The organism is Amycolatopsis coloradensis, from assembly GCF_037997115.1.
Taxonomy (GTDB): domain Bacteria; phylum Actinomycetota; class Actinomycetes; order Mycobacteriales; family Pseudonocardiaceae; genus Amycolatopsis; species Amycolatopsis coloradensis_A.
In genome coordinates, this window is record NZ_CP150484.1 from 1,344,490 (window position 1) to 1,400,800 (window position 56,311).

At 69.4% G+C, this 56,311-nt stretch carries 57 protein-coding genes (1 of these 57 cut by a window edge); 24 read left to right on the plus strand and 33 right to left on the minus strand.

Annotation, left to right across the window (positions count from 1 at the left end; translation table 11 throughout):
• Positions 1-30 precede the first annotated feature (30 nt).
• Positions 31-522: a nuclear transport factor 2 family protein gene (locus LCL61_RS05975; RefSeq protein ID WP_340685916.1), complete on the minus strand. Its 492-nt coding sequence runs from the start codon at positions 520-522 to the stop codon at positions 31-33.
• Positions 519-1,130, minus strand: coding sequence for a TetR/AcrR family transcriptional regulator (locus LCL61_RS05980; RefSeq protein WP_340685917.1), 612 nt, complete (start codon positions 1,128-1,130; stop codon positions 519-521). The genes LCL61_RS05975 and LCL61_RS05980 overlap by 4 nt, the downstream gene beginning before the upstream one ends.
• A 65-nt stretch (positions 1,131-1,195) precedes the next feature.
• On the opposite strand from LCL61_RS05980, the gene lhgO reads away from it, so the two are divergent.
• Positions 1,196-2,377: an L-2-hydroxyglutarate oxidase gene (gene lhgO / locus LCL61_RS05985; RefSeq protein WP_340685918.1), complete on the plus strand. Its 1,182-nt coding sequence runs from the start codon at positions 1,196-1,198 to the stop codon at positions 2,375-2,377.
• On the opposite strand, the gene LCL61_RS05990 is transcribed toward lhgO, so the two are convergent.
• Positions 2,374-3,366, minus strand: coding sequence for a DUF3558 family protein (locus tag LCL61_RS05990; protein ID WP_340685919.1), 993 nt, complete (start codon positions 3,364-3,366; stop codon positions 2,374-2,376). The two genes, lhgO and LCL61_RS05990, sit on opposite strands and share 4 nt — an antisense overlap.
• A gap of 27 nt (positions 3,367-3,393) precedes the next feature.
• Positions 3,394-4,662 carry a serine--tRNA ligase gene (serS, locus tag LCL61_RS05995; RefSeq protein WP_340685920.1) on the minus strand — a complete coding sequence of 423 codons (1,269 nt, stop codon included), beginning with the start codon at positions 4,660-4,662 and terminating at the stop codon, positions 3,394-3,396.
• A gap of 133 nt (positions 4,663-4,795) precedes the next feature.
• Here serS and LCL61_RS06000 point away from each other — a divergent pair, with 133 nt between their 5' ends.
• The gene (locus tag LCL61_RS06000; RefSeq protein ID WP_340685921.1) at positions 4,796-6,079 is read left to right on the plus strand and encodes an aspartate aminotransferase family protein; all 1,284 of its coding nucleotides are present in this window, start codon (positions 4,796-4,798) and stop codon (positions 6,077-6,079) included.
• An 85-nt stretch (positions 6,080-6,164) separates the two neighbouring features.
• Here the strand turns inward: LCL61_RS06000 and LCL61_RS06005 are convergent, their stop codons facing one another.
• Genes LCL61_RS06005 through LCL61_RS06020 form a run of 4 tightly spaced genes read right to left on the minus strand, consistent with a single transcriptional unit; the run spans position 6,165 to position 9,399 of the window.
• The gene (locus tag LCL61_RS06005; protein WP_340685922.1) at positions 6,165-7,070 is read right to left on the minus strand and encodes a haloalkane dehalogenase; all 906 of its coding nucleotides are present in this window, start codon (positions 7,068-7,070) and stop codon (positions 6,165-6,167) included.
• A gap of 55 nt (positions 7,071-7,125) precedes the next feature.
• On the minus strand, positions 7,126-7,578 hold the full coding sequence (locus LCL61_RS06010; RefSeq protein WP_340685923.1) for a DUF350 domain-containing protein: 453 nt from the start codon (positions 7,576-7,578) through the stop codon (positions 7,126-7,128).
• A gap of 48 nt (positions 7,579-7,626) precedes the next feature.
• Positions 7,627-8,793, minus strand: coding sequence for a glutathionylspermidine synthase family protein (locus tag LCL61_RS06015; RefSeq protein ID WP_340685924.1), 1,167 nt, complete (start codon positions 8,791-8,793; stop codon positions 7,627-7,629).
• A complete protein-coding gene (locus LCL61_RS06020) occupies positions 8,794-9,399 on the minus strand; it encodes a hypothetical protein (protein WP_340685925.1) in 606 nt (201 codons plus the stop codon).
• Positions 9,400-9,494: 95 nt separating this feature from the next.
• On the opposite strand from LCL61_RS06020, the gene LCL61_RS06025 reads away from it, so the two are divergent.
• The 4 genes from LCL61_RS06025 to LCL61_RS06040 all read left to right on the plus strand — a co-directional run bounded on the left by LCL61_RS06025 (position 9,495) and on the right by LCL61_RS06040 (position 12,813).
• A complete protein-coding gene (locus LCL61_RS06025) occupies positions 9,495-10,475 on the plus strand; it encodes a septum formation family protein (protein WP_340685926.1) in 981 nt (326 codons plus the stop codon).
• Positions 10,476-10,479: 4 nt separating this feature from the next.
• Positions 10,480-10,830, plus strand: coding sequence for a metallopeptidase family protein (locus tag LCL61_RS06030; protein ID WP_093936420.1), 351 nt, complete (start codon positions 10,480-10,482; stop codon positions 10,828-10,830).
• A gap of 224 nt (positions 10,831-11,054) precedes the next feature.
• Complete coding sequence (locus LCL61_RS06035; protein ID WP_340685927.1) at positions 11,055-12,314, plus strand: MFS transporter; 1,260 nt, start codon at positions 11,055-11,057, stop codon at positions 12,312-12,314.
• A gap of 61 nt (positions 12,315-12,375) precedes the next feature.
• Complete coding sequence (locus tag LCL61_RS06040; RefSeq protein WP_340685928.1) at positions 12,376-12,813, plus strand: hypothetical protein; 438 nt, start codon at positions 12,376-12,378, stop codon at positions 12,811-12,813.
• Here LCL61_RS06040 and LCL61_RS06045 read toward each other — a convergent pair.
• The 3 genes from LCL61_RS06045 to pheA form a co-directional block, all read right to left on the minus strand.
• Positions 12,810-13,460, minus strand: coding sequence for a DUF4232 domain-containing protein (locus LCL61_RS06045; protein WP_340685929.1), 651 nt, complete (start codon positions 13,458-13,460; stop codon positions 12,810-12,812). The two genes, LCL61_RS06040 and LCL61_RS06045, sit on opposite strands and share 4 nt — an antisense overlap.
• 155 nt (positions 13,461-13,615) lie before the next feature.
• Complete coding sequence (locus tag LCL61_RS06050; RefSeq protein WP_340685930.1) at positions 13,616-14,236, minus strand: histidine phosphatase family protein; 621 nt, start codon at positions 14,234-14,236, stop codon at positions 13,616-13,618.
• Positions 14,233-15,141, minus strand: coding sequence for a prephenate dehydratase (pheA, locus tag LCL61_RS06055; RefSeq protein ID WP_340685931.1), 909 nt, complete (start codon positions 15,139-15,141; stop codon positions 14,233-14,235). The genes LCL61_RS06050 and pheA overlap by 4 nt, the downstream gene beginning before the upstream one ends.
• 97 nt (positions 15,142-15,238) lie before the next feature.
• Between pheA and LCL61_RS06060 the strand changes: the two genes are divergently transcribed.
• The 3 genes from LCL61_RS06060 to LCL61_RS06070 all read left to right on the plus strand — a co-directional run bounded on the left by LCL61_RS06060 (position 15,239) and on the right by LCL61_RS06070 (position 17,730).
• On the plus strand, positions 15,239-15,880 hold the full coding sequence (locus tag LCL61_RS06060) for a macro domain-containing protein (protein WP_340685932.1): 642 nt from the start codon (positions 15,239-15,241) through the stop codon (positions 15,878-15,880).
• A gap of 157 nt (positions 15,881-16,037) precedes the next feature.
• Positions 16,038-16,970, plus strand: coding sequence for a type I pantothenate kinase (gene coaA / locus LCL61_RS06065; protein ID WP_340685933.1), 933 nt, complete (start codon positions 16,038-16,040; stop codon positions 16,968-16,970).
• Between the two features lie 589 nt (positions 16,971-17,559).
• Positions 17,560-17,730, plus strand: a complete 171-nt coding sequence (locus LCL61_RS06070) for a hypothetical protein (protein WP_340685934.1) — start codon at positions 17,560-17,562, stop codon at positions 17,728-17,730.
• A gap of 65 nt (positions 17,731-17,795) precedes the next feature.
• On the opposite strand, the gene LCL61_RS06075 is transcribed toward LCL61_RS06070, so the two are convergent.
• The 5 genes from LCL61_RS06075 to LCL61_RS06095 all read right to left on the minus strand — a co-directional run bounded on the left by LCL61_RS06075 (position 17,796) and on the right by LCL61_RS06095 (position 22,503).
• Positions 17,796-18,212, minus strand: coding sequence for a type II toxin-antitoxin system VapC family toxin (locus tag LCL61_RS06075; RefSeq protein WP_340685935.1), 417 nt, complete (start codon positions 18,210-18,212; stop codon positions 17,796-17,798).
• Positions 18,209-18,508, minus strand: a complete 300-nt coding sequence (locus LCL61_RS06080) for a type II toxin-antitoxin system Phd/YefM family antitoxin (protein WP_340685936.1) — start codon at positions 18,506-18,508, stop codon at positions 18,209-18,211. The genes LCL61_RS06075 and LCL61_RS06080 overlap by 4 nt, the downstream gene beginning before the upstream one ends.
• A gap of 68 nt (positions 18,509-18,576) precedes the next feature.
• The gene (locus LCL61_RS06085) at positions 18,577-20,133 is read right to left on the minus strand and encodes a DUF1841 family protein (RefSeq protein WP_340685937.1); all 1,557 of its coding nucleotides are present in this window, start codon (positions 20,131-20,133) and stop codon (positions 18,577-18,579) included.
• 166 nt (positions 20,134-20,299) lie between these two features.
• Entirely contained in the window at positions 20,300-21,613 is a 1,314-nt protein-coding gene (locus LCL61_RS06090) for a hypothetical protein (RefSeq protein ID WP_340685938.1), read from the minus strand.
• Positions 21,610-22,503, minus strand: coding sequence for a nitrate- and nitrite sensing domain-containing protein (locus LCL61_RS06095; protein ID WP_340685939.1), 894 nt, complete (start codon positions 22,501-22,503; stop codon positions 21,610-21,612). Before LCL61_RS06095 ends, LCL61_RS06090 begins: the two co-directional genes overlap by 4 nt.
• Positions 22,504-22,654: 151 nt before the next feature.
• On the opposite strand from LCL61_RS06095, the gene LCL61_RS06100 reads away from it, so the two are divergent.
• The 4 genes from LCL61_RS06100 to LCL61_RS06115 all read left to right on the plus strand — a co-directional run bounded on the left by LCL61_RS06100 (position 22,655) and on the right by LCL61_RS06115 (position 27,798).
• Positions 22,655-22,972, plus strand: a complete 318-nt coding sequence (locus LCL61_RS06100; RefSeq protein WP_126732489.1) for a nucleotide pyrophosphohydrolase — start codon at positions 22,655-22,657, stop codon at positions 22,970-22,972.
• Between the two features lie 69 nt (positions 22,973-23,041).
• Positions 23,042-25,564 carry a M14 family zinc carboxypeptidase gene (locus LCL61_RS06105; RefSeq protein WP_340685940.1) on the plus strand — a complete coding sequence of 841 codons (2,523 nt, stop codon included), beginning with the start codon at positions 23,042-23,044 and terminating at the stop codon, positions 25,562-25,564.
• 9 nt (positions 25,565-25,573) lie between these two features.
• Positions 25,574-26,200, plus strand: a complete 627-nt coding sequence (locus LCL61_RS06110) for a response regulator (protein WP_034309658.1) — start codon at positions 25,574-25,576, stop codon at positions 26,198-26,200.
• A gap of 65 nt (positions 26,201-26,265) precedes the next feature.
• Entirely contained in the window at positions 26,266-27,798 is a 1,533-nt protein-coding gene (locus LCL61_RS06115) for a hypothetical protein (protein WP_340685941.1), read from the plus strand.
• Here the strand turns inward: LCL61_RS06115 and LCL61_RS06120 are convergent.
• The 9 genes from LCL61_RS06120 to LCL61_RS06160 all read right to left on the minus strand — a co-directional run bounded on the left by LCL61_RS06120 (position 27,779) and on the right by LCL61_RS06160 (position 40,248).
• Entirely contained in the window at positions 27,779-29,896 is a 2,118-nt protein-coding gene (locus LCL61_RS06120; protein ID WP_340685942.1) for an ATP-binding protein, read from the minus strand. The two genes, LCL61_RS06115 and LCL61_RS06120, sit on opposite strands and share 20 nt — an antisense overlap.
• A gap of 63 nt (positions 29,897-29,959) precedes the next feature.
• Entirely contained in the window at positions 29,960-30,598 is a 639-nt protein-coding gene (locus tag LCL61_RS06125) for a histidine phosphatase family protein (RefSeq protein ID WP_340685943.1), read from the minus strand.
• Between the two features lie 9 nt (positions 30,599-30,607).
• Positions 30,608-31,240: a class F sortase gene (locus tag LCL61_RS06130; RefSeq protein WP_340685944.1), complete on the minus strand. Its 633-nt coding sequence runs from the start codon at positions 31,238-31,240 to the stop codon at positions 30,608-30,610.
• Positions 31,237-31,851 (minus strand): excalibur calcium-binding domain-containing protein, encoded by a 615-nt coding sequence (locus LCL61_RS06135; protein ID WP_340685945.1) that lies wholly within the window; start codon positions 31,849-31,851, stop codon positions 31,237-31,239. The genes LCL61_RS06130 and LCL61_RS06135 overlap by 4 nt, the downstream gene beginning before the upstream one ends.
• A gap of 134 nt (positions 31,852-31,985) precedes the next feature.
• Positions 31,986-33,131, minus strand: coding sequence for a GAF domain-containing sensor histidine kinase (locus tag LCL61_RS06140; RefSeq protein ID WP_340685946.1), 1,146 nt, complete (start codon positions 33,129-33,131; stop codon positions 31,986-31,988).
• A gap of 14 nt (positions 33,132-33,145) precedes the next feature.
• Positions 33,146-36,397 (minus strand): thiol reductant ABC exporter subunit CydC, encoded by a 3,252-nt coding sequence (gene cydC, locus LCL61_RS06145; protein WP_340685947.1) that lies wholly within the window; start codon positions 36,395-36,397, stop codon positions 33,146-33,148.
• Entirely contained in the window at positions 36,394-37,401 is a 1,008-nt protein-coding gene (gene cydB / locus LCL61_RS06150) for a cytochrome d ubiquinol oxidase subunit II (RefSeq protein ID WP_340685948.1), read from the minus strand. The genes cydC and cydB overlap by 4 nt, the downstream gene beginning before the upstream one ends.
• A gap of 300 nt (positions 37,402-37,701) precedes the next feature.
• Positions 37,702-39,213 (minus strand): cytochrome ubiquinol oxidase subunit I, encoded by a 1,512-nt coding sequence (locus tag LCL61_RS06155; protein ID WP_340685949.1) that lies wholly within the window; start codon positions 39,211-39,213, stop codon positions 37,702-37,704.
• Positions 39,214-39,294: 81 nt separating this feature from the next.
• Positions 39,295-40,248, minus strand: a complete 954-nt coding sequence (locus tag LCL61_RS06160; protein WP_340685950.1) for a S41 family peptidase — start codon at positions 40,246-40,248, stop codon at positions 39,295-39,297.
• 188 nt (positions 40,249-40,436) lie between these two features.
• Here LCL61_RS06160 and LCL61_RS06165 point away from each other — a divergent pair, with 188 nt between their 5' ends.
• Both LCL61_RS06165 and LCL61_RS06170 read left to right on the plus strand, forming a co-directional pair.
• Positions 40,437-41,024 (plus strand): TMEM165/GDT1 family protein, encoded by a 588-nt coding sequence (locus LCL61_RS06165; protein WP_340688502.1) that lies wholly within the window; start codon positions 40,437-40,439, stop codon positions 41,022-41,024.
• 88 nt (positions 41,025-41,112) lie between these two features.
• A complete protein-coding gene (locus LCL61_RS06170) occupies positions 41,113-41,775 on the plus strand; it encodes a DUF998 domain-containing protein (protein WP_340685951.1) in 663 nt (220 codons plus the stop codon).
• A gap of 157 nt (positions 41,776-41,932) precedes the next feature.
• Here LCL61_RS06170 and LCL61_RS06175 read toward each other — a convergent pair whose 3' ends face one another.
• On the minus strand, positions 41,933-42,574 hold the full coding sequence (locus tag LCL61_RS06175; protein ID WP_340685952.1) for an IclR family transcriptional regulator: 642 nt from the start codon (positions 42,572-42,574) through the stop codon (positions 41,933-41,935).
• The gene (locus LCL61_RS06180; RefSeq protein WP_340688503.1) at positions 42,571-43,425 is read right to left on the minus strand and encodes a hypothetical protein; all 855 of its coding nucleotides are present in this window, start codon (positions 43,423-43,425) and stop codon (positions 42,571-42,573) included. The genes LCL61_RS06175 and LCL61_RS06180 overlap by 4 nt, the downstream gene beginning before the upstream one ends.
• Before the next feature lie 85 nt (positions 43,426-43,510).
• Here LCL61_RS06180 and LCL61_RS06185 point away from each other — a divergent pair, with 85 nt between their 5' ends.
• From LCL61_RS06185 to LCL61_RS06195, 3 genes are all read left to right on the plus strand, one after another.
• A complete protein-coding gene (locus LCL61_RS06185) occupies positions 43,511-44,680 on the plus strand; it encodes a homogentisate 1,2-dioxygenase (protein ID WP_340685953.1) in 1,170 nt (389 codons plus the stop codon).
• 188 nt (positions 44,681-44,868) lie between these two features.
• Positions 44,869-46,686: a substrate-binding and VWA domain-containing protein gene (locus LCL61_RS06190; RefSeq protein WP_340685954.1), complete on the plus strand. Its 1,818-nt coding sequence runs from the start codon at positions 44,869-44,871 to the stop codon at positions 46,684-46,686.
• An 11-nt stretch (positions 46,687-46,697) separates the two neighbouring features.
• Positions 46,698-47,438, plus strand: a complete 741-nt coding sequence (locus LCL61_RS06195; protein WP_340685955.1) for a hypothetical protein — start codon at positions 46,698-46,700, stop codon at positions 47,436-47,438.
• A 2-nt stretch (positions 47,439-47,440) separates the two neighbouring features.
• Here LCL61_RS06195 and LCL61_RS06200 read toward each other — a convergent pair whose 3' ends face one another.
• Positions 47,441-48,448, minus strand: a complete 1,008-nt coding sequence (locus LCL61_RS06200) for a hypothetical protein (protein WP_340685956.1) — start codon at positions 48,446-48,448, stop codon at positions 47,441-47,443.
• Positions 48,449-48,542: 94 nt separating this feature from the next.
• Between LCL61_RS06200 and LCL61_RS06205 the strand changes: the two genes are divergently transcribed.
• Positions 48,543-49,334, plus strand: coding sequence for a DUF2470 domain-containing protein (locus LCL61_RS06205; protein ID WP_340685957.1), 792 nt, complete (start codon positions 48,543-48,545; stop codon positions 49,332-49,334).
• On the opposite strand, the gene LCL61_RS06210 is transcribed toward LCL61_RS06205, so the two are convergent.
• Positions 49,331-49,792: a PPOX class F420-dependent oxidoreductase gene (locus LCL61_RS06210; protein ID WP_340685958.1), complete on the minus strand. Its 462-nt coding sequence runs from the start codon at positions 49,790-49,792 to the stop codon at positions 49,331-49,333. The two genes, LCL61_RS06205 and LCL61_RS06210, sit on opposite strands and share 4 nt — an antisense overlap.
• A 136-nt stretch (positions 49,793-49,928) precedes the next feature.
• Here LCL61_RS06210 and LCL61_RS06215 point away from each other — a divergent pair, with 136 nt between their 5' ends.
• The 3 genes from LCL61_RS06215 to LCL61_RS06225 all read left to right on the plus strand — a co-directional run bounded on the left by LCL61_RS06215 (position 49,929) and on the right by LCL61_RS06225 (position 52,663).
• The gene (locus tag LCL61_RS06215) at positions 49,929-50,726 is read left to right on the plus strand and encodes a CPBP family intramembrane glutamic endopeptidase (protein ID WP_340685959.1); all 798 of its coding nucleotides are present in this window, start codon (positions 49,929-49,931) and stop codon (positions 50,724-50,726) included.
• A gap of 13 nt (positions 50,727-50,739) precedes the next feature.
• Positions 50,740-51,951, plus strand: coding sequence for an arginine deiminase (locus LCL61_RS06220; RefSeq protein ID WP_340685960.1), 1,212 nt, complete (start codon positions 50,740-50,742; stop codon positions 51,949-51,951).
• A gap of 157 nt (positions 51,952-52,108) precedes the next feature.
• Positions 52,109-52,663, plus strand: a complete 555-nt coding sequence (locus tag LCL61_RS06225) for a ferritin (protein ID WP_340685961.1) — start codon at positions 52,109-52,111, stop codon at positions 52,661-52,663.
• A 75-nt stretch (positions 52,664-52,738) separates the two neighbouring features.
• On the opposite strand, the gene LCL61_RS06230 is transcribed toward LCL61_RS06225, so the two are convergent.
• The 4 genes from LCL61_RS06230 to LCL61_RS06245 all read right to left on the minus strand — a co-directional run bounded on the left by LCL61_RS06230 (position 52,739) and on the right by LCL61_RS06245 (position 55,582).
• Positions 52,739-53,581 carry a hypothetical protein gene (locus tag LCL61_RS06230; RefSeq protein ID WP_340685962.1) on the minus strand — a complete coding sequence of 281 codons (843 nt, stop codon included), beginning with the start codon at positions 53,579-53,581 and terminating at the stop codon, positions 52,739-52,741.
• Positions 53,578-54,090 (minus strand): SigE family RNA polymerase sigma factor, encoded by a 513-nt coding sequence (locus LCL61_RS06235; protein ID WP_340688504.1) that lies wholly within the window; start codon positions 54,088-54,090, stop codon positions 53,578-53,580. The genes LCL61_RS06230 and LCL61_RS06235 overlap by 4 nt, the downstream gene beginning before the upstream one ends.
• A gap of 184 nt (positions 54,091-54,274) precedes the next feature.
• Positions 54,275-54,628 carry a DUF952 domain-containing protein gene (locus LCL61_RS06240; RefSeq protein WP_340685963.1) on the minus strand — a complete coding sequence of 118 codons (354 nt, stop codon included), beginning with the start codon at positions 54,626-54,628 and terminating at the stop codon, positions 54,275-54,277.
• Positions 54,629-54,700: 72 nt separating this feature from the next.
• On the minus strand, positions 54,701-55,582 hold the full coding sequence (locus tag LCL61_RS06245; protein ID WP_340685964.1) for a DUF5926 family protein: 882 nt from the start codon (positions 55,580-55,582) through the stop codon (positions 54,701-54,703).
• A gap of 290 nt (positions 55,583-55,872) precedes the next feature.
• On the opposite strand from LCL61_RS06245, the gene LCL61_RS06250 reads away from it, so the two are divergent.
• On the plus strand, positions 55,873-56,085 hold the full coding sequence (locus tag LCL61_RS06250) for a hypothetical protein (protein WP_340685965.1): 213 nt from the start codon (positions 55,873-55,875) through the stop codon (positions 56,083-56,085).
• A gap of 49 nt (positions 56,086-56,134) precedes the next feature.
• Positions 56,135-56,311, plus strand: partial view of a cytochrome P450 gene (locus LCL61_RS06255; protein WP_340685966.1) — the 5' portion only. It continues 993 nt past the right edge of the window; 177 of the gene's 1,170 nt are visible here — the first part of the coding sequence; it begins with the start codon at positions 56,135-56,137; its stop codon lies off the right edge, out of view.

Genomic DNA, 56,311 nt, shown 5'->3' on the forward strand with positions numbered 1-56,311 from the left:
TCCTCGCATGAGATGCGGGGAAAGCGCCCTTCAGCCCCTCGGCCCGGCCAACGGGACCGCGCGTTTGTCGCCGGACCGGACCATGGCCAGCAAGGGTTTCGCGGCCACCTTCAGCAGCCGGGCCGCGAACGTGCGGCCGTTGCGGCGCGCGATGTCCGGGCCGAAGGCGTCCATGAGCGCGACGAGCCCTGGCAGCGGCCGCACGAACAGCGTCACTTCGGCGATGAGCCCGTCTTCGCCGAGCTTCAGCACCGCCGCCTCTTCGATCTCCTCGCCGCCGATGCGCGCGGTGTAGACGACGACCCGCGTGGCCTCGTCGCCGGTGTCGGTGTGGAACCGGACGTCGCGCAGATGCGAGTACGCGACCTCCAGCAGCGGCCTGAGTTCCGCGTGCCCGGTGAACCGCACCCGGCTCGTCAGCGGCGAACGTACGACGGCGTCCGGCGCGAAGGCGCTCAGCGCGAGTTCGACGTCTCGGGTTTCGAGGGCCCGGCGGTACCGCTCGGCGGTTTCGGTGCTCATGCGTCCTCCTGGATCAGGTTCCCCAGCCCGCGCCACAACAGATCCGCCGTGAGCGCGACGACCTGTTCCCGCGGGATGTCGCGGTTGCTCCACCACCAGGTGGCGATGGCGTTCAGTGCGCTCTTCGCCGCTTCGGCGAGCGCTTCGTTCGCGCGGTCGCGCGGCAGGTCCGCGGTCAGCGCCAGGCCGGGGACGCGGGCGAACACCTCGGTCAGCTGCCCCGTGGCCCTGGCCTGTCCGCGCCGGTGCACCTCGGCGACCGCCTCGTCGGACGGCGTCTCGGCGAAGATCATCCGCCAGCCGCGTTCGTTCGTCTCCATCCAGGCGAAGATCGCCGCCACCCGGCCGCGCAGGAGCTCCTCGGCGGTGCCCGACGGCGGCAGCTCCGCCCAGCCGGCCAGCAGACTGTCCACTTCGGACTCCAGGAGCCCGGCGTACAGCGCGGCCTTGGACCGGAAATGGTCGTAGAGCACGGGCGTGCTGATGCCGGCGGCCGTCGCGACCTCGCGCATCCCGGCCGCGTCGTAGCCGGACGCGGCGAACACCCGCGCCGCCGCGGCGAGGATCCGCTCCCGGCGTTCTTCCCTGCTCAGCCGTTTACCTGACATCGGTTAGGTACGCTATCACCGAACCTGACATCTGTCAGGTAGCGCTCCGGGTAACCTGGTCGATCGTGCGCACAGTCGTAGTCATCGGAGGCGGGATCGTCGGTCTCGCCACCGCCTGGGAGCTGACCAAACGTGGTCTGGACGTCACGGTGCTCGAGAAGGAGGACCACTGGGCGGCCCACCAGACCGGGCACAACTCGAACGTCGTGCACGCGGGGCTCTACTACAAGCCGGGTTCGTTCAAGGCCAGGATGGCGAGCGCGGGCAACCGGTCCATTGTGGACTTCGCGCGGCAGTACGGGGTGCCGGTCGAGGTCTGCGGCAAACTCGTCGTCGCCACCTCCGAAGCGGAGCTTCCGGCGCTGAAGGTGCTCGCCGAACGCGCCGAGGCGAACGGTGTCCCGGCCAAGCTGATCACCCCGAGCGAAGCCCGCGAGTACGAACCCGAGGTCTCGTGCGTCGCCGCGCTGCGCGTGGAGTCGACCGGCATCATCGACTTCCCCGCCGTCTGCACCGCCTTGGTGCGGCTGCTCGACGAATCCGACGCCGACCTGCGTCTCGGCACTGCCGCGCTGGGGATCCGCCCTGGCCGCTCCGGCGGTGTCGAGGTGGCGACCGGTGACGACGTGATCCACGCGGACGCCCTCGTCAACTGCGCGGGCCTGCACGCCGACCGCGTCGCGCGGCTCGCCGGGCTGACCCCGAGCGCGCGAATCGTGCCCTTCCGCGGCGAGTACTACGAGCTGAAGCCGGAACGCCGCCATCTGGTGCGCGGCCTGATCTACCCGGTCCCGGACGCGTCGCTGCCGTTCCTCGGCGTGCACCTGACCCGCATGCTCGACGGCAGCGTGCACGCCGGCCCGAACGCCGTGCTCGCGCTCCGCCGCGAGGGCTACACCTGGCGCGACATCTCGGCGAAGGACCTCGCCGAAGTCGCCCGCTTCCCCGGCGTCTGGCGGCTCGCGCGCAAGTACGCGTACCCGACCGGGCTCGACGAGGTCCGCCGGTCGTTCTCGCGCCGCCGCTTCGCCGAAAGCCTCGCGCGGCTCGTCCCCGCCGTCACCGAGGACGACATCGTGCGGCACGGCTCCGGCGTCCGCGCGCAGGCGCTGCGCCCGGACGGCGCGCTCGTCGACGACTTCCTGATCGAGACCGCGCGGAACCAGGTGCACGTCCTCAACGCGCCCTCACCGGCGGCGACCAGCGCGCTGGAGATCGCGAAGCACATCTCCGACGAACTGGTCTAGAAGGCGGGCATGTTCCCGGTCACCAGCGGCATCACGGCTTGCGGGATTTCGCAGGCCTTGGCGTTGTCGCTGAGGTCACCGGTGTCGACCTTGACCGAGGAGGTCTCCGTGACCGGCAGCATCGCGACGCAGATGGGGCTGTCCGGGCTCGAGTAGACGAACCACTTCTTGCCCGCCACCATCTGCTCGACCGGGGTGCCGTCGAGACCGGGGACGTCCTCGAGTTTCGTCGCCGTGTAGAGCCACAGGTCGAGGGCCTTCTTGCCCTCGTCACCGTCGTTGTCGTCCCACTGGCAGCCGTTCTTCGGATCCCTGCCCGAACCGTTCATCGGCCGCGCGGCCTGAAGGTTGAACGGCGTCACCTGGTCCGGTTTGAGCAGGGAGCACGGATCGACGGTCACGAGCGGTCCGGAAGCCTCGATCGGCTTCTGGCCGGGGGGCGCGGTGAGCGGCGGGCTCGGCTGTCCGCCGGGCAGGTGGGACGCGACCGCGGGAGCCGCGGCCTTCGCCAGGTCACAGGCCTTGGTGACGTCTTCGCCGGGGGCCTGGCTCGTGATCTCGACGAAGGTCTTCGGATCGAGTTCGGTCATCAGCGAGCAGTGGCTCGGGCCGAAGATGGACGCGTACCGGGTCCAGGTGAACCCGCCGATGCCGAACTTCTCCCCGGGAAGAGCACCGCTGACGTAGTCGACCAGCGAGAGGTCGAAGCTCTGCGACACCTCCAGCGCGACGCCGTCGGGCGCGTCGTCCAGCTCCGGGTAGCGGCACGTCCCGGGGATCTTCCGTGCCTTGTCCGCCGGACGTTCCTTGCCGGGAAAGGTGACCCCGATGGCTTCCGCCTGCTCCTGCGAGAGCAATTTGCACGGCTCGGCCTTCGTGATGACCGGCCCCTGCCCCGGTACCGGCGAAGCCGTACCGCCGATGACCGACGTGCAGCCGCCGAGCGTCAGCACCGCCAGCCCGATCGCGAGCGAATTCCGATACCGCATGCGTCCTCTTCCCCTCACCGCCGACCGCTACTTGGATGTCGGCGTGAGCACCTCGGTTCCGCCGAGGAAGGGGCGGAGCGCCTCCGGGACCCGGACCGAACCGTCTTCGAGCTGGTGGTTCTCCAGGATCGCGACGATCCACCTGGTGGTGGCGAGCGTGCCGTTCAGCGTGGCGACGGTCTGCGGGCGGCCGTCGTCGTCGCGGTAGCGGATGCCGAGGCGGCGGGCCTGGAAGGTCGTGCAGTTCGACGTCGAGGTCAGCTCGCGGTAGGTCTCCTGCGACGGCACCCACGCCTCGCAGTCGAACTTCCGGTACGCGGACGTGCCGAGGTCGCCGGTGGCGGTGTCGATCACCCGGTAGGGGACCTCGATCTTGGCGAGCATCTGCTCTTCCCAGTCCAGCAGGCGCGCGTGCTCGGCCTCGGCGTCCTCGGGACGCGTGTAGACGAACATCTCGACCTTGTCGAACTGGTGGACGCGGATGATGCCGCGGGTGTCCTTGCCGTACGACCCGGCCTCGCGGCGGTAGCAGGACGACCAGCCCGCGTACCGCTTCGGGCCGTCGTTCAGGTCGAGAATCTCGTCGGCGTGGTAGCCGGCGAGCGGGACCTCGGAGGTGCCGACGAGGTACAGGTCGTCGTCGCGCAGGCGGTAGACCTCCGACGAGTGCGCGCCCAGGAAGCCGGTGCCCGCCATGATCTCCGGCCGGACCAGGGTCGGGGTGATCATCGGGGTGAACCCGTTCGCGGTCGCCTGCGCGACCGCCATGTTCAGCAGGCCGAGCTGCAGCTGGGCGCCGATGCCGGTGAGGAAGTAGAACCGCGAGCCCGAGACCTTCGCGCCGCGCTCCATGTCGAGCGCGCCGAGGCCCTCGCAGAGTTCGAGGTGATCCTTCGGCTTGAAGTCGAACTTCTTCGGCTCGCCGACGTGCTTGAGCACGACGTAGTCGTCCTCGCCGCCTTCGGGCGCCTCGGGGTGGACGAGGTTCGGCAGCAGGCGATGCAGCTGCTCGAACTCCTCCGACGCCTCGGTCTGCTCGACCTCGGCCGTCTTGACCTGGGCGGCGAGGTCCTTCGCCTTGGCGAGCAGCTCGGCCCGCTCGTCGCCCTGTGCCTTGGGGATGAGCTTGCCCAGCGACTTCTGCTCGGCGCGCAGCTTGTCGGCGGCGGCGATGGACGAGCGGCGGCGGGAGTCGAGGGAGAGCAGCTTGTCGACCACTCCTTCGTCCTCGCCACGGGCGCGCTGCGAAGCGCGCACGACGTCCGGGTCATCGCGCAGAGTCCTGGGGTCAATCACGAGTGCTGAGAGTAGTCCGTGCGAGCCGCACAAAATGTGCGGGTCCACGCGGATAACCCGACAGTCTGATCGTTGCCGCCCGTTTCGGGCCGTCCCCATACTGAGATCTCCCTGCTGCGGACGGAGAAACCCGATGACCGATGCGGACCTGCTGGCGCGGCACAAGGCGGTACTGCCGTCGTGGCTGGCGCTCTACTACGACGAGCCGATCGAGATCGTGCACGCGCAGGACCGCCGGGTCATCGACTCGACCGGGCGCACCTACCTCGACTTCTTCGCGGGCATCCTGACGAACTCGATGGGCTACGACGTCTCGGCGATCAGCGACGCCGTGCGCAAGCAGCTCGACACCGGCATCCTGCACACGTCGACGCTGTACCTGATCCGGTCACAGGTCGAACTGGCCGAACGCATCGCGAAGCTCTCCGGCATCCCCGACGCGAAGGTGTTCTTCACCAACTCCGGGACCGAGGCCAACGACACCGCGCTCATGCTCGCCACCCAGTACCGGCGCAGCAACCAGGTGCTGGCGATGCGGAACTCGTACCACGGGCGGTCGTTCGCGACGGTCGGCATCACCGGCAACCGCGGCTGGTCGGCGTCGTCGCTCAGCCCGGTGAAGGTGAGCTACGTGCACGGCGGCTACCGGTACCGCAGCCCGTTCCGGGCGCTTTCGGACACGGAGTACATCGACGCTTGCGTCGCGGACCTGGTCGACGTCCTGGAGACGGGCACGTCGGGCGACGTCGCGTGCATGATCGCCGAGCCGATCCAGGGCGTCGGCGGCTTCAGCTCACCACCGGACGGCCTGTTCAAGGCGATGAAGGAGGTCCTCGACCAGTACGGGATCCTGTTCATCTCCGACGAGGTCCAGACCGGCTGGGGGCGGACCGGGGAACACTACTGGGGGATCCAGGCGCACGACGTCGTCCCCGACGCGATGACCTTCGCGAAGGGCCTCGGCAACGGGCTCGCGATCGGCGGGCTCGTGGCGCGCGGCGACCTCGTCGACTGCCTCACCGCGAACTCGATCTCGACCTTCGGGGGCAACCCGGTCGCGATGGCGGGCGCGGCCGCCGTACTCGACCACATCGCCGACCACGACCTCCAGGCCAACGCGCTGGCCCGCGGCAACGAACTGCTCGACGGCCTGCGCGCGACGGGGAACCCGCTGATCGGGGACGTGCGCGGCAAGGGCCTGATGATCGGTGTCGAGCTGGTCGAGCCGGGCGGTATGACGCCGAACCCGGGGGCCGCGGCGCGGATGATGGAGGAGACCAAGGCGCGCGGGCTGCTGATCGGCAAGGGCGGGCTGCACGGCAACGTGCTGCGGATTGCGCCGCCGATGACGCTCACCGCCGAAGAGGCCGCCGAAGGCCTCGGGATCATCACCGACGCACTGGCCGCGGTGTTCTGAGCTGAAGGGGACTTTCCCCGCGTCTCACGCAGTGAAGGGAGCTTTCCCCACATCCGATGCGGGGAAAGCTCCCTTCAGCCCCTTGTCAGGAGCGAACGAAGCGGGCGATGACCTCGCCCAGCCGCCCACCGGCGTCCTCCTGCAGGAAGTGGCCCGCGCCGGTGATCGTCGGATGCTCGAGTTCGCGGGCGCCGCGCATCGAGCCCCGCAGTTCGAGGCCCCACGGCGCGGTGATCGGGTCGCCGTCGGAGAACGAGACCAGGAACGGCTTGTTCAATTCCGAAAGCACCTTCAGCGCGGCCCGGTTGGCGGCCGAGGCCGGATCACCCGGAGTGATCGGCACCAGCGACGGCATCGCGCGCGGCGCGGCCTTGTACATCTCGTTCGGGAAGGGCGCGTCGTAGGCGGCGCGGACCTCCTCGGACAGCTTGGTCTGGCAGCCGGACTGGACGAACCGCCCGACGTCGATGACCTGGGCGTTCTCCATGGCGTCGCGGAACTTGTGCCAGAGCTCGGGCATGTCGGTGTCGCCGGTGGGGAGGCCGGTGTTGGCCGCGACGACCCGCGCGAAGCGGTCGGGGTTTTCGGCGACCAGCCGCAGGCCGATCAGTCCGCCCCAATCCTGGCCGACCAGGGTGACGTCGGTCAGGTCGAGGACATCGAAGGCGAACGCGCGCATCCACTCGACGTGCCGCTGGTAGGTGTGGTCGACCATGTCGCCGGGTTTGTCGGATCGGCCGAAGCCGACCAGGTCGGGCGCGATGGCGCGCAGCCCGGCGTCGGCGAGCACCGGGATGACCTTGCGGTAGAGGTAGGACCAGGTGGGCTCGCCGTGCAGCAGGAGAACGGGCGGCCCGTCCTCGGGCCCGGCCTCCACGTACCCCACTCTGATCACGCCGCCGTGAAGGTCGACGAGCTCCGCGTAGCGCGGTTCGAAGTCGAAATCGGGCAGGTCCGAGAACCGGTCGTCCGGTGTCCTTAAAAGGCGCACGACTCCCACGTTAGTGGGAATCGTGCGCCCATGCCGGTTTCAGTGCGTCAGGAAATCACGAGATGGCGACGGCCACGACCAGGCCGAGGGCGAGGTGCGCGGCCGCGACGACGATGCTGGCCGGGGCGAACTTCTCGCTCTCGATCGTCGAGCGGACGTCGATCCGGGTCGCCCACTCCAGCAGCCGGACGGCGAGCACCTGCACGATGATGCCGAGCAGGCCGTAGACCAGCGAGGTGATGAGCCCCTCGGTCAGGTCGCTGGCGGAGTTCGCGATCGCCACGACGATGATGAACGCCATCGACAACAGGCCCGACGCGGTGACGATGACCGCGTTCGGCAGGCCGCGGGTGACCAGCTGGGCGAGCTTGCCGGGCGTGGTCCAGTCGATCGCCCAGAACCCGGCGAACATCATCAGCAGGCCGACGACGCCGTACAACAGGATCGCGCCGATCCCTCGCACGAGGTCGGAGCCGAACGTGTCGGACAGCGCAAGGGTGGTGGTCACAGGGGTTCTCCAGGAGTCAGGAATGTCAGGTTTGTGCGGTTGCTTCTATCACGACTCGACGATGCGGTGCGGGACGAACGCCGCACCGTCGTCGGTGACGAGACCCGCGGTCTCGCGGATGCCGAGGCCGGCGGCCTGGTCCCCGACGATCCACGCGCCGAGCGCGGGCCGGTAGCCCTGGAACTCCGGGAGCGGGTCGAACGCCTGGTAGACGAACCCTTCCGCGCCGTAGACACCGTCGGTCTGCGTTTCGTACCCGGTGGCGACGATCTGCACGTTCGCGCCCTCGCGGCCGAGTTTCGGCTTGCGGACGTACTCGGTCAGCAGACCGGGGTCGTCGGCGAAGGCGGGCAGCAGGTTCGGATGCCCCGGGTAGTTCTCCCACAGGATCGCGAGCAGCGTCTTGTTGGAGAGGATCATCTTCCACAGCGGCTCGACCCACAGCGTGCGCGGCATGGTCTCGACGGCGAAGCGGCCGAACTCCTCGTCGACCACCCATTCCCACGGGTAGAGCTTCACCACGGTCGCCATCTGCGCCTCTTCGAGGTCGACGAACCGTTTGAGCACCGGGTCCCAGCCGATCTCCTCGATCGACAGGCCGACGGTGTCGAGCCCGGCCTCGGCCGCGGTCTCCTGCAGGTACGCCGTCGTCACGTGGTCCTCACCGGACGGATCGGCCGACGACCAGGTGAAATGCAGTTCGTTGGACGGCAGCTTGTCGGCGAGCTCGCCCCAGCGCTCGACCAGCTTCTCGTGGATCGAGTTCCACTGGTCGTTCTCGGGGAAGACCGCGGTCTTCCAGTGCCACTGCAGCACCGCGGCCTCGAGCAGCGAGGTCGGGGTGTCGGCGTTGTACTCGAGCAGCTTCGCCGGGCTCTTGCCGTCGTAGCGCAGGTCGAACCGGCCGTAGACGTGCGGATCCTGCCGCTTCCACGACTCGGCGATATGCGGCCAGACCCACTCGGGGATGCCGAAGCGGTGGTACTGCTCCGTGGTGATCACGTTGTCGACGGCTTCGAGGCACATCGAGTGCAGCAGCTCCACGTCCGCCTCGACGGACAGGATCTCGTCCATGTCGAAGACGTAGTGGACCGACTCGTCCCAGTACGGCCGGGACTTGCCGGAGCCGTCGCGGGCGGGCGTGCCGAAGACCAGCCCCTGCTCTTCGACGATGTTCTGCCAGTCCCGCCGGGGCGGCTTGGAATCCCGGTACACCTACGAGCCCCCGCTCTTGCCGCTGCCGCCGGAGCCGCTCTTGCCGCTGATGCCGAACCCGCCGCGCTGGACCGTCTTGCCCGACTTCGTGCTGACGTTCGCGTTCGACGGCGCGGTGTACGAGCCACCCGACACGCGCTGTCCGATGGTCCCCGTGCCGCCGTAGTTGTAGCGGTAGCTGTTGTACCCGCCGCCACCGATCGGGATGAAGAAGAAGCCACCGGAGTGGTAGCCGCCGTGCGACGTCACGTACCGCTCGTCGCAGTTGTCGTCCTGGTCGACGATCCCGTCCTTGGTGGTGCAGACGGCCGTGACGTTCTCCGGCTTCGCGACCGTGTAGAACGTCGCGACCAAGCCGACCAGGCCGACGGTCACCCCGGTGCCGATCAGCAGCTTCTTCTTGGTCGAAGACTTCTTCTCGGCGGCGCGGGCGGCTTCGGCCGCGAGCGCCTCCTGGCGCTGCTGCTCGGCCAGGGCCTGCTGCCGTGCCCGCTGCTCGGCGAGCGACGGCTGCCGCGCCTGCGTGCTGCTGTCCTGGAAGCGCATCGAGCCGCGCCTTGGCGGCTCCTGAGGCGCCTGTGCCCCCTGGTTGTCATCCTGCGTCATCGAAGCTCCGTAATCGCCCGCCGGCCCGAACCCGTGTCTCAACACTAACCACCCGGTACGCGCACCTTACGTGCGGCGCGGGCATCATGGAGTGGATGTCTCAACAGGCCGAGCGGTTCCGTGATCCGCGAAACGCGCTGAGCACCCTGCGCACCCGGCTCGTCATGGCCGGTGTGTTCGCGGGCGCGATCATCGCGCTTTCGCTGAGTGTGGCGTTTTCGTGGAACGTGGGCCCGGAGGGCGGTGCGGGCGGCGGCGCCCCCAAACTGTCGCCCGCCGCGGCCGAGGCGTTCCAATCTCCTCCTGGCACCTGTCTGACCTGGAACAATCCGGACGCCACCGACGCGCGGCGCGTGCCGTGCGCCGAGGCCCACCTGTTCGAGGTCACCAGCATCGTCGACATCGGCGCGCAGTACCCGCCGGGGGCGCCGAGCCCGAACCTGGAGCAGTGGCAGGAGATCTCCAGGTCGCAGTGCACGATCGACGTCAAGCCGTACCTCGGCCGCACGCTGGACCCGTACGGCAAGCTGAGCATGAACCTGCTCCGGCCGACGCCCGCGCAGTGGGCGGACGGCGACCGGCAGCTGCGGTGCGGTCTGCAGTGGGCGGGCCAGGGCGGCAAGCTCCAGCCGACCAAGGGGCCGGCGAAGGAGCAGGACCAGTCCGCCGTCTGGGAGCCGGGCACCTGCCTCGCGCTGCTCAACAACAGCTTCGGCGACCCCATCGACTGCGCGCAGACGCATTCGTACGAGATCATCGCGACGCTCGATCTCAAGACGAAGTTCAAGAACGGCTACCCGTCGCAGGAGCAGCAGAACACCTGGCTGGACACCGAGTGCTCGACGGCCGCGCAGGAGTACACCGGCAACGCGGACCTGGCGGCGAAGAAGCTCATCCTCAGCTGGGACGTCCGCGAGCAGGAGAGCTGGGACGCCGGGTCGACGCTGGTGAACTGCAAGGTGGCGGCGGTCCTGCCGGAGAACAAGGGGCTGGCGCCGGTCACCGGGAGCGTCAAGGTCGGCACCGGCGAGACCCCGCCGCCGTCGTCGTCTTCGGCCCCGAAGACCGGAGGGTGATCGCGTGCCCGTCGAGATGACCCAGCAGCGGTTCGAGGAGCTGGTTTCGGAGGCACTGGACGAGCTCCCGCCCGAATTCGCGGACGCCATGGACAACGTCGTGGTACTCGTGGAGGAGTTCAACGAGGAGTCGCCCACGATCCTCGGCCTGTACCACGGGGTCGCGCTGACCGAGCGGACCCACGAGTACGGCGGGGTGCTGCCGGACCGGATCTCGATCTACCGGCGTCCGCTGCTGGAGATGTGCGACACCGAGGAGGACGTCGTCGAGGAGGTGCTGATCACGGTCGTCCACGAGGTCGGCCACCATTTCGGCATCGACGACGCGCGCTTGCACGAACTCGGGTGGGGCTGAGCCCGCCGGACGGACGAGAGCAAAGGTCCCTTGCTCCCCCGAGACGTACACAGTGGATTCCGTGCCGAAGGCGGCGTGGTCGGTGATTTTCGTGCGTGGAGCACCAAGGTTTTCCGGATTCTTAACTGGGCGTAACAACCCAGCCACTTTGGGCGACAGCCCCCGCTAAACTTTTCGACACGTTGTCGCCGGCCTGCGCCGGCGAATGCCTGGGGAGGCGGTCCATGGCCGAGTCGGCGGCACGAGGGAGGAGTGACCGGCGGTTGCGCTGGTTGCTCGCGTCCAGCGCGGCGTCGAACCTCGGCGACGGGATCGGCAAGGTCGCGTTCCCGCTGCTCGCGGTCACCCTGACCCGTGATCCGCTGCTCATCGCCGGCCTCTCGGCGACCCAGTTCCTGCCGTGGCTGCTGTTCGCGCTCCCGGCGGGCGCGCTGCTCGACCGCATCGACCGGCGGCGGGCGATGATCCTCGCGAACAGCGTCCGCGCGGTCGTCGTCGGCGGGACGGCCGCCCTGGTCGCGGCGGGCGGAGTGACGATCTGGCTGGTCTACGCCGCCGCCCTGCTCATCGGCTCCGCGGAGGTGGTCGCCGACAGCGCCGCGAACGTGCTCATCCCGGCGGTCGTCGGCAAGGGATCACTCGACAGCGCGAACAGCAAGCTCCAGGCGTGCGAGATCGTGGGGCAGACCTTCCTGGGCGGGCCGGTCGGCAGCGCTACCTTCGCGCTCTTCGCGACGTTCCCGTTCATGCTCAACTCGGTGGGCTTCGCGATCGCGGCCGCCGTGTTGATCGGACTCGCCGGGAGCTATCGGCCGAGAGCCACCGGCAACGCGCCCGCCGGCCTCCGCACCGAACTGGCGGAGGGTTTCCGCTGGCTGAAGCACAGCAGGCTGGTGCTGCGGCTGGTCGTCATCGCCGGGCTGATCAGCCTGGTCAGCGAACTCGCGCAGGCGCAGCTGGTGCTCTACGCGATCGAGTACCTGCGTCTCAGCGAAGCGGCCTTCGGGCTCTTCGCGTTCGTCGGCGGCATCGGCGGCCTGCTCGGCGCGGCCCTCGCCCCTCGGTTGGTGAAGGCGACCAGCCGGCGCGCGGTGCTCCTCGGGGGCACGGCCTGCTGCGGCGCGGCGTTCACCGGGATGGGCCTGACGAGCTCGCCGGTGGCGGGTGCGGCACTGTTCGGCCTGTTCGCGGCCGCCGTGGTCGCGGTGAACATCGTGCTCGGGACGGCGCGGCACACGCTCGTCCCCGGCGACCTGCTCGGCCGGGTCCTCGGCGTGTGGCGCACCGTCGTCTGGGGTGCGATCCCGGTGGGCGCCCTGCTCGGCGGCGTCCTCACCCACGCTCTCGGTTCCCCGGCCAGGACGTTCCTCACGTCCGGGCTGCTGCTGTTCGGAGTAGCCGGTTTCGCGTTCGTCTCGTTACGGCAAGGAGCCTTCGATGACGAATCGGCCACGGAGGAGCGGGTTCTCCACCGAGACCGGTGAAAACAAAGGCCTTTGGTGCTGAAATAGCCCATCACCGCCACGGGTGACGGGGAGGTCCGCGATGCAGCAGACACTGGTGCCGGAGGCCGGCGTGGGGACGACAGAACCTTCGAGACGGCCGCAAGTATTGACCGCCGTCGCCGGTTTCGTGATCGGCGGTGGCGTGATCGGCATGCTGTGGGCGCTCTCGGGCGTCAACGCGGGGGCGCTCGAAGACGCGAAGCACGCTTGCTCGGCGCTGGCCAGGGTCGGCACGATCCCGGACACCACCGACTCCGCACCCGGCGAACGGACCGTGGCCGTCCTCGCCCCCGAAGTCCTGCACCGGATGACGGCCGCACGCGAACTCTCCGCCGCGGCGGCCGCCGCCAAGGACACCTACCGGCCGCTGGCCGAACATATCGACGGGGTCAGCCGGATGGTGTTCAGCCTGCACTTCAACCAGATCTCGGGACAGCGGCATCTGACGCAGGCCGAACAGCTCTGCGCCCAGCTCTAGCCCTTGTGGACGGTCTTGACGGTCAGCTGATTGCCAGGAATCTTCCCGGCGCAGCCGAGTCCTTGCACCGGCACGAAGTTCGACGCCGTCTCCTGCGGCAGGTACACCCGCAGCCCTCGGGTCTCGGTGGGCTTGCAGACCGCCTCGTCGTAGTTGCGGACGTTCACGAAACCGACGTCGGCGATCGCGCTCTCCCCCTTGGCGAGCTGGACCGGGCCACCCTTGGCGCCGTCGCGGTACGCGGCCTCACCGACCTGGTGGCCGTCGGCGCCGGTCACGTACGAGATGCCCGGGAAGCCCTGGACGGTGCACGGGTGTCCGCTCGCGTTGGTGATGACGAGCTTGCGGTACACCGTGCCCGCGGCGGCGTCACTGTCCTTGATGGACAGTTTGACGTCGCCGGCCTTGCACAGCCCGTCGTTCTTCGGCGCCTGTGCGGACGGCTGGACGGGCTGCGGGGCAGGCGCCGGGCTCGAAGAGCTCGCGCTGGGCGCGGCGGAGGTGTCCGGCGCCGAACCGGACGGCGACGCGGACGTGTTCTGCGCGACGGGCGCGGTCTCCGCACCGCAGGCGCTGAGCAGCAGAAGCCCGGCGGTACCCGCGACGAGACCGCCGATGGAGATCAATTTTGAACGAACCATGGTCATTCGCCTCCCTGTAGTCCGACGCTGCCGGGTCACCCACCGTCCAGTAGACGTGTTGTCCGCCGTGGGGGTTGCGCTCCACCGGTTAATTCCCCACAAGGTGTTAATCGATCTTGTGGGGTGTATTCCCCGGCGGGCGCGGAGGCAAACGTCCCTGGTCAGGGTTCGACAGGGGCTTCCGCCCAGGTGAGACAGGTCCAGCCGGTAGGGGTCGCGACGAGCTCGACGATCCCGGTGTTCGGCACGAGCCCCTGGTTGGCGACCTCGGCGGTCACGTTCCCGGCGAGCCATTCGCCGCCCAGCCGGATCGCGCCGCCGTGGCTCACCAGCACCACTGTGCCGTCGGGGTCGGCCTGCTCGTGCTTGGCACGCAGACGGGCGACCGCGTCGAGCATGCGGGCGCGGACCTGCGCACCGGTCTCGCCGCCGGGGATCGGCGGGTCGAGCTCGCCGAGCGTCCACCGGCGCACGACGCTCATGTAGGTCGTGATCGAGTCCTTGTCCGTCTTGCCTTCGAGGTCGCCCGCCGCGACCTCGTGCACGCCGTCGAGGACCAGGACGTCCAAGCCGAGTTTCGCCGCCAGCGGCGCGGCGGTCTGCTGGGCGCGGATCGCCTGCGAGGCGTAGACCGCGACGATCGGCTCGCCGTCCAGCCGCTTCGCGAGGTCCTGGGCCTGCTCGCGGCCCAGCTCGGTGAGCGGTGGCCCCGGCAGCGCGGTGTCGAGCGCGCCCCGCACGTTGCCGTCGGTCTGGCCGTGGCGGACGAGGAGAAGTTTCACGCCTGTGCTCCCTTCCGTACCGACTCGACCCAGCCGATCGCGTCGGTGAAATCCTCGTTGGCGGCGCCCGGCTCGATCTCGGTCGTGCCGTTGTCCGCGCGCGGGTGGGAGCCGAGGAACCGCACGTTCCGGCACCGGCGGCGCAACGCGGCCAGCGCGTCGCCGATCCGGGGCTCTGCCACATGTCCCTCGAAGTCGATGAAGAAGCGGTACTCGCCGAAGTTGTTCCTGGTCGGGCGGGCGTCCAGCTTGGTGAGGTTGATCCCGCGGACCGCCAGCTCGGTGAGCAGTTCCGCCAAGGCGCCGGTCCGGTTCGTCGCGGCGGCGACGATCGAAGTGCGGTCCGCCCCGGTCGGCTCCGGCAGCTCACCGGGCGTGCGGACGAGGATGAACCGGGTCTTGGCGTCGCGGACGTCGGCGACCTCGGTGGCCCGCACCTCCAGCGGGTAGTGCTCGACGGCGACCGGCGCGGTGACGGCGGCGTCGAACTCGCCCGCGTCGACCGCGACCGCGGCCGCCGCCGTGGACGACGTGGCGACCGGGCGCGCCCCCGGCAGATTCGCCTCGACCCAGTGGCGGACCTGGGCGAGCGCGTGCGGATGGCTGGCCACGGTGCGGATCTCGGTGATGCCCGGCCGGGTCAGCACGCTGAAGTGGACCGGCAGCAGCACCTCCGCCACCGCGACGACCGGCTCGGCCTCGCTCAGGCTGTCGAGGGTGGCGGTGACCGCGCCCTCCACGGAGTTCTCGATCGGGACACACGCGGCGTCGGCCGCGCCCGAGCGCACCGCGGCCAGCGCCGCCGGGATGGTCTCCGCCGGGATCAGCTCCTCCCCGGGGGCGAGCCGGCGGGCGGCCTGTTCGGTGAAGGTTCCCTGGGGGCCGAAGTAAGCGATCCGTGACACCCCGCCAGATTACGCACGGCGCGGGTGGCGACTTTCACTCGGACAGCCGGTACGCGCACCGGTTACGCCGGGTGGCTTTTTTTGCCATGCTTAGCGCGTGACCGCCGAACCGGGCACGCGCACCGGCCACGAGTACACCGGCCCCTCCTTCGCTCCCCCGTCGGACCGCCCCACTCCGGAGCTGGTGCTCTGCGCCGTCGATGACCTGCTCGCACAAGCCTGGACGACCGTCGCGGACACTGTGGACGGCCGGGTCTTCGTGCACCGCGGGTCCGTGCTCGACGTCGTCGCGCAGGCCGTCGTCAGCCCCGCGAACTCCTACGGCTGGATGCGCGGCGGCATCGACGCCGTGTACGCCCGCGCCTATCCCGAGGTCGAGCAGAACGTGCGCAGCGCCGTGCTCGCCTACCACGGCGGGGAGCTCCCGATCGGCGAAGCGGTTATCGTGCCCACCGGCGAGGCCGAGCCCGCCTGGCTGATCAGCGCGCCGACGACGCGGGAACCCGGCGAACGCCTCCCGCGTGACACCGTGCATCCGTACCTGGCCGCCAGGGCGGTGTTCCAGCAGTGGCGCGACGGCAGGCTCGACCAGGGCCGGGTCCGTGATCTCGTGCACACGATCGCGATGCCCGGACTCGGTACCGGCTTCGGCGGGGTCGCGCCCGCGTCCTGCGCACGGCAGGTCGCCGCCGCGTGGAACGAGGTCTTCACGCCGGGCCGTACCCGTAACGGACGGTAACGCCCTGAAGCGGGGTACATCACATCGCAGCGCGTTCACGAGCCGTAAGCCCTACCGTTAAAGCGGCTTCATCCGGTTCGAGGCACGTTCACCCGCCGAGAACTCGTCAACACGGTTTTGTACGGCGCCAGCGCAGGCGACGGGCGAGGAGTGTGCGATGCCGCGGGTCCGTGAGCTCAGTCCCTACGTCGAGCTGCACCGTGAGCAGTGGCGCGAGTTGCGCAGGTCGACTCCTCTGCCGCTGACCGCCGCGGAACTGCTGCGGCTGCGCGGTCTCGGCGAACAGGTCGACCTGGCCGAGGTCGCCGAGGTCTATCTGCCGCTCTCCCGGCTGATCAATCTCCAGGTCGCCGCCCGGCAACGGTTGTACGAGGCCACCACCACCTTTCTCGGTGAAGACAGTCGGGGCACCAAGGTGCCGTACATCATCGGGATCGCGGGCAGTGTCGCCGTCGGCAAGTCGACCACCGCGCGCATCCTGCGCACCCTGCTCGCCCGCTGGCCGGATCACCCCAGGGTCGACCTGGTCACCACCGACGGTTTCCTCTACCCGCGTGCGGAACTGGTGCGGCGCGGGATCATGCACCGCAAGGGTTTCCCGGAAAGCTACGACCGGCGGGCGCTGCTGCGGTTCGTCACCGAGGTGAAGTCCGGGGCGGACCGGGTCAGCGCTCCGGTGTACTCGCACCTCGCCTACGACATCCTTCCCGACGAGGAGCAGGTCGTTCAGCGGCCCGACATCCTGATCCTCGAAGGGTTGAACGTCCTTCAGCCCGGTCCTCGGCTCACCGTCTCCGATCTGTTCGACTTCTCGATCTACGTGGACGCGCCGACGACCGACATCGAACGCTGGTACATCGAGCGCTTCCTCAAGCTGCGGCACACCGCTTTCGCGGACCCCGCGTCGCACTTCCACCACTTCGCCGGCCTCCCGGACGACGAGGCCCGTGCCGAGGCACGCCACCTGTGGCGCACGATCAACGAGCCGAACCTGATGGAGAACATCAAACCGACGCGGCCCCGAGCGACCCTCGTCCTCCGCAAGGACGCCGACCACGCGATCAACCGGGTCCGGCTGCGCAAGCTCTGAGAGATCACGACGGTTCTCGTTCTGGCGGCTGCGGTCGGTCATGAAGTCCAGCACCGGCGATGTCACGTGACTGGACGGACGACACACGTGATCCGACGGACAACACACGTGACTGGACGGACGGCACGCCCGCGACCGGGGTTCCGCGCGAAACCGCCACCCGCGGACCGGCGGAACGTGCCTGAGACACCCGCCTCCATCGTGTTGGTCCGTCGATGAAGGATCTGGGATGTCCCAAACCCTTCAGCAACGCGCAGCCGGAAGACGACACCGCGTAACCGGGCACCTGCGGATTCTCTACTCACGGCGAGCGTTCACGACGACGGCCAAGATCACTTCGCCGGACGCCGATCACGCGGGCGGCTTCCGGCTGTTCCCTCACAAGGACCAGCCTTCGCACCACGGGAGAGCCAGTGGTGCCCACCGGTCGCGCACCGCTGTCGGCCGACGGCTTTCCTCGGCCGATCGGCCGATCCACGCTCAGTACGTGTAACCGGTTGGCCGATACCGGCTACAGCCCCCCGAGGCGACCCTTGTGTCAGGGGTTCACGAGGTCTCGAAAAGACCTTGAGCAGGGAGGAGGCTCACGATGTTCTCGACCATCCTGACCTGGGTCGGCTCGATTCTCGGACTCGCACTCCTGGTGGCCATGGCCGCCGGCGCCTTCGTCGTCGACTTCGACGACGCCCGCGGTGACCGTCGCCGGAAGAAGCCACCAGTCACGGAGAGCAAGGGCACTCCCGCGGCACCGCTGGGCTGAACCCAGGTGAGCTGAACTCCGGCCGATCAAGGCGTCCGGACGTCTTGATCCCCGCGGAGCTCGGCTCAGTCGAACGGATTGTGCACCTGCGCGCCGAGCCCGGCCATGTCGGCGAGGTTCCTGGTGACCAGGGTCAGCTCGTGGGCCCGGGCGGTCGCGGCGATCAGCCCGTCGATCGACGGCACTTTCCGCGGCGCGTACTGCCTGCCCCATTCGGCCGCGATTTCGGCGGTCACCGGAAGGATCCGTTCCGAGAACTGCGCGGTGAGCCCGGCCAGCCAATCGGCCAGCGCCTCCGCACGCTCCCTGTCCCGCTCCCCTCGATGCCTGAGTTTCGTTATCCCCCTCTCGATTTCCCCCACCGTCAGCGCGCTCAGATACAGCCTGCTCGACGACACCTCTCCCCACCACCGGGCGAAACCCGGGTTCGGCGTGCGGCGCCGAGCCTCGGACACGATGTTCGTGTCCAGCAGAAAGCTCACCCGCTCACCTCCACGGCATCCCTCGGCAGGTCTTCCGCTCGTTCGGCGGCGATCTCCTCCAGTACGTCGGCCAGCGCCTCCCCGTACTCGGGATGATGCTGCTCCCCGGAAAGCGCGAGTTTGAAATCGACGGCTTCGCCACTTCCGGTCAACCTGCGGTAATCCACGATGTCCAGCACCACGGCCACCTCCTCCCCATGTTTCGTGACGAACTGCGGCCCATCGGACGCGGCTCGGCGCAGCAGCTCGCTCAGCCGCTGCTTGGCATCCTGCACTTGCCAGGTTGCTGCTTCCATCTAGACAGACTAGACAGAACTAGGTGGGTTGGCAAGGGCTGGAGGGGTGTGACCGGGGGAAACGGGTGTCAGGCGAGCTCGCCGAGCGCCTTCCGGTAGTCGTCGATGTCGTAGTCCATCTCGTGCTCGCCCGCTTCGGTGAGCTGGGCGGACAGCGCGTCGATGAGGCGGTCGAAGATCTCTTCGCGCTCCTGCCCGGTCTCGCTCAGCCGCCGCACGGCCTGCCAGACCTCGGCGGGCTCGTCGGCCCAGAGCTGGTCGACGATCGTGGTCTTGAGCGCGAGCCGCATCCGCGGTTCGCCGTCGAAGGTCTCCTCGGCCAGCGCCTCGTGGTACTCGGGGTGCTCGCCGATCACCAGCAGGCGGCGCTGTTCGGGGTCGGCGGGTTCGAGCTCCAGCTCCTCGTCACCGATCTCCGCGTAAACCGTCGGGACGGCGAACATCCGGCGCGCCAGGGCTTCCGCGAGGTCCGCCGGGTCTTCGATCCCCTCGGAGCCGTCGAAGTAGACGTCGAGCGCGGAATCCTCGTCCTGCGCGAATTCCTCCAGGAACTCGGTCGCGCTCTCCAGCAGCGCGACACGCGCGGCCTCGGGGAGTCCGGCGCGGTCGGCGGCCCAGGTGACCCAGCCGAGCAGGGCGGGCTCCAGCGCGTCTTCGTAGGCCTCGTCGATCTCGAACTCGCCGTCCAGCAGCGATTCGAGGAACCGGGCGAGCTTCTCGGGGCCGACCCGCAGGGGGCTGCCCGGCTCGGTCTCACAGCCGTAGTCGACGAGCAAGCGCGCGTAGAACCGCGTCGCCTCCGTGTCCTCGACGAGTCCGGACCCGATGAAGTCGGCCACGACCTCTTCGCGGACCTGCTCGGGCCATTCGGTGATCTCGGGCGACGGCTCGGGAGCGGGCAGCGCCCGGATCCACGCCAGCGCGAGCGCGTGAAACCGCGCGTAGTCCTCGCTGACGTCGGGCTCTTCGACGACGTCCGTCGCGGCCAGCCCGTCCGCGAGCAGCTGGCGGGCACGCTCGGGCAGCACCCGCTCCAGCGTGACCAGCTCCGGGTCGTCGGCGGCCTGCTGCCGCATCTCGGCCAGCACGTCCTGCGGCTTGTCGACCACGACGACGTCGCGGATCCGGCCGCCCTCGGTGAAGTCGACCAGCGCGAGCAAGCCGTGCTCGGCACCGCCGCGGGAGAAGACGCACAGGAGGGAGGACTCGTCGCCGAAGACGTCACCGGTCCGCCAGCACTCCCCGACGGTCACCGCGGCCAGCTCCGCCACCCATTCCGGCTCCGGGATCCCGCGGCCCAGCACGGTGTTCAGCGCCGAAGCGGCCGCCTCGCGCTCCTCCTCGGTCTCGGCGAAGACCTTCAGCCCGGCGAGCAGCGCGGCCGCGGCGGGGGTGATCTTCCGCTCGGCGAACGCGATGAGCTCCAGGCCCAGCGGCGTTTCGTCCTCTTCGAGCTCGATCTCCCACCACTGGCCGAGCACCTCGGAGGTCAGCAGCTCGACGTCGAGCACCTCGGGTTCGGCACCAAGGGTCGAGAAGTCCCGGAGGACGTCCTTGAAGAGGCCCGTCACACTCGGAGTGGAGGGCTGGGCTGCCTTCTTGCGCGCACGGCTGACCGGACTCATGGCGACATGTTTTCACGCGGACCCGGCCGGGCTCGTCGCGGTGGTCGCGGGCGCGGAACACGGAGTCCCGGACGCGGGCGGACACCGGTTCACCGACCACCGCGACTTCACCCTCTTCGCCGGGTTTCCTCGGTTCACCGCGAATAACGACAGGCGACGGGCGCGGTTACGCCCTGACCGGTTTGGGAATCGCGATTCTCGCCGCTTTGACCTCGGCGATCAGCCGGGTCTTGCGTTTGTGTATTTCCACCAATGTGCCGAGGTACGAGCTGAATTCTTCAGCCGTACCGGCCTTTTTGTGCGCCGTGCGCAGTTTGCGCAGTTGCCGGGCCGCCTCGCGGTAGGCGTTCGGATCCTTCCGCGTGATCAATTCTTCGACATGGTCCCGGTATACGGGAATGGTTTCGGCCGGATGGGCGACGGAACGGGAATCCGCGAGTCCGACCCGCACCGGCAAAGAAGCCTCGAAGCGCACGGCCGCCCGCCATGCCTCGTCGGCGCGGTCCTCGCCGAGCAACGCGCGGACGAGTTCGTCGGCGGCCTCCGTGCTCCCGGCGGCGAGTTCACGCAACCGGGCCAGCGCGGTCTTCCGCTGCGCGACCCAGCGCCCGGTTTCCAGCGACTCCTCGCGCAGCGCGAGGTACGTCGCGGCCGTGGGGTTCTCGTCGAAGTCCTTACGCGACAAGGGAACCGGCTCTTCCTCCAGCGGAGGCGCCTCCTCCTTCTTGTCGTGCGTGAGCGCCCGCGCCGCATGCGCGATGGCCTCGCTGTGCCGCCCCGCCGCGCGCAGCACGCGCACGATCTTGAGACTGACGTCCACCCGCGGCGGCTTGGCGGCGAGGATCGCGACGAGCGCGTCGACGTCGCCGGACACCTCCGCCAGCTCCTCGCGCAGCCGCTCGGCGGTCTCGCGTTTCGCCCCGGACGGATGCTCCGCCAGCACATCGTCCACAGTGGACTTTATCCGCGCGATTCCCTTGTCCCCCAACGCGGCGGCGAAGTCGGCCAGCTCGATGACGGGCCAGCCGGGGCCGTCGAACTCCACTTCGAGGATCCAGGCGGCCAGGCCCTCCGGATCCGGCGGGTGCGCCACGCAGGCCCGCGCGTACAACTCGACGGCCCGGTCCAGCCGGTCCGCGACCTCGCCCGAGGCGTCGTCGATCTGCTCCAGCATCTCGCTGATGTCATCCACGGTCCGGCGGGCGAGCGGAGCGAGATCCGCCCGGCTGCCGGCGTCGAGAAGCCGCTGGAGCGTGTCGAGGACGGAGCCGACCTTCGCGGCGTACTCGACGTTGCCCGCCAGCACGGCGGTGTCGAGGAGGCGGTGCGCCTCGGCGACGTCACTCCCCTGGGTGGCGAAGCGGTTCTCCAGGGCCTGCCGTAACGCAGGGTCACGCTCGGCTTGGGCGTGCAGCAGGTCCGCCAGCGTTTCCGCGTCCAAGGTACGCAGGTAGGGGCGCAGATCCGTCGGGGAACTCACCCGGACAAGTCTGCCCGACCGCTTCCCCGACTCGTATGGGCCAACAGCGTGCTCTTTTCGGCGTAATCGCTCACCAGGTGTGACCAGGTCAGCGGCGTCGCTTCGAGGCGCGAAGGGCAGCGGACGGCCGGGATCGGCAGCCGACGGGCGAGCTGCATGACGATCGCCATCACCACCGCCGCGAGCAGCGAAATCGCCGCGGCGGCGGCGAGGGCGCCGCTCAGCACCCGGCGCCCGCCGTCGATCGCGAGCTGCGCCGAGTACTCGATCTGGCGCGCGGCGAGGTCGCCGAGGGTCCGGCCGACGACGCCGGCCGCGACGCGCCAGGCGTCCTGGCCGACGGGCGGCGGCGTGGCCGCGCTCAACGCGGATTCGACCGCGCCGAACCGGCCCCAGTCCTCGCTCCCGACGAGGTCCCGGTAGGTCTTCCGGCTACTTTCCGTGAGTTTTCCGGCGATCGCGTCGAGCCTGGACCGGTAGGCGCCCACGGCGGCGGCGTAGTCGCGCCGCCCCGCGTCGTCGATCCCGGCGACCGCGAGGGAATCGCTGCGGTCCATGCCTTCGACGGCGGTGAGCAGTTCGACGGCGATCGTCTGCTGGTAGCCGACCTCGGCGTCAGGGGCGGCCCGGGCGATATCGCGCAGGGAGGAAAGCGAGGTGTCGATGCGATCGGCGTACGCGGCGTAGGTGGCGGAGCGGCTGCCCGGCGCCTTCAACGCGACCGCCCGCTCCCGCTGCAGCGACGCGATCACCCGGCTCGCCCCGGCGAGGGTGACCGCTCCGTTCTCGGCGTCGTCGCGGTCCTCGATGGCCTGCTGGACAAGGAAACCGCCGATGAACAACGCGACGAGCACCAAGGCCGCGCTCGGCACGAACGCGATGGAGAGCATGCGAGACCGAAGGCTTCGCTGATACGTCAAGACTTTCCTTCCGGATCGGTCTCCCGACGCCGGCCGACGTTATGCAAGTTGCACTTTGCACGTCAACGCTCGTCCGCCATACGGCCGTTAGCGCACCGTGACGATCTGGTAGGCACGGCACGTGACACTCGACGACCTCAACCAGCGCCTCCGCGACTTCGCCGCGGCACGGGACTGGGAACCGTTCCACACACCGAAGAACCTGGTCATGGCGCTGTCCGGCGAAGTCGGCGAGCTGACTTCGCTGTTCCAGTGGCTCACCCCGGAGGAGTCCGCGGAGTGGCGCTCCGACCCTGAACTGGCACACAACGTCGTCGACGAGATCGCCGACGTCACGCTGTACCTCCTCCAGCTCGCGAACAGCCTCGGTGTGGACCTGATCGAGGCGGCGAACGCCAAGATCGACCGGAACGAAATCCGCTTCCCGGCGCCCGGTTAGCCGCCTTTCGGGTCTTGTGGGGCGTTCGTTCGGCGGAAACACTGTGCCGACGTCCCTGGAGGTGGCCCCTTGTCGCGTTCGGCCCGCACCGTGTTCCTGGCCCTCGTGTTGTCCCTGAGCGCGGTCGCCGCGCCGGCGTACGCGGCGCCGCCACCGACCGCACCGCATCGGGACCCCGGCAACGGGCCGGAACGCAATGAAGTCGCCGCGACCGATCAGCCGATGGGCGTCGCGCGGGCCGCGGCGGGCGAGAACCTCGCGGGCGACCGTTCCGGCTATCCGCGCAAGACCCAGCTGCGCGTGTACCCGGAGAACACGGCCGACAAGTCGATCAAGCTCGGCCTCGCGCCGTATCACGCGATCGCGCCGAAACTGAACGCGTTGCAGGCGCGCAGCGACCGGATCTCGGTGGAGATCGCCGGACAGTCGGGCCTCGGCCGGGACCTCTACCTGGTGACGCTCACCGCGCCGGAGAGTCCGGCCGAGACGCGTCGGCAGGACGCTTGGCGCTCGCTGATCGAGAACGACCCGGCCCGCGCCGCGCGCGACCCGTTCCTGCGCCACGGCTACAAGGCGCCGGTGTGGATCAACAACAACATCCACGGCAACGAATGGGAAGGCACCGACGGCGCGCTCCGCGTCATCGAGAAGCTGGCGACGTCGACCGATCGCACGACGGCCGAACTGCTGAAACGGAACCGTTTCTACTTCAACGTCACGGCCAATCCGGACGGTCGCGTCGCCGGTACGCGGCAGACGTCGCAGGGTTTCGACCCCAACCGCGACTTCGTCACCGCGTCGCAGCCGGAGGTGCGGGCCATGCGCGGGATCGCCATCGGCAAGCAGCCGCTGATGATGCTGGACGAACACGGCTACGTCGCGAACACGCTCATCGAACCGACCACCCCGCCGCACGGCCAGAACTACGACTTCGACCTCTACATCAAGCACGGGTACGCCAACGGGCTCGGCATGGAGCAGGCGGTCAAGGCGCTCGGACGGCCGGAAACGGCGAAACCCGAGATCCCGTTCCGCGACTACGAACCCGGCAGCTGGGACGGCTGGGCGCCGATCTACACCGCCCAGTACGCGATGTACCACGGCGCGGTGTCCTTCACGATCGAGATCCCGATGCGGGTCAACAACGCCGACTACGAAACGCGGCCGGTGGCGGAGCTCCAGCGGCGCGCGGTGATCAACACCGAGGTCGTCGAAGCCACCATCGGCAGCACGCTGCAGTACGTCGACCGCAATCGCGGTGAGCTCATCGCGAACCAGATCGAGATGTTCCGCCGCGGCACGGCGGGCGAGGCGCAGCGTGAGATCCCCGACGGATTCGTGCCCGGTTTCGGGCCGGAAGACCGCTACCGCACGGAGTTCCCGCGCGCGTACGTCATCCCCTCCGGCGGGGATCAGCGTTCGGCCGTCGCCGCTTCGCGTCTCGTCGACCACCTGGTGGCCAACGACGTCCGCGTGCGGCAGGCGGATCGCCCGTTCTCGCTGGCCGGGCGCCGGTATCCGGCCGGTTCGTACGTGGTCGACATGCACCAGCCGAAACGCGGCCTGGCGAACGTGATGCTGGAGCAGGGCAGCGACATCTCGGCGAAGGTGCCGGTCATGTACGACATCTCCGGCTGGAGCCACCGCCTGCTGTGGGGCGCGTCGGTCGACATCGTGAAGCAAGGCAGGCTCGACGTCCGGGCGCACGACGTCGTCGCCGCGTCGCCGACCGGCGGCATCGACGCCGCGCCCGGCCGTGACCTCGCGCTGAAGCTCGTCGACGGCAAGGACGTCAGCGCCGTCAACGACCTGCTGAACCGGGGACTCGCGCTGGGACGTGCGGACGACGGCACGATCATCGTCCCCGCGTCGGCCCGCCCGGCGGCCGCCGAGGTGGCGGACCGCTACGGCGTCCGGTTCACCGAAGCACACGGGACGGCGGCGCCGTTGACCCGCAAGACCATCGCGGCCGCCGTCGGGCCGGACGAGCTGAAAGCGCTGCGAGACATGGGCTTCGACGTGCGACCGGTGTCTGCGGCGGTGCTCAACGCCGGCTTCGACTGGTCCAGGGTGGACCTGCTGTTCGTCTCATCGGGACTGCGCTACACCGATCTCAACCCGGCCGCGAAGGACGCTTTGCGTGCCTTCCTCACTCGCGGCGGCGTGGTCACCCGCGGTGCCACGGGCGCGCGGTTCAACACCGACGTGGGACTTCTCGAAGCGCGTCCGGTCGCGGGCTGGGAGGACGGGAACGGCGTCGTCTCGGTGGTCAACGGGACCGGCCCGGTGGGTAGCGGCGCGCTGCCGGACTCGTTCGTCTACGGACCGTTCTGGTTCACCGATCTCGGCTCCTCGGTCAGTGTCGAGCAACGCTACGCGAGCGGCAATCCGCTGGTCGCGGGGCATTGGCGGACACAGGACGACGGGACGGGCGGACCGCTGCAGGCGGCGGGACAGGCCGCGGTCGTGTCCGGGACCTCGGGACTCGGCGGGCGGGCGGTGCTGTTCGGCACCGAACCGCTGTTCCGCGATCACCCGAAGGGCTTGTACTCGCAGGTGGCCAAGGCGATTTACTGGGCCGCCGCGAAGTAACGTGGGGGTATGCCGATCCAGGTGCTGCTCATCGACGACCACGAGGTGGTGAGGCGCGGTCTGCGTGACCTCCTCACCGACGAGCCCGACATCGAGGTCGTCGCCGAAGCGAGCGGGGTCGACGAGGCCCTGGCCGTGGCGATGCACGTCGAGCCGGACGTCGCGGTGGTCGACGTGCGGCTCGGCGACGGCGACGGCATCGCGCTCTGCCGCGAGCTGCGCTCGAAGCCGAACCCGCCGCAGTGCCTGATGCTGACCGCGTTCGACGACGAGGAGGCCATGGTCGGCGCGATCATGGCGGGCGCCGCCGGGTACCTGCTGAAACAGGTCCGCGGCCAGGACGTCGTCAACGCGGTCCGCGAGGTCGCGGCCGGCCGGTCGCTGCTCGACCCGCTGTCGACGGCACGGGTGCTCGACAAGCTGCGGCATCCGCCCGAGGACGAACTCGGTTCCCTCACCGAACGCGAGCGTGAGGTGCTGGAGCTGATCGGGCAGGGCATGTCCAACCGCGAGATCGCGGAACGCCTGTTCCTCGCCGAGAAGACGGTGAAGAACTACGTGACGTCGGTCCTCGCGAAGCTGGGCATGCAGCGCCGCACGCAGGCCGCGGCGTGGATCGCGCGCCGGGACAGGTAGTGCGCGAAAAAAGCCCCCCGTCGTATTGGCCGAAGGTCCCGGTTGAACCGGGATTCCGCTCCTGGTTGACCAACGCTCCCGAACGACAGCTCCTCGTGGTCGTCCGGACGTTGACGACGTTGAACCGGCTTCAGGACATCCTGACCCTGACGAGAGCCGATCTCCGGATCCAGACGACCTTCACCTTCGACGAGGCGCGGCCTGGGATCCTTTCGGCCGGGGTGAGTGACGCGCTGCGGGCCCTGCGTGTCGCCGTCACCCCATGGGAACAGGCCGCGAAGAACACCTTCGACCTCATCCTCGCGGCGAGCGAGAACGACGCCCTTCACGAGCTGAACGGGCCGATTCTGCTCGTGCCGCACGGGATCGGTTACCAGAAGTACTACCCGGGCGGACGAGTCACGTCGGGGATGGACCCGGATCGGCTCCTGCACCACGGCCGGGTGCTCCCGGCGGCGATCGCGCTTTCGCACTCCGTGCAACGGGAACAGCTGAAGTCGGCTTGCCCGGAGGCGCTGGACCGGGCGGTCGTCGTCGGCGATCCCTGTCACGACCGGATGATGGCGAGCAGGCACCGGGTGGCGGCCTACCGCGCGGCGCTCGGCGCCGGGAGCAGGAAGGTCGTCGCGATCGCGTCGACCTGGGGCAGGCATTCGCTCTACGCCAGGCATCCGCACCTGCCTCACCGGCTGCTGACCGAACTGCCGCTCGACGACTACCAGATCGTCCTCACCCTGCATCCCGGGGTGTGGGCGGCGCACGGCCCGTGGCAGCTGGAGTCGTGGCTGCGCCCGGAACTCGCCGCGGGGCTCACGCTCATTCCCCCGGACCACGGCTGGCAAGCCGCGCTGCTGGCGGCGGATTGCGTGCTCTCCGATCAGGGTTCCGCCGCGCTGTACGCCGCCGCGGCGGGCAAACCCGTCCTCCTCGCCCCGTCCGCCGCGATCACGACGGTGGACGACTCGCCCCTCGCGATGCTGACGCGGGCCACGGCCGAAGTGGCGGAAACGGGGTTGCGCGAGCAGATCGACGCGACCATCGCGAACCATGTGCCGGATCGCTACCGGCCGATCATCGACCAAGCCGTCGAGGACGCCGCGAGCGGTCCGCGGCTGGGCGACGTGCTCTACGACCTCCTCGACCTGAAGCGGCCGGATCCCCGTCCCGTCTTCCCGCCCGTGCCCGCTCCGGCACCGGTGTCCCATCCGGTGGCCGCGCTCGCCGCCGGATGGGACGAAACCGGGAAAGTGGTCCGGTTTCCCGCGTCCACCCGGCCGGAAGGCCTGCGTCACCGGCATGTTCTCGCCCACGCCGATCAAGCGACCCTGCGTGACCTGGACGGTGCGGCCATCGTGTTCGCCGAGGAGCCGGGCCGGTTGGACGAGCTGCTCACCCACTGGCCGCTCGCCCGGCTCGTCGCCGCTCCCGCCCCCGGCGGCTGTCTCGCACGGATCCGGGATCGCGGCGATTTCCTGCTGTCAGCGGAAACGGATCCGACACTGCTGGCGAGTCATCTCTACCTTCTGCTCGTCTCGCACGCGGACGTCGAAGGGACGCACGCGGTCAACGGGCAGCCGGTCACCGTCGCCCGGTGTTAGCCAAGACCGAACGGAACTCGGCCTCCCGCGGATGCCCCGCGTCGAAGTACGTCTGCCAGGCACGCTGGAAGTGCGTGTGCGCCCGGCCGTGGTCCCCCCGAGCCGCGAAAAGCCTGCCGAACTCCTCCTCGAACTCGGCCGTGTACTGCGTCGCACCGGACACCAGCCGCCACGCCTCGAGCAATTCGCGTTCGGCGTCGTCGTAGTGGCCGATCGTCCGGAGGTACTTGGCCCGCACCATCGACACCCGGCCGAGGTTCCGGCTGTCGGACGCGGGGAACTGCCGTGCGGATTCGGCGAGCAACGCCCAGACGTGTTCGTACGCACCGGCTTTCAGCAGTACGTTCGCCAGCATGCGGCTGTGGATGCCGAGTGACCGGCGGCCCGCTTCGGCCATCGCGCGGTCCAGCGTCACGGCTCTCCAGAGGAAGTCCGCGGCGGCCGGGAGGAGCCCTTTCTCTTCGTGGAACCGGCCGCAGAACTCCTGCACGGACGACTCCAGCGCCGGGTCGTCCAGGGTCCGTGCCGTTTCGAGAGCCTCCTCCAGCAGCGGCTGAGCGCGGTCGAAGTCGTGCAGCAGGAAGAAAGTACGGCCTTGCTGGCTGAGGATCCTCGTGGTCAGGGCCGGATCGCCATGCCGCCTCGCCGCGAGCAGGCCCCAGTGGTTGATGTGGGCGAAGAGCCGGTGGTGCCCACGGTTGAGCATGAGCACTTCCAGCGCGCCGCAGATTTGCCCGAGTTCGACGTCCCGTTCCCGTTCGAAGGCCTGATACGCCAGTGCGCCATAGGTTTCCCGGGCGTCCTCGACCCAGTCGAGCGGCGCCTTCCGCTCGAAATCCGGGGTGGGCACGGAAATCGGCGCGTAGCGGCGCAGGCGGTCCGGGCTGGTGAGGTGGTCCGCGGCGACGGCCTGGTCGCGGAAGAAGACCAACGCGCGATCGGTCACGACGTCCCGGGTCCCACGCCGGCGCGCCCCCTCGCGGATCAGGTTGAACAGCCGCTGCCGGGGAGTGCCCGTGGGCGCCAGGAACCCGGCGTCCGCGAGTTCGTCGAGCGCGTCTTCGGCGGGTTTGCCGAAGACCGCGGTCGCCGACGCCGTCGTGAAGTCGGGGCCGGGATGGGCCGCCAGCACCTCGCAGAGTTCCGCGGCGTCGGTGGACAGCTCGGCGAACGACCGCTCGAACGCCATCGCGATGACGTCGACTCCGCCGAGCACCCCGGTCCGCCGGAAATCGGCCAGTACCGAGGCGACCGCGCCGGGGCCGCGCCGCAGGCGTTTGCGGATCCGGACGCCGGCCTGCACCAGGGCGAACGGCATGTGGTCGCACAGCGCGGCGAGTTCGGCGGCGAAGTCGCGTTCCGCCTCGATGGCCGCCCGATCCGACGCCTTGCCGAGGAGTTCGAGCGCGAAGTCCCGTTCGAGGGAGTCCAGTTCGATCGGCGGAGCGACGTTGCCGGCCAGCAGGTCGTCGTCCTGGCGGATCGCGGTCACCAGCACCAGGCTCGACGGTGACGGGGGGATCAGTTCGCGGATGTCCGTGGCCACTTCGGCGTTGTCCAGTGCCAGGAGGAACCGGCGCCGGGCGGTGACCGACCGGTACTGGGCCCACAGCTCGGCGGTGTTCGTGGTCACCAGATTCGTCTCGACCCCGAGCGCGCGCAGGACCCTGGTCGCCACCTCCGAGCGGCGCAGCACGGTGCCGTCGCGATAGTCCGCGAGGTCGACATAGACCTGATCGGGGTACCGGTCGCGGAGGTCGTCCGCGAGCCGGTACACGAGCGCGCTCTTCCCGGCTCCGCGCGGACCGGTGATGACGTGGACGCCCGGCCCCGAGGCGCTTCGCCGTTCCCTGTCCCGGTCGACGAAATGCGCGGGCGCGCCCGGCACATCGCGAACATCGGTGCCGTCTCCCGCGAGGATCTCCTGCAAGCGCTCGGCGAATTCGGGATCGGTTTCGACCAGTTCCCGGACCGCCCGCTCGGCGCTGCCGGGATCCGCGAGCAGCGCCTCGACGTCCTGTGCGGTGCGGCGGCGGGCGAGCCGCTTGGCCACCAGGTCCTTCACCCCGCCGGCGGCGCCGACCGCCAGCGCTTTCACAGCCTCACCCAGAACGGCTTCCCACACGGCGTGTTCCCCTCGTCACGGCTGGTACCGAGGCTATCAACGATCGGACTCCCCGGTCGGGAGATGGCCGATCCCGGCGAGCGTCACGACCTGCCGGTTGTGGAAGTAGTCGTCCTCACGCAGCACCGTGACGCTCCCGGGTGAACCGCGGAAGTCGACGTACCCGGCCGACTCGAGCGGCATCCGGATCCACGCGGCGATCAGGAAGGTGAGGGCTCCACCGTGCGTGACGACGATCTGGTGTTCACAACGGCTTTCCAGGATCGACTCCATGGCCGCGTACACCCTCGCGGCCATCGCTCCTTTGGTTTCGGCGCCGGGGATTCCTTCGTCGTGTCCCAGCCGGTCGCCGACGGCGGGAGGCGGGACGAACCGGCTGTCCAGCCACTCCCGCGGCCTGCCACCGGCTTCCCCGTACGACTTCTCGCGCAGCCGCCGGTCCAGGGTCGGGGTCACGCCGAGCCGTTCACCGATCAACTCGGCCGTCCGGGCGGTGCGGCGCAGATCCGAGGAGTACAGCTCCACCTGTTCCGGCACCTTCGCCCGCAGCGACTCGGCGACGGCGGCGGCCGCGCGTTCTCCGGCAGGAGTGAGTTCGGCGTCGAACCACCCGCCCACCAGGCGATCGACGTGGTGCGTGGCCTCCGGATGCGTGACGACGTAGACGGTGCGCATCCCCCGAATCTAAACTCGGGTCAGCTTCGCGAAGGCCACGACGTTGTCGAGGTAGTTGCCGGTCGAGGAGTCGAAATCACCGCCGCAGGTGATCAAGCGCAGTTCAGGCCCGGTCGTATCGCCGTAGACCTTCTCCGTGGGGAACGACGCCTTCGGGTGCCGTTCGACGGCGTACACGGTGAACACCGCGGTGATCCCGTCCTCACGGTGGACGAGGGCCTCGTCGCCGATCTTGAGTTCCTTGAGCCGGACGAAGACGCCGGGGACCTTCTTGTAGTCGACGTGTCCGGCGAGGACGGCGGGCCCGATCTCGCCGGGCGCCGGGCCGCCGGTGAACCAGCCGGTGGTGATCGCGTCGTGCGGCACCTCCAGGGTGCCGTCACCGGCGAGGCCGAGGTCGATGATCTCGCCGGTGCGGACCCCGATCGCCGGGATCTCGAGCCTCGACGGCCGTGCGGGCGCGAGCGGTGGCGCTTCCACGGCCGAAAACATCGCCGAGGCCACCGTGGTGGGTGGTGCGGGCGACGCGACCTTGCCCGGCGGCGGAACGGCGCACGCGGTCAGCACGGCCGCGCACACCACCCCGATGAGGGTGCCGATGACCATCGGAAACGACCATCGGCGCCAGAAGGATCCGGTCATCGCTCGGCACGCCGCCGGAGCATCAGTGACGCGCCCGCGGCCGTCGCGGTCAGCAGCGCCGCGCCGGTCAGCGCGACCGTGGCGACCTCCGGGAAACCGCCGTTGGTTTCGACCGGGCCCCCGCCGGTCGCGACGCCGCCGACGGGTTTGACCTTGACCTGACCCGATTTCGCGGGTTCGCCGAACCGGGATTCGCAGGCGTACCCGTCGTGGTCACCGTCGAGCTTGTGCGGGTCTCGCGGGTTCTTCTTGAGCTCGGCCTGCGCGGCGGCCTGCGAGGGGAAATCGGCGCAATCCTTGTCGGTGGATCGCGGTGCCCGCGTTTCCGTGGTGCTCGGCGGTGGTGTGGGCGTGCTCGTTCGGGACGGCGCCGTTCCGCGCTCGGGAAGCGTTTCGCAGGCGATTCCGTCCTTGTCGCGATCAAGCCCGTGCGGATCGGATCGATCTTTGTCGAGTACGGCTTGCGCGTCTTCCTGGAACTGGAAGTCCCCGCAATCCAGGTCGGCGATCGCGGGCGCTTCCGCCAGCGCGAACGCCACGGAAGCGGGGCCGAACAAGGAGAATCCGGCGAGAATGACGGCCGTGCCGAGGGCGCGACGAATCGAGGACATGGGGAGTCCTTTCACTCGGAATTCGCGCTTTGAGCGCGTTCGATACACTTACAGTCGCGCACCGGCCCCAGCTGTTACTGATTAATCAGAATTCGCGAATTGCCACTCCGGCGAGCGGCAAAGACCCGTTAATTTCACACGGTTTGATCGAGTGGAACGTCGAAAGCGACCAAGGTCCCCAGGCTCGGGGAAGAATTGATCGAAAAGCGCCCACCGGACGTCGTCGCGCGTTCGGCGAGATGCCGGAGGCCGCGTTTGGCCACTCCCTGCGGAACACCGGATCCGTTGTCCCGCACCCGGAGTTTGACGCCTTCCGCGTCGCGGCTGAGCGTCACGCGGGTCTCGCTCGCCCCGGAGTGCCTGACCACATTGGACAGTGCTTCGCGCAGGGCGGCGCGGATGTGGTCCGCCTGTTCGGCGGGGATGTCGGCCAGTTCGCCCGACAGTTCGAGGGTCGGCGGGTAGCCGAGCAGCTCACCCGCGATGCGCACCTCACCCCGCGCGGACTCGGCGAGGTCGGTGGCGGTGACCGACTGGTTCGCGGGCTCCGGGCTGCGCAGGGCGCGCACGGTGCCGCGGATCTCTTCGATGGTCTGGTCGAGCTGGTCGATCGCCTCGGACAGCCGTGCGCCATCGGCCTGCGCGAAGCGTTTCCGCATGTTCTTGCGGACGCGGTCGAGCTGCATCCCGGCGCCGTAGAGACGCTGCACGATGACGTCGTGCAGTTCACGCGCGATGCGTTCGCGCTCTTGGTAGAGGGTCACGCGGTGCCGGGCGTTGGCACCTTCCGCCAGCGCCAGCACCACACCCGCCTGGGCGGCGAACGCCGTGAGCACCTCGACCGTGCTGGCGGAGAACGGTTCCCCGCCGTGGCGGCGGTACACGGTGAGCGCGCCGAGGACGCGCCCGCCCGCGCCGAACGCCGACGCGGCGAAAGGCCCGAAGCCTTGAAGTTCCGGCGGTACGAACGGCGCCGTGCGGGGATCGACGGTGAAATCCTCGCTGACCACCGGTTTCCCACCCCTGGCGACCTGGCCCGCGGCGGAATCGGCGGAAAAGGCCAGCCCACGGAGGCCTTGGGTGGTGTCCCCGTGCGCGGCCTCGGCGACGACCTGGCCGTCGTCCGCGCGCACCATGACGAGACCGAGGTCGGCCTCGGCCAGTTCGACGGCGCGGGCGACAACGGTCTCCAGCACGTCGCCCGGGTCTTCGCCGGACAGGGCGGTGCCGGTGATCTCGGTGGCGGCGGACAGTGCGCGCGCGGCAAGCGTGGGATCCATGAGCGCTATCGACATTAGACCGCTCCGGCCCTTGTCCGCGCTGTGACCCGGCCCTCCCGTACCTCCAGGATCACGTCCGCGCCGTCGGCTTCGGCGGCGTTGTGCGTGACGTGGACGACGGTCTTCCCGGCGAGTACCTCGCCGAGCCGTTCGCGGACTCTGCGCGCGGTCGGTTCGTCGAGGTGGGCGGTGGGCTCGTCCAGCAGCACGAGATCGGCCCGGGCGGCACCGAGAACGGCCCGCGCCAGCGCGACCCGCTGCGCTTGTCCGCCCGAGAGCCCGGCGCCGGCGCTATCGAGCATCGTCGTGAGCTCGACGTCCTCGAGAACGGCTTCGTACAAGGCTTTCCGCAAGTCGGCCTCGGACGCCGTCGGCTGAGCGAGACGCAGGTTCTCGGCGACCGTGGTCGAGACGAGCATCGGTTCCTGCGGCGCCCAGGCGACGTTCTCGGGAACGGCGACGTCTCCCTTGCTCGGCTTGAGGAAGCCGAGCAGGGCCGCGACGAGCGTCGACTTCCCGGCGCCGCTCGGACCGACGACGGCGACGTGCGTCCCGGGCGCGATGTCGAGGTCGACCCCGGTGAGGACCGGGCGCTCGGTGCCGGGCCAGCCGAGGTCGGCGTTCCGGATCCGCACCCCGCCGGTGCTATGAAAGGCCCCTTCACTGCAAATTTTGCTATGAAGGACGCCTTCATTGCACGCGGCGAGGCGCAGACGGGCCTGGCGCAGGGTGTCCCAGTGCTGCGCGGCGGGCGGCAGAAGGGAGAGGACCTCCGCCAGCGCGAGCGGCACTAGGGCGACCACGGGCGCGAGTACCGGGTTCAGCGCGCCGGCGGCGACGGCGCTCACGGCGAACCCGGTGCTCACGACGGTGGCGGTTCCTGTCGCCAGGATGATCAGGGCGTCGGCCGCTCCGGCGCCGAAGGCCTGTCGCCGGGCTTCGGCGGTCAGCGCGGCGTCGGTGGTGGCGATTCGGCGACGTCGCTCCTTGTCGGCCCCGTACGCGATCAGTTCGGCGGCGGCTTCGAACAGGCTCAGCACCTGCGCCGCCACCGAACGCCGTCCGGCGGCCAGCGCGCTGGTCGCGCGGCGTTCCGCCCGGAGCGCGAGCAGCGGCGCGAACGCACTGACCAGCACGGCCGCGGCCAGCGCGAGACCGGCTTCGGGCAGCACGACGGTCTGGACCGCGACGGCGCCGACGGCCACCAGCCCGACCACGATCAGCGGCGTGATCACGCGCGGGAGCAGATCGCGCACGGTGTCGGTGTCGCCGACGAGCCGCCGCTGCTCCTCGCCGGCCCGAAGCGCTCGTGCCGGGCCGAGCCGCACCAGCGACTCCCACAGCCGGACGCGCAGGCTTCCGGCGATCCGGAACGCGGCGTCGTGCGTTACCAGCCGTTCGAGGTAACGCAGCCCCGCGCGGCCGAGACCGAACGTCCGCACGCCGACGATCAGCACCGTCAGGGTCAGGATCGGCGGCTGTTGCGACGCTTTGGCGATCAGCCAACCCGAAAGCGCGGTCAGCGCGACCCCGGCGAGCAACGCGGCGGCGCCGAGCAACGCGCCGCCGAAAAACCTGGGGTTCAGCAGGTCGCGCCAGGGCAGCGGCCGGGCCGCCCGCGTTTCTTTCACGACTCCGGCTTCAGGTACCGCATTGGTCGACATGTCGACACCGGAGGTGCGCTCGTGGGCGGCGATGATCGCGGCGGCACCCTCGTCGACGGCTTTGCGGACCGCGGTCATGACGAGTGCGGCATTGGCCTCGTCGAGGTGGGCGGTGGGTTCGTCGAGCAGGAGCAGCCACGCGCCCGACCGGACCCGCGTCAGCGCCCGCGCCACCGCGACACGCTGCCGTTGTCCCTGCGACAGCTTCGAAACCGGCCGCTCGGCGAGGCCGGCGAGCCCGAGTTCGCCGAGGACGTCTACGCCGCCGGCCTCCTCGCGGACCGTGCCCCCGCCGAACACCGGCGACTGCGGCACCCAGGCGATGTTCTCCCGCCACCGCTCCAGATCGGCGTCGGCGAGGTCGGTACCGCCGACGGTGATCGACCCGTCGTGCGCCTGCACGAAGCCGAGCAGCGTGGCGAGCGTCGTCGATTTGCCGCCGCCGCTGGGCGCGCGCAACCAGGTGATCTCGCCGCGCCGGACGCTGAACGTCTCGCCGTCGGGCGCGAATCCTCCCCGCCTGGCGACACGCAGTCCGCGGACGTCGATCTCGCCCTGGCCGGGTGTCTCGGAACCGTTGTCCGGCAAGGGTTCCGAGAGCACATCCGCGACGCGGCGGACGGCCTCGACGCCGTCTTCGCTGGCGTGGAACGCGGCGCCGACCGCGCGCAGCGGCTGGTAGCACTCCGGCACGAGGATCAGCACGCCGAGCCCGATGGCCAGCGACAGTTCGCCGGAGACCAGGCGGACACCGATGACGACCGCGACCAGCGCGACCGAAAGCGTCGCGATCAGTTCCAGCGCGAACGCCGACGCGAAGGCGACCTTCAACGTCTTGAGCGTCGTGCGGCGATGACGTTCGGAAATCTTCCGGACCGTCTCGGCCTGCGCCCCGGCGCGGCGGAACGCGCTGAGGATCGGCAGTGCACGGACGAGTTCGAGCAGATGCCCCGACAGTCGTTGTTCGGCGTCGGCGGCTTCGGCGACCCGCTCGGCGGTGTGCTTGCCGATCAGGATGGCGAACAGCGGCACCAGCGGCACGGTGATCACGACGAGCACGGCCGACGGCCAGTCGGCGAACAGGATCGCGGCGCCGGCGGCGAGCGGCACGATCGCGGCGGTCACCAATGCCGGGAGGTACTGGGTGAAGTAGGCGTCGAGCGCGTCGAGTCCCTTGGTGGTCAACGACGTCAGCTCGCCGTGACCGCGGCGCGCGATCCATTCCGGGCCGAGTTTCAAGGCGTGGTCGAGGGCTTTGGCGCGCAGCTCCTCTTTCGCGCGGGCGGCCGCGCGAACGGAAACGATCCGCACCGCCCAGCCGGTCAGCGCGCGCCCGGCGACGAGCGCGAGCAGCACGGCCAGCTGGGCGGTGCGGTCCCCCGGTGTTCCGCGGACGACCGCGGAGAGGACGTCGGCCAGCAGGAACGCCTGTCCCACCAGCAAGACCGCGTTGACGAAGGACAGGATCCCGCTGAGGATCAACGCCCGGCGCGCCGCACTCGAAAGTGGAGCCAGCGCGCCGAGCGGACCCTTCCCCGGTCGCGCTGGGTCCATTGTGGACTCCGTGGCGGAAAGGGTGTCGCGGCCGGGAAGTTCGGTCATGGCGCGTGCACCGGTGGGATGTGCCGGGTGCCGATGCGCTTGCGGAACACCCAGTACGTCCAGCCTTGGTAGATCAGGACGGCGGGAGCGCCGAACAGCGCGACCCAGGTCATCACGGTCAAGGTGTACGGGCTCGACGCCTCACCCGCGATCGTCAACGTGTTCGCCGGGTCCACAGTGGACGGCAAGACGTTCGGGTACAGGGCGACGAAGATCGCGACGGCGGACGCCGCGATGACCCCGCCGAGCGCGGCGAACGCCTGCCCCTCGCGGCCGGCGCGGATCTTGAACCACGCGAGCACCGCGGCGATGACCGCGACGCCGATGAGGAGCAGCGTCCACAGGTCGCCCGAGCGCAGCTGCACGAGGATGAGGAACGCGAGCAACGGCATCAGCGCGACCGGGAGCAGGCGGGTGGCCAGGTTCCGCGCCCGGTGGCGGAGGTCGCCTTCGGTCTTGAGCGCGAGGAACGCGGCGCCGTGGACCAGCGAGAACCCGACGACCGCGATCGCGCCGAGCAGCGTTTCGACGCTGAGTGCGGCGAACGGGCCGCCGACGCGGTCGCCGTCGGCGTCGAGCGGGAGACCGAGGACGGTGGTCGCGAGGAGTAGGCCGACGCCGAACGGCGGGATCCACGAGCCGATGCCGATGACGCGGTCCCAGTTGCGGCGCCAGCGATCGGAGTCGACCTTGCCGCGGTATTCGAACGCGACGCCGCGGCCGATGAGGGCGAGCAGGACCACCAGGAGCGGGAGATACGTGGCCGAGAACAGTGACGCGTACCAGCCGGGGAACGCGGCGAACATCGCGCCGCCGGCGACGATCAGCCAGACCTCGTTGCCGTCCCAGACCGGGCCGATCGTGTTGACCATGACGCGGCGCTCGGTGTTGTCCTTCGCGAGGACCGGCATGAGCATGCCGACGCCGAAGTCGAAGCCTTCGAGGAAGAGGTAGCCGAGCCAGAACAGGGCGATGACGCAGAACCAGATCGTTTCGAGGGTCATCGGGCACTCCTGCTTGCTTCGTTCACTTCGAGTGCTTGCACTGCTTCGACAGCCTTCGCTCGGCGCTGAGCCGCTTCCCGCCCCGGGACGTTGCGAAAGCCACTTTCGCAACGCCTCGTGACCGCCCGAGCCCGCCCGAGCAGCCCCCTCGTGCCCCAGTCGCCCTGAGTTATCCACAACCGCTCAAGTTGTCCACAGATCGGCTGTGGGTAACCCGCCTGAGCGATACTCCCGATACGCTGGGTGCGGGGCCGTCCCCCGGGAAGGGCGGGGGGCTGGGTAGGTGACGTAAAGAGGCGATCAGTAGGCGAAGGCCAGCGCGTCGTCATCGCCGTCACCGCCTTTCGAGTCGCTGTTCTCGCTGGTCGAGGCCGGTTTCTTGGGTGGCATGACCGCGTCGACGCCGCCGCGGACGTACTTCCGCATCAGGTAGACCTCGACCACGCCGAGCACCGCGTAAACGGTCGTCAGAGCGATCAGCGACGTCCAGACCTCGCCTGTGGACAACTTCGAGACCGCCTGCGCGGTGAACATCCACACCCCGTCGACACCGGTCGGGTTCGGCACCACCACGAACGGCTGACGGCCCATCTCGGTGAAGATCCAGCCGGCGCTGTTGCCGATGAACGGCGTCGCGATCCCGCCGAGCACCAGCCACGGGAACCACCGCTGCCCGGGGATCCGCCCACGCCGGGTCAGCCACAGCGCGAGCACCCCGATCCCGGCCGAGATCGCGCCGAAGCCGATCATCGCGCGGAAACCCCAGTAGGTCACCGGCAGGCTGGGCACGTAGTCGATCGGCTTGCCCGCGAGCGAACCGAGCTGCGGGTCGTCCGGATAGTGCGTGCCGTACTTCGCCTGGTATTCGGTCACCAGGTTCTCCACGCCCTTGACCTCGGTCGAGAAGTCGTTGTGCGCCAGGAACGAGAGCAGCGCGGGCACGGTGAAGGTCTTGACGTCCTCGCAGTTCGCGTTCCGCACGTCGCCGATCGCGATGATCGAGAAGCTCGCCGGTTTCTCCGTGTGGCACAACGCTTCCGCCGACGCCATCTTCATCGGCTGCTGCTCGAACATCAGCTTGCCCTGCAGGTCGCCGGTGATCGCCAGCACCGCGAACGCCACCACACCGGTCCAGCCGCCGAGACGCAACGACGAACGCCACACCGCGCGGTGCTCGTCGTCCTCCGAACGCTTGCGCCACAGCTGCCAGCCCGCGACACCGACCAGGAACGCCGCCGCCACCGAGAAGGCGCCCGCGAGCGTGTGCGGGATCGCGGCCAGCGCGGTGTTGTTCGTCAGCACCGCCCAGATCGAGTTCATCGTCGGCTTCCCGTCGACGAACTCGACCCCGACCGGATGCTGCATCCACGAGTTCGCCGCCAGGATGAAGTACGCGGACGCCACGGTCGCCAGCGAGTACGCCCACGCGCACGCCAGGTGGACCTTCTTCGGCAGTTTGTCCCAGCCGAAGATCCACAGCCCCAGGAAGGTCGACTCGACGAAGAACGCGACGAGCCCCTCCATCGCCAGCGGCGCGCCGAACACGTCACCGACGAATCGCGAGTACGCGCTCCAGTTCATCCCGAACTGGAACTCCTGCACGATGCCGGTGACCACGCCCATCGCGAAGTTGACCAGCAGGAGTTTCCCCCAGAACTTGGTCATCTTCAGGTACCGCTGATCACCCGTGCGGACCCAGGCCGTCTGCATCCCGGCGACCAGGACCGAAAGCCCGATGGTCAGCGGGACCATCAGAAAGTGGTAGACGGTGGTGATGCCGAACTGCCACCGAGCGAGATCGAGAACTTCCACGCCTCAAGCCTGCTCAACGCCCGATGAGCCCGCCAGTTCAAGTGGTCCCGATCTCGCCGGGACGTAGGTCCCGCGCCCTGGTCAGCCGAGGCCGGCGAGTGTGAGCCTCGCCTCGTCGGCGACCTGCCGACGCACACCCGAATCCCCCAGCGTCAGCACGTGTTCCAGCGCCAACGCGTACGCCGTGTCGAAAGCGGCCTCGACGTCGACGGCGATGTCGGGCTGGACGCCGACGCCTTCCCAGTTGGTCCCCGTGACCGGGTTCACGGCTCGTCCACCCGGGACGGTGACGTCCAAATGAGTGTCCACTTTGTACTGTCGCCGCGGGTTCGCCCCGCCGCCGGTGACCGCGCCCACCGTCTTCGCCCGCCCCAGTTGCTGCAAGGAGTAGCTCAGATCCTCGGCGCCGGAGAACGTCGTCGGCCCGGTCAGCACCCACACCGGCTTGTCCGCGCCGAACTTGCGGCCGGGTACGTACGGCAGCGTCCAGAACTGGTTGGTCACGTCGCCGTCGCGCAGATAGATACTGTTGAAATGCGTCGGCTCGTCGACCAGATAGCTGATCAGCAGCGCGACCGCCATCGGATCCCCGCCCCGGTTCTCCCGGACGTCGACGATCAGCGCGTCGGTGGTCGCGAGCAGCGTCATCGCCGCGGCCAGCGCCTCGCCGGCGATATCCGGCCCGTAGAGCAGCTTGGTCTCCAGGTAGCCGACGTTCCCGGCCAGCCGCCGCGCCGACGCGATGCCATGGCCGTTCAGCTCCGCCTCACGCCGATACCGCTCGGGATCGAACGACTCCCCGTCCACCTCGGGCAACGGGTCGACGTGATGCCGTAGCCGCAGGTGTTTGTCCCCGTTGACCGACTGCAGGTCCTGGGTGACCGCGACGGCGAACGCTTGATCGTCGAGGCCCGCGTACGCGCCGTCACGCAGCCTCGCCCGCAGGAACACCGTCAGCTTCTCGGCGACGTCGGGGAACACATAGTGATCCTTCAGCCGCTTGCACACGTCTTCGATCCGCGCTCTCTCGCCCATGCGCCCGGACGCTACCAGCGGAGCCGGAAAAAAGAATTCGGTTCGCCGAAAACTCAATTCAGCCCAGCCATGAAACACAATTCGCCCGCACATCCCATGCGATTCGGAAAAGCCATCAGCTTGCCTTTATCTGAAACGCCCCTTTATCGTTGCAGTGAAAGGGGTGAAGCACTGTCATGTCTAGTTCGATGCTGGCGCTGATCAGCGCGTTCGGCCTGGTACTGGCCGTGGAGCTACCGGACAAGACCCTCGTCGCCACCCTGGTTCTCACCACCCGTTTCCGCGCGTGGCCGGTATTCGTCGGGGTCACCGCCGCATTCGCCGTGCAATCCGCGATCGCCGCCACCTTCGGCAGCGTGCTCACTTTGCTGCCGGAGACACTGGTGACCGTGATCGTCGCCGCGATGTTCGGAATCGGCGCGTTCATGCTCCTTCGTGAAGGGTTCAGTACCGGCAAGGACGGCGGAGAGGACGCGTCGCGCTCCGGGCCGAGCCCCGCGACCTTCTTCCGCTCCGCGCTGACGTCGTTCGGCGTGCTGTTCGCCGCCGAATGGGGCGACGCCTCCCAGCTCGCGACGGCCAGTCTCACGGCTCGCTTCGGCAACCCGTTCGCGGTCGCCCTCGGCTCCTTCGTCGCGCTTGTCGCCGTCGCCGGGCTCGCCGTCTTCATCGGCGCGAAGGTCCGCAGCCGGATCCGTCCCAAGCTCATCCAGCGCGTGGCGGGATTCGTCTTCGCCGGGTTCTCGCTGTTCGCGCTGGCCCAGCTGGCGTTCTGAGGCGCACGGGGTCTGCACAGGTTCGCCGGGTAACCTTTCGGGAACGAAAAGGTGAACACCCGCCCCGACGTGCCTGGAGAAACCGGTCGTGACCTCGCCGAAGACACTCGCCGTTTCCCCTGTGCACGGCAGGCTCGCGGTCTTCGGCATGGCCGTCGCGGTCGCCATCTCGATCGACCTGCACCTGAGGCTGTCCAGCCAGGTCAGCCCGATCTGGCAGACGCTGTCCGAGTACGTCTACGGCTACCTCTCGCCCGGTTCGACGGCGGCCCCCCTGTTCGGCGCGATGTGCCTGGCGCTGGGGTTCGGCTCGCTCGCCCTGCTCGGCGGAATCGCGAAAGCGCACCGGCGCGGCTACGAGTCCGTTCTCGTCCTCCTCGGTGTGTGGTGCGCCGGGCTGTTCGTCCTCGCGCTCGTCCCCGTGGACCCCGAGGGCCAGGCCCGGTCACTGGCCGGGCAGATCCACAACTACGCGGCGCTGGCGGCCTTCCTGGCGCTCCCCGCCGCCGCCTGGGTGCTGACCCGCCCCGGCCGGGCACGATGCCCGTGGGAGCCGCGCCGCACGACGATCCGGCGGCTTTCGGTGGCCAGCTTCGCCGCGGTGGCGATCGTGCTCGGCGGCTTCGTCTGGACGATGCTCACCGGCCCGTCACATCAGGAGGTCACGCTCGGCCTGTTCGAGCGGCTGCTGTTCGCGGTCGACCTCACGCTGCTGGCGACCATGGTCCGCCCGCTGCTCAGCCACCGCTGAGAGCCTGTTGGCGGAGCTGAGACGTACCCGCCCCGGCCGAAGGCCCCGGCTATCGCGGTGGCAGGGTGCCCTGTTCGCTTCGTCGTGACGTGGATGACCAGGCAGCGCCCTGCCGACGTCGATCGCGGACGCGGGTTTCACCAACAGACACTGAGCGCTACTCGGGCTGTTTCAGCACCTCGGCCAGCCGGACGGCGGCCGCCACGACCGCCGGACCCACCACGGACGCGTCCAGCGGCTCCAGGGACACGACACCCAGGCTGGCCTTCAAGCCCGGCACCCCGCGCACGGGTGCGGCGACCCCGGAGGCACCCGCTTCCAGCTCACCCGACGAGGTGACCCAGCCCTCGCCGCCGCCGGGACGCAGCGTGATCGCCTTGCCCGCGGCGCCGGCGGACAGCGGATGCCGGGTACCGACGCGGTAGGCGACGTGGAAGCTCGTCCAGGACGGTTCGACGACCGCGACGGCCTGCGCCTGGTCTCCCTGCGCGACCGACAGGTGCGCGGTCGCGCCGACCTTCTCCGCCAGCTCACGCAGGACCGGCCTCGCGGCCTCGCGGAGCTGCGGGAGGACCTGTCCGGCGAGCCGGAGCAGGCCGACCCCCAGCCGTACCTTGTTGCCGTCACGCCACACCAGGCCGCGCTCGGACAGCGGGACGAGCAGCCGGTAGACGGCGGCCCGGCTCGCGCCGATGGCGACGGCGAGCTCGGAGATCGTCGCCGCCTCGCCACCGGCGTCCGCGACCGCTTGGAGCAGCGCGAGCCCCCGGTCCAGGGTCAGCGACCCTTCACGAGTCACAGCAACCCGAGTTCCCCGAGGTCGGCGACCGGCTCGTAGAACGAGGCCGCCGCGTACGAGGCGAAGAGCCCGCGAACGGCCTTCGCCGCCTCGTCCGACATCCCCTTGGCCTCGGCGGCCAGCGCGGCGCCGTCGGTCGACTCGAGGGCGGCGCGCACGTCACCGCCCGAAAGGCAGCGCGCGGACGCCACGATCAGGTTCAGGAACCCGTGGTGGGTGAAGCCGCTCGACTCCTCGGTGTGCCGGACGGCGCGGTGCAGGCTGTTCGTCGCTTTGAACGACGCCCCGGTCGAGCCGCTGACGACCGCGAGGAAGTCCGCGACCTCGTCGACGCTGGGGAAGTTCTCACCCGCTTTGCCGCCACAGCGGATCTTCGGCCAGCTGCCGTGCTCGATCACCTTCCGCACGCCGTCCAGCCAGCCGACGCCGCGCCGCGGCTCGACCACGCGGATGACGTCCTCGGGCACGAACTCGGAGACCCGCTCCAGCCAGACCTCGTCGACGTCCGACGGCGCCGGCATCTCCACCATGCGCAGGCTGAGGATCTCGCTGCGCGATTCGACGATCGAGATCGCCTTCGGGACGCCGCCGAGGCCGGTGTCGATGATGAGCGACAGCGGCAGCGGTTCCTTGGGTTTGATCTTGATGAGTTCCGTGATGAGCTCGGGCAGCCGCGACGCCTGGCACAGGAACACACCGAGGACGCCGGAGTGCTCACCGGCCCTCGACGCGAAGTGCGCGCGCAGCGCTTCGGGCATGGACGCCTCGCCGGGCGGGAACAACGCCGAGTCGTCGACGAGCCGCGCGAACAGGGGAGGGATTCCTCGGGGGCCGGGTGGCGTGAGTTCCACAGCGCTTGACACGACTGACACGCTAGTAGCGTACGACATCAGGACAAAATCGTTCGCAAAACGGACACGTTCCGGGGAGATTCCGATGCCTTACTACCGGCAGGTAGGCGAGATCCCGCACAAGCGCCACACGGCGTTCCGCAAGCCCGACGGGGGCCTGTACGCCGAGGAACTGATGGGTGTCGAGGGCTTCTCGGCGGACTCGGCGCTGCTGTATCACCGCGGTCTGCCCACCGCGATCGTCGACGCCGTCGCGATCGAGGACGAGCGTGGCCCCCTCACCCCGAACCACCCGCTCAAGCCCCGCGCCTTCAAGACCCAGGACCTCAAGTTCGGCGACGCCGACGCGGTCACCGACCGGCGGCGGCTGTTCGGCAACGCCGACGTCACCATCGGCTTCGTCCACGCGACCAAGCCGTCGCCGCTGTACCGCAACGCGGCCGGCGACGAACTGTTCTACGTCCAGGGCGGCAGTGCGACCGTCGAGACGATCTACGGTTCCCTGGAGATCGGGGACGGCGACTACCTCGTCATCCCGACGTCGTGCACCTACCGTGTGCTTCCGCACGACGAGGTCAAACTGCTGACCATCGAGGCGCGCGGCCACATCGGCCCGCCGAAGCGGTACCTGTCGGCGAAGGGCCAGTTCCTGGAGCACTCGCCGTACTGCGAACGCGACATCCGCGGCCCGTCCGAGCCGCTGGTCGTCGACGGCACCGACGTCGAGGTCCTCGTGCGCCACCGCGCCGGGCTGACGCGCTACACCTACGCGACCCACCCGTTCGACGTCGTCGGCTGGGACGGCTGCCTGTACCCGTGGGCGTTCAACATCGACGACTTCGAGCCGATCACCGGCCGCGTGCACCAGCCGCCGCCCGTGCACCAGACGTTCGAGGGCCCGAACTTCGTGGTCTGCTCGTTCTGCCCGCGCAAGGTCGACTACCACCCCGAGTCGATCCCGGTGCCGTACAACCACGCGAACGTCGACTCGGACGAGCTGATGTTCTACGTGCGCGGGAACTACGAGGCTCGCAAGGGCTCCGGGATCGGGATCGGCTCGCTTTCGCTGCACCCGTCCGGTTTCACGCACGGGCCGCAGCCCGGGGCGGCGGAAGCGTCGATCGGGGCGCAGTTCTTCGACGAGACCGCGGTCATGGTGGACACCTTCGCGCCGCTGGACCTCGGTGAGGCGGCCGACGCGTCGGAAGACCCCGCCTACGCGTGGACCTGGTCCGGCCGGGGTCCCGGCGCTTAGTGCCCATGCATTTGGTCCTCTGAATGCGGTATTCGAAGACCGGCGCGAGCAGGCGCTCACGCATTCAGAGGACTAAATGCGGGAACGTGGCGGGATAAGTACCGCCACGGCCGCAACGGTTCGGCAACGCCAAGCCTGGCAAGGCGAAACCTCCGGATAATCGGTGTTTCTCACCGGGGAGGTTCTCCATGGTCGTGAATCCAGGGCAGTCCCGCGGCGGCCGCAAGGTGCTGGCGTTCGTGGCCGCCGCGGTGGTCGCGATCGGGTTGATCATCGGTTTGCGCGCGATCACGAGCGACTCCGGCGAAGAGGCCGTGGAGGCGAAGTGCACCACCGGTGACGCCGTCAAGCTGCAAGTGTCGTCGTCGCCGGAGAAGGCGGGCGTGGTCGCCGAGATCGCCAAGGGCTACAGCGGCCGCACGGTGGCCGGACGCTGTGTCGACGTGCTCGTGCAGTCGAAATCGTCCGGCACCGCGATGCAGGCGCTGGCCCGCGGCTGGAACGAGGCCGTGGACGGCCCGCGCCCGGACGTCTGGACACCCGCCGCGTCCGGCTGGGTGAACCTGCTGCGCCAGAACCTCACCGGCTCCGACCATCCCGCGCTGGTGCCCGAGGGCGACCCGGAATCGGTCGCGAACGCACCGCTGGTCGTCGCGATGCCGAAGCCGATGGCCGAAGCGCTCGGCTGGCCGGGCAAGGGCATCGGCTGGAAGGATCTCGCCGCGCTGGCAACGGATCCGCGGGGCTGGGCGAAGTACGGCCACCCGGAATGGGGGAAGTTCCGGCTGGGCAAGACGAATCCGAACATCTCGACCTCCGGCCTCAACGCCACCATCGGCGCCTACTACGCGGCGACCGGCACATCTTCCGACCTCACCGCGAACGCGCTCGCGAAGCCGGAGGCGCGGACCTTCGTGCAGAACGTCGAGCAGGCCATCGTCCACTACGGCGACAACACGCTGACGTTCCTGACGAACCTGCAGAAGGCCGACGACCGCGGCGCCGCGATGTCCTACATCTCGGCGGTGACGGTCGAGGAGAACTCGCTCGTCGGCTACAACCAGGGCAATCCGACCAACGATCCGGCGAAACGCGGGCAGCACGCGCCGCCGAAGGTGCCGCTCGTGGGGATCTACCCGAGCGACGGCACGCTCAACTCCGATCACCCGTTCACGGTGCTGAACTGGGCCGACGATCTCCACAAGCAGGTCGCGGCGGACTTCCTCGCGCATCTGCGCGGCGCCGAGGCGCAGCAGAAGTTCAGTGACATCGGCTTCCGCACGTTCGACGGCAAGCCCGGTTCGCAGACCACGAAGGAGAACGGCGCCGAGCCGGATTCGAAGCTCAACCTCATCCGCCCGCCGAGTCCGCCGGTGCTGACCGAGGTGCTGAAGTCGTGGAAGGACCTGCGGAAGAAGGCGAACGTGCTGCTGGTCGTCGACGTCTCCGGGTCGATGGGCGACGGCGTCGGCGGGACCGGGAAGAACAAGATGGATCTCGCGAAACAGGCGGCCGTGGCGTCGCTACCGCAGTTCAGCGACGCGGACAAGGTCGGGCTGTGGATGTTCTCGACGAAACTCGACGGCGACAAGGACTTCGTGGAGCTGCGGCCGGTGTCGCCGATCGGTGGTGAACCGGGCAGGCAGGAGCTGGCGTCGCGGCTGAACGGGCTGACCCCGCAGAACGGCACGGGGCTCTACGACTCGTCGCTCGCCGCGTACGAGTTCATGAAGCAGCGGCTGGATCCGAACGCGATCAACGCGGTCGTCGTGCTCACCGACGGCCGGAACGAGGATCCCGGCGGTATCGATCTGCCGAACCTCGTCGGACGGCTGCGGGCCGAGGGCGGCGGCGAAGCGGTGCGGCTGTTCACCATCGCGTACGGGTCCGACGCCGATCTGGACGTGCTCAAGGAGATCGCCGAGACCACCCAGGGGGTCGGGTACGACTCGTCCAAACCGGACTCGATCGACCAGGTCTTCACCGCCGTGATCTCGAATTTCTGAGACCCTCGGTCATGCGTTTCGTCCGTGAACTAGCCGAACCGTGGGGACTGCTCCTCGCGGCGACGTCGGCGGGGGCGGCCTGGGCCGTGCAGCTGCCGGTGCTCGCCGCGCTCGGCGTCGGCGTGACCGTGCTGGCCGCCCGCGCCGGAGTCGCCGCGGCCACGCGGCCGAAACCGTTGCCAGAGAACGAAGAACGGCCACTCCCCGACGTCGAGCCCGGCTCCCCGGAGGCGGATTGGCTGCGGCGCGCGGAAGCCGCGGCCGACGGTTTCCGATCGATTTCCGCTTCGCTCGACACCGGACCGCTCGCCGGCCGGGTGGCCGACATGGAACCGGTGGTGCGGGAAACCGTCGACACCCTCCATCGGCTGGCCGCCCGCGCGTCCGCCACCGGAAAGGCATTGGCGCGCGTGGACCTCGGCGCGGTGTCGGCCGAGAAAGCCCGGCTGCGGAAGGACTTGAAGACCGCCGACGACGACATCCGCGGCGACCTGACCCAGTCGCTCGAAGCCGTGCAAGCACAGGAGGACGTGCACGCGCGGCTTTCGAGCGCGCAGCGGAAACTGCTGGCACAGCTGCGATCCGGCGCGCTCGGACTCGACAGCCTGGTCGCCAGGGCGGCCGAATTGTCCGCCGCCACCGGGGATTCGCTGCTCGACACGACGACCATCGGCGAGCTGAGCGAACAACTGGAAGGGATCCGGCGAGGTGTCGTGGAGACCGAGGAGGCGACCCGGCGCTCGCTCGGCTGACGTCACCGGCCGAATCGGACCGGCCCGAAGACCGCGTGACCGGGCACTCCGGCCTTCGCCGTCTTCCCGGCCGCGGGCACGCCGAGCACCCACAGCCGTCCGGTCGCGGCGATGTTCGCGGCCAGCGACGGATCCGAACCACCGGCGGTGACGGTGACCTCGCGTCCGTCGGGCAGGACGGTCCTGCCCTTCACGGTGACCATGCCGAACTGGTTGACCGAGGCAGGCCCGGACACGACGGCGAGTTCGGTCCACCTCGGCTCGGGCAGCTTCCTGAGCAGCATCACCGCGACGATCGCGAGCCCGAGGGCGCCCATCGCGCAGCCGTAGCCGAAGAACCACGTCACCTTCACCACGACGCCGTCCCGCCGCGGATAGTCGACCGCCGTCCAGAAGCCGAACGCGCTCGCGACGAGCAGCATCACGACAGTGATGAAGTAGTACGCCGCGAGAAAACGCCGCTGCGTCGCGAGCATCCGGCCCGGCGACACCGGCTCCGCGGCGAACGGGATCGAGCCCCTCACCGGGGCGTCGCGGAACGCGCCACGGCGCGGGACGACGACGCCGGGCAGCACGACGAACGGGCCGAGCACCCAGAGCCGCCGCTGGGCCGCGAGTTGCGCCCGGAGCGGAGCGGGGAACCGCACGACGAGCCACCGCCCGTCCAGGGGAACGCTCACCCGTGCACCGGCGACGACGGCGCCGTCCAGCCCGTTCACCAGGCGGAACGGCTTGCCGGTGAGCTTCCGCATCGAGGAGGATCCGGCAAGGGCGGAGTAGCCGAAGTACAACGAAGACGGTGTCATGAAGACCAGGAGGGCCAAGGGCGCGGCGATCCCGTGTCCCCCGGACACCGCCAGCACGACCCCCAATGCCACGAGCAGTCCGGTCGCGATGGCCATCGTCCCGGCGGTGACGGTGTTGCGGTCGAGAAGGGGTACCAGGACCGGCATGTTCGTCGCCGGAATCCCTTCGGGTGGTTCGAGCACCCGGATTCGGCAGGCTTCCACCTGGTCAACCTATACGCGTGCGGTGAGACGTGATCCAGGCTACTTCCGCTCGGCGGCCAGATCAGGTTAGGCTCACCTAACTAGGAGGTGAGCCGTGACCACACCGACGTCCATCCGCCGCCCGCCGGCGCCGAACCCCGCCGAACGCGCGAAGACGATCGCCACCCGTAACGGGCCGGCGACGCTCATGCCGACCGCGGAGCAGCGTGACCAGCCAGGACAGTACGGCCGTGTCATCCCCGAGCTGCACCACGTGCACACGAGCGGCAGCGTCAGCATCCTGCTGCCGGACGAGCACCACCTGGTGAAACGCGCGCACGAGGCCCAGCGCGGCGAGCTCGCGGTGATGGTCGAACTGACCGATCAGGCACCGGTCGACCTGCGGGAACCGATCCGTGGGCTGCTGTGGATCACGGGCTGGCTCCGCCCGCTCTCCGAGGTTTCGGCACGGGCCCGCGCGGTCTCCATCGCCGAAACCCGGCCGGACGAGCGGCTGCTGGACGTCGGGCACGGCCTGACACTGCTGCGGCTGACCCCGGCGTCGCTGGTGCTCGCCGACGCCGAGGGCACGCATTCGCTCCGGCCGCATATGTTCAGCGCCGCGCCGCCGGATCCGTTCCACGACTACGAGGCCGTGTGGCTGCGGCATCTGGAGACCGATCACGCCGACGTCGTCCAGCAGCTCGCCAAACACGTGCCCGCCGAACTGCGCGGCGGGTGGATCCGGCCACTCGGGCTGGACCGCTACGGGCTGCGGCTGCGGGTCGAGGCCGACTCCGGCGACCACGACGTCCGGCTCGCGTTCTCGCGTCCGGTCGAAGGGCCGCGGCAGCTGAGCGGCGAGATCCGCCGTCTCGTCGGCTGCCCGTACTTTCCGCAGGGTTAGGCGAGTTCGGCCGGGAACCCGCCCTTGGCGATCGGGCCCCACGACTCGATGGTGACACGGATGATGCTCTTGCCCTGCTTGACCATCGCTTCGCGGTACTCGTCCCAGTCGGGATGCTCGCCGGAGATCGCGCGGAAGTAGTCGACCAGCGGCTCGACCGAGTCGGGCAGGTCGAGTACCTCGGCGGTGCCGTTCAGCTGGACCCACTGGTCGTTCCACTCGTCGGAAAGGACGCAGGCGGACACCTTCGGCTCGCGCCGGATGTTGACGACCTTCGCGCGCTTCGGGTACGTCGAGACCACCAGACGGCCTTCGGCGTCGACACCGCAGGTCACCGGGGACAACTGGGGGCCGCCGTCGGCCTTGGTGGTCATCAGGATGGCGCGGTGACGGGTGGACAGGAAGTCGACGAGCGCGGCGCGGTCGACGGTTTCGTTGGTCGCGATGCTCCTTGGCATGACCCGACGGTAGCCCGCCGACGATCACCCGCGCAGGGCCGAAGGGAACCATGCCCGCATGCGACGTGGTGAAAGCTCCCTTCACCGCGTGACATGAGGTGAAAGCGTCCTTCAGCCACAAGGTAGCGTGCGGCCGATGAGCTGGCTGCGTCCCGAACGCCCGGCGCTGCCGGAATTCGTGGAAGATCCGGCGCGCCGCCGCGCGATCGTCATCGAACTGGCCGTCGTCTTCGGCATCACCCTCGGCCTGTCCGGGCTGCGCAGTCTGCTGTCCCTTGTGGACTCGCTGCTGCAGCCGGTGCCGCTGGCGCAGCAACAGGCCCAGCTGAACGTCCCCCAAGCGACACTGAGCCTGGTCGACCTGCTCAAGCAGCTGTTGAGCGCCGGCCAGCTGGTCGGCTGGGGCGCGCTCGGGCTGTACCTGTTGTGGCGCGGCGGGATGAAGTTCGCGGAGATCGGCCTCGACAAACAGCGGCCGGGCCGCGATGTCGTCCACGGGCTGCTGCTCGCCGCGGTGATCGGGATTCCGGGGCTGGGGCTGTACTTCCTGTCCTACGGCCTCGGGTTCAGCCTGTCGGTGCAACCGTCCACTTTGAGCGAGACGTGGTGGCGTCCGATCACGCTGACGTTGTCGGCCTTCGGCAACGCGTTCGCCGAAGAAGTGCTCGTCGTCGCGTACCTGCTGACCAGGCTGCGGCAGCTCGGCTGGCGCGAGAACACCTCGCTGGTCGCGTCTTCGGTGCTTCGCGGGTCGTATCACCTGTATCAGGGTTTCGGCGGTTTCGTCGGCAACGTCGTGATGGGCCTGGTGTTCGGCAGGCTGTGGCAGAAGACGAACCGGCTGTGGCCGCTGATCGCCGCGCACACCGCGCTGGATTTCGTTTCCTTCGTCGGATACGCGCTGCTCAAAGGGCGAGTTTCCTGGCTTCCCTAGCTAGTGTGAAACCGTGATTGACGAGACGACTCCACCCCGAGTTGACAGCGAAGTCGGCCCCCTGCGTGCGGTGCTGCTGCACAGGCCCGGCAACGAGCTCAAAAGGCTCACGCCTCGCAACAACGACCAGCTCCTGTTCGATTCCATCCCCTGGGTGGACCGCGCGCAGGAGGAGCACGACGCGTTCGCCGAGGTGCTGCGCGGCCGCGGCGTCGAGGTGCTGCTGCTGGCCGACGCGCTGCGCACGGCGCTCGCGGACACCCGCGCCCACGCGGCGGGCGTGCACGCGGCCGTCGACGAGCGGCGGCTGGGGCCCGACCTCGCCGATTCGCTCCGCTCCCATCTGTCGAGCGTCACCCCGGCGGCACTGGCCGAGGTCCTGATGGCGGGTATGACCTTCGAGGAACTGCCCGCCGCCGAGGGCGCCTCGCTGGTCCGGCTGATGAACCACCCGAACGACTTCGCCGTCGATCCGCTGCCGAACCTGCTGTTCACCCGTGACTCGTCGGCGTGGATCGGCGACCGGGTCGCGGTCTCCTCGCTGACCATGCCCGCCAGGGTCCGCGAGACCGCGGTGCTGGACCTCATCTACGCCTACCACCCGTGGTTCCGCCACGCGTCCCGCGCGTACGGCGCGCATTCGGCACCGATCGAGGGCGGCGACGTCATGCTGCTCTCGCCGGGTGTGCTGGCCATCGGCGTCGGCGAGCGGACGACGGCGGCGGGCGCGGAATCGCTGGCGCGGTCGGTGTTCGCCGACGGGATCGCGCACACCGTGCTCGCCGTCCCCATCCAGCAGACCCGCGCGACCATGCATCTGGACACCGTCTGCACGATGGTCGACGCCGACGCCGTCGTCATGTACCCGCTTTCCCGCGATTCACTGACCGCGTTCACGATGCGGCCCACCGGCGACGGTTCCGTGAAGGTGGAAGGCCCGGCCCCATTCCTCATCGCGGCCGCCGAAGCAATGGGAATCGACCGGCTCCGGGTCATCGACACCGGCCTCGATCCGGTCACCGCCGAACGCGAGCAATGGGACGACGGAAACAACACCCTCGCCCTCGCGCCCGGCGTGGTCGTCGGGTACGAACGTAATGTGGAAACCAACGCGCGCTTGGCGGAAGCCGGTATCGAGGTACTGGCCATCACCGGCTCCGAGCTGGGCTCCGGCCGCGGCGGGCCGCGTTGCATGTCGTGCCCCATCCGGCGCGAAAGCATCTGACAGAGAAATTAAGTAAGCCTTCCCTAATCGATTTCAATTGATTAGGGAAGGCTTACTTAATTGAGGGGAACCTAGTATTGGGAATACTAACCTAATAGGGGGTACATCACCAGAGAAAAGTGGAAATCGAATATGCGGATGACGTATCGTCGAACACATGGCCCTCACCAAGAAGAAGCAACCGCGCTCGAAGTTCTACGAACTGCTGCAGGCGCAGATCCACAACGAGTTCAACGCCTCCCAGCAGTACATCGCGCTGGCGGTCTGGTTCGACGCCGAGGACCTGCCTCAGCTCGCGAAGCACTTCTACAAGCAGTCCGTCGAGGAGCGGAACCACGCGATGGCGCTGGTCCAGTGCATGCTGGACACCGACCACCACGTGGAGATCCCCGGCACCGGCGACGTGCGCAACGACTTCTCCGACGTCCGTGAACTGATCGAGCTCGCGCTGCAGCAGGAGAAGGACGTCGCGACCGACATCCAGCAGATGGCCAAGGCCGCCCGCGCCGAAGAGGACTACATCGGCGAGCAGTTCACGCAGTGGTTCCTCAAGGAGCAGGTCGAGGAGATCTCCCAGATGTCCACGCTGCTCAACATCGTCAAGCGCGCGAACGGCAACCTGTTCGAAGTGGAGAACCACCTGCACCGCGAATCCGTCGGGGACGGCGGCGCCGACCCGGGGATGCCCCCGGTCGCCGGCGGCGCGCTCTGACGCACCGGCCAACGCTCCCACCACGGGAAAACCCGGGCTCTCCCCCTTGGAGAAGCCCGGGTTTTCTTCGTCCCGTCAGCTGAACTGACAGCCCTGCTCGATACGGGTCAGCAGGATGCCGAGGGCCGACCCGTCGTTGGCCAGCGCGATCCGGTACGCGCTCACCGAACTGATCGGCGCGAAGTAGGCGCTGCCGTTCTTGGTGCCGCCGGGGTAGGCGGCGAGAATGTCCGCCTCGGTCGAACCGACCCCGATCCCCTCGGGGGTGTGCACCGCCCCGGCCGGGTTGATGACGGTGATCCCGTCCGCCTCGGTCAGCGACACCGAGGTCGGCCCCGGAACGGCGGTTCCTTCCACGTAACCGTAGACGCAGTCTTGCCGCCAATCCTTCGCGCGCAGCGGACCGACGGCGGCTTCCGCCTCCTCCTCGCTCATCCCGAGCCGGAGCTTGCCGAAGCCGGCCGGGGTCAGCAGCGCGCCGGTGGTCACCTTGCGCGGTGTCGGCGGGTTCGTGGCGGCGGTGCTCTTCGGCGGCTTGACCGGCCCGTCGGGGGCCGTCGACGGCGGTGACGCGGACGTCGGGTTCGACGACGCCGCCGGGGAGGAGACCGGCGGTGCCGAACTCCCCGGCCCAGGCCGCGCCAGGCTCGACGGGGCCGCCCCCATGGTGAGCTGATCGCCTCCGGGGAAGGCCGCGCCGTTGTCCTTGTCGTGGATCGTGAACACCGTGACCCCACCGGCCAGCAGGACCACCGCGGCGGCCATCCCACTCGTCGTCTGCATCAGCTGACGGCGGCGACGGCGACGGCGGGCGCCCGCGACGATCGTCTCGGGATTCAGCGTGGGTCCCACGCCCAGCCGCTCATCAGAGAACAGGTCACGCAGCTTCCGCTGCACGTCCTCTTCGGACATGTTCATCCCGCTTCCCTCCCTTCGTCCTTGGGCTCGATCAGGGCGAGCTTCGTGCGCAGCGACGCGATCGCCTTGCTCGCCTGGCTTTTGACGGTGCCCTGGCTGACCCCGAGCGAATCCGCGATCTCGGCTTCGGACAGGCCTTCGTAATAACGCAGGACCATCACCGCGCGTTGCCTGGGCGGCAGCGCGCGTAACGCCTGCCACAACGGCTCGTGCTCGAACGGGTCGGCGGGGCTGTACGGCTGGGTGTCCGGCAGGTCGGCGACCAGGTTCTCGCGTTTGGTCCGGCGCCAGCGGCTGATATGCGCGTTGGCCATCGAACGGCGGACGTAGGCCATCGGGTCGCCGGTCTTGTGCTGGACGTACGACCAGCGGGAACCGATCTTCTCCAGCACGGTCTGGACCAGGTCGGCGGCGTCGTGCGGATTTCCGGCGAGGGCGTGGCCGTACCTCAGCAGACCCGGGAGGCTGGTCCTCACGAAGTCGCCGAAGTCGATGAGTTCACCCGGCACGTCACTCCTCCGGCTCTCGCCGGCCCCCCAGACGTCCGTCCCCGGTATGACCGTCGCGGCAGCGGTCACCGTATCGCCTCCTCCCGGGGTCACCCGGCCAGGTTCGCCTGGCTCACCTCTCCCGAAACGCATGACCGCCCCCACAGGTTGTCTCTTGCCGCGAACCAGTTCGAGGGACGCCTGCTCAACGCCTCGACACGGAGCCGGGAATTCTGAACGTACCGTCCCCCTGAACAGGGAATTCGTGGACGGCCACCACGGCGTTACGCGGTATCGGTCCGTACACGTGGGGGAACTGGAGGCCTGCCGGATGCGGCGGGTCGCCGTCCTCCCAGACGACGGGCGCGCCGACGAGCGCCGGGTCGATTTCCAGCAACACCAGATCGGTGCGGCCGGGGAACACGGCGTTGGCCGGGATATGCGCCGTTCCCGGGTCCGAGCAGTGGATGAAGCCGTCGGAGCCGAGCGACGCGGCGGTGTAGACGCCGCCTTCGGGCACCGCGGCCCAGTCGGCCTTGGGGCAGATATGGAGGATCACGCACCCATCCTCGCGCGTTTCGTCCTCTGGATGCGGAGCCCGCATTCAGAGGACGAAACGCGCGGGAAGGGATCAGCGGATGGTGAGCTGGCGGCCGATCAGGCCGTCGCGCGAGCGCCGTTCGGCGGCGTTGAGCGGCTCGGTGTCGAGCGACTTCAGCGCGGCCTCGAGGCGGACGCCGAGCTGCTCCTTCGCGTCGGCCCACTCGCGGGCGTGGGCCTCGGGGTCGAGATCCCACACCGGGACGAGCAGCCCGTGCGCGCGGAACGAACCGGCGTAGCGGGAGCCTTCGCCGAGGCTCAGCTCGCCGGCCGCCGACAGCCGCGCAAGCGCTTGCAGCAGCAGGTTCTCCGGTTCCGGGCGGACCCAGCGCAGGTGTGCCTTCTCGCCGGCGAGCACCCAGTACGCGCCCGCGCCGAGGCGTTCGGTCGGCATGATCGCCGCGTTCGCGCGCTCGAGGGACAGCGCGACGTCGCCGCCGGCGTCGGCGTCTTCGGGGAGCCACCAGGCGAAGTCGTTGTAGAGCGTGACGTCGAGTTCGGCGTTCACGTCGAGCAGGTCCTGGAGACGGGCCTTCTCGTCGGCGGTGGGCGGCGTCGTGGTGTCCGGCACGGACAGGACGTCACCCTCCTTGGCGTCCAGCACCCACTGGAGCGCGCGGCCGAGGTCGCGGCTGATGTCCGAGGACCGGGTCTGCACCTGCATCCCGACGTAGCGCTCGCCGTCGGACCGGACGAACGCGGCCGCCGCCATCGGCAGCACCGTGCCGAGCGTGACCTTCTCGCCGGAGCCCAGCGTGAGCGCCGCCGTCGCCGACGGGACGAACTCGCGCAGCGCGATCAGCTCGGTCTCCGCCGCGAGCCCCTCGAAGGGCTGGCCGACGAAGACGTCGCGCACCTTCGGCTTGCGATCCGAGGTCGTCTTGGGACCCTTCTTGCGCGAACCCTTGCCCACGTCAGCCTCCTCAAAGCTCGGTTCGGAACGCTATCGCGGGAAGGCACGCGTCTCGTAAGGCCCCCGGGGTTGGTGACGAAGGCGGCGCGGACGACACCCGGCCGACCACCGGATCGACCGGATCGGCGGGTTTCAGCGGCCATCCGGGTACCACGGAAACGTGACTGAAAACGGTTGTCATCATCCGGACGATCGAATCGCGGGTGATCAGCCTGCCGTTTCCCCCGTACCGCACCGAATACTCGATCACGGCGCCATTCCGGCGCCGTAGTGCGGAGAAGGGATCACCGATGAGCACCTCGAAGCGCCGGGCCGCCTTGGCCGCGGTTCCCGTGGCACTCGGACTGATGCTGGCCGGGCCCGCGGCAGGCACGGCTTCGGCCGCGCCGGAGCCCGGCAGAGCGGACCAGGCCCGTCATTGCCTGCTGCTGTGCGGCGGCCATCACCACGGGCATCACCACCACGGCCTGCACCTGCACCTGGGGCTTTGGCTGCATCTGTAGCTCCCTGCCGCGCCGGGGCGGCCACCCCGGCGCGGGTTACAGTCGGCACGTGTTCGACCTCGCCGACCCGGCCTTCCTCGCGAATCCGTACCCGTATTTCGCCGACCTCCGCGAGCGCGGCGAAGTCCACCGCCACGACGGCCTCGGCATCGCCGTGGCGGTGTCGCACGCGGCGTCGGCCGCCGTCCTACGGCATCGCGGGCTCGGCCGGATCTGGCAGGACGCG

What these genes read in the sequence shown, in the direction of transcription:
- LCL61_RS05975 (WP_340685916.1), bottom strand. Translation starts at nt 522, where the DNA reads ATGAGCACCGAAACCGCCGAGCGGTACCGCCGGGCCCTCGAAACCCGA.
- LCL61_RS05980 (WP_340685917.1), bottom strand. Translation starts at nt 1,130, where the DNA reads ATGTCAGGTAAACGGCTGAGCAGGGAAGAACGCCGGGAGCGGATCCTC.
- LCL61_RS05990 (WP_340685919.1), bottom strand. Translation starts at nt 3,366, where the DNA reads ATGCGGTATCGGAATTCGCTCGCGATCGGGCTGGCGGTGCTGACGCTC.
- LCL61_RS06000 (WP_340685921.1), top strand. Translation starts at nt 4,796, where the DNA reads ATGACCGATGCGGACCTGCTGGCGCGGCACAAGGCGGTACTGCCGTCG.
- LCL61_RS06020 (WP_340685925.1), bottom strand. Translation starts at nt 9,399, where the DNA reads ATGACGCAGGATGACAACCAGGGGGCACAGGCGCCTCAGGAGCCGCCA.
- LCL61_RS06025 (WP_340685926.1), top strand. Translation starts at nt 9,495, where the DNA reads ATGTCTCAACAGGCCGAGCGGTTCCGTGATCCGCGAAACGCGCTGAGC.
- LCL61_RS06035 (WP_340685927.1), top strand. Translation starts at nt 11,055, where the DNA reads ATGGCCGAGTCGGCGGCACGAGGGAGGAGTGACCGGCGGTTGCGCTGG.
- LCL61_RS06040 (WP_340685928.1), top strand. Translation starts at nt 12,376, where the DNA reads ATGCAGCAGACACTGGTGCCGGAGGCCGGCGTGGGGACGACAGAACCT.
- LCL61_RS06045 (WP_340685929.1), bottom strand. Translation starts at nt 13,460, where the DNA reads ATGACCATGGTTCGTTCAAAATTGATCTCCATCGGCGGTCTCGTCGCG.
- coaA (WP_340685933.1), top strand. Translation starts at nt 16,038, where the DNA reads ATGCCGCGGGTCCGTGAGCTCAGTCCCTACGTCGAGCTGCACCGTGAG.
- LCL61_RS06070 (WP_340685934.1), top strand. Translation starts at nt 17,560, where the DNA reads ATGTTCTCGACCATCCTGACCTGGGTCGGCTCGATTCTCGGACTCGCA.
- LCL61_RS06080 (WP_340685936.1), bottom strand. Translation starts at nt 18,508, where the DNA reads ATGGAAGCAGCAACCTGGCAAGTGCAGGATGCCAAGCAGCGGCTGAGC.
- LCL61_RS06085 (WP_340685937.1), bottom strand. Translation starts at nt 20,133, where the DNA reads ATGAGTCCGGTCAGCCGTGCGCGCAAGAAGGCAGCCCAGCCCTCCACT.
- LCL61_RS06095 (WP_340685939.1), bottom strand. Translation starts at nt 22,503, where the DNA reads ATGCTCTCCATCGCGTTCGTGCCGAGCGCGGCCTTGGTGCTCGTCGCG.
- LCL61_RS06110 (WP_034309658.1), top strand. Translation starts at nt 25,574, where the DNA reads ATGCCGATCCAGGTGCTGCTCATCGACGACCACGAGGTGGTGAGGCGC.
- LCL61_RS06125 (WP_340685943.1), bottom strand. Translation starts at nt 30,598, where the DNA reads ATGCGCACCGTCTACGTCGTCACGCATCCGGAGGCCACGCACCACGTC.
- LCL61_RS06130 (WP_340685944.1), bottom strand. Translation starts at nt 31,240, where the DNA reads ATGACCGGATCCTTCTGGCGCCGATGGTCGTTTCCGATGGTCATCGGC.
- LCL61_RS06135 (WP_340685945.1), bottom strand. Translation starts at nt 31,851, where the DNA reads ATGTCCTCGATTCGTCGCGCCCTCGGCACGGCCGTCATTCTCGCCGGA.
- LCL61_RS06140 (WP_340685946.1), bottom strand. Translation starts at nt 33,131, where the DNA reads ATGGATCCCACGCTTGCCGCGCGCGCACTGTCCGCCGCCACCGAGATC.
- cydC (WP_340685947.1), bottom strand. Translation starts at nt 36,397, where the DNA reads ATGACCGAACTTCCCGGCCGCGACACCCTTTCCGCCACGGAGTCCACA.
- cydB (WP_340685948.1), bottom strand. Translation starts at nt 37,401, where the DNA reads ATGACCCTCGAAACGATCTGGTTCTGCGTCATCGCCCTGTTCTGGCTC.
- LCL61_RS06160 (WP_340685950.1), bottom strand. Translation starts at nt 40,248, where the DNA reads ATGGGCGAGAGAGCGCGGATCGAAGACGTGTGCAAGCGGCTGAAGGAT.
- LCL61_RS06165 (WP_340688502.1), top strand. Translation starts at nt 40,437, where the DNA reads ATGCTGGCGCTGATCAGCGCGTTCGGCCTGGTACTGGCCGTGGAGCTA.
- LCL61_RS06185 (WP_340685953.1), top strand. Translation starts at nt 43,511, where the DNA reads ATGCCTTACTACCGGCAGGTAGGCGAGATCCCGCACAAGCGCCACACG.
- LCL61_RS06190 (WP_340685954.1), top strand. Translation starts at nt 44,869, where the DNA reads ATGGTCGTGAATCCAGGGCAGTCCCGCGGCGGCCGCAAGGTGCTGGCG.
- LCL61_RS06195 (WP_340685955.1), top strand. Translation starts at nt 46,698, where the DNA reads ATGCGTTTCGTCCGTGAACTAGCCGAACCGTGGGGACTGCTCCTCGCG.
- LCL61_RS06210 (WP_340685958.1), bottom strand. Translation starts at nt 49,792, where the DNA reads ATGCCAAGGAGCATCGCGACCAACGAAACCGTCGACCGCGCCGCGCTC.
- LCL61_RS06215 (WP_340685959.1), top strand. Translation starts at nt 49,929, where the DNA reads ATGAGCTGGCTGCGTCCCGAACGCCCGGCGCTGCCGGAATTCGTGGAA.
- LCL61_RS06225 (WP_340685961.1), top strand. Translation starts at nt 52,109, where the DNA reads ATGGCCCTCACCAAGAAGAAGCAACCGCGCTCGAAGTTCTACGAACTG.
- LCL61_RS06230 (WP_340685962.1), bottom strand. Translation starts at nt 53,581, where the DNA reads ATGAACATGTCCGAAGAGGACGTGCAGCGGAAGCTGCGTGACCTGTTC.
- LCL61_RS06250 (WP_340685965.1), top strand. Translation starts at nt 55,873, where the DNA reads ATGAGCACCTCGAAGCGCCGGGCCGCCTTGGCCGCGGTTCCCGTGGCA.